Below are 56678 nucleotides of genomic sequence, written 5' to 3'. Positions count from 1 at the left end.
AAAATGGTTAAAAAGCAATAAAATGTAAAAGAAATCCTTTTTTATAAAGGATTTCTTTCGGTTAAGAAGAATTATATGCCATAAGGAAAGAAGCATAACATGGGTCGAATTTGAAATGGTAATCATCTTTCATTAGAGAAATTAACTTTCTTTGTATGTACGATTGTATAAGAAAGTAAGGAATGGTACATGCGGGGGAACAGAGTGTGAAATAGGAATTTAATTCAATTTGCAGAATATAATAAGACGTAAATATTTTTAGTTGCATACGAAGGTTTGTTCTTATATGATAGTAAGTGAAAGCGTTATCAAAAACAGAGCGGCGATGGGAAAGGCGGGTAAATATGTTCCAGCGTGTTCAAACAAAGGAAGAACATTTTTGGTTCGAGCAACTGTGGGGAGATTTTTGTGAAGAAAGAAACTTAATGTTTGTAGAACGTAATTTAAATCCATCACGATTTTTATTAATAGAAGATGAACATCATATCGGTACAGTAGAATGTATTAAGTATACAGTACCTGAACAATCAAATTCGGAGTTTTTCTATCCGTTTTCTAAAAATGATTTAGTGAAAGATTTGAAAAATGTATATGAAATAGGAAAGTTAAGCATTGCGAAAACGTCCCGGGGGAGAGGACATTTCAAAAGGCTGGCAGCGATTTTATTTATGCATGCGTTAGAGACGAAAGCTGAATGGTATATTGCAGCAGTTACAAAAAGAATGTATATGTATTTACTTACACTCGGTTTTCCAATTGAGCCAATAGATAGTCCATTCCAGTTTCATGATACTTTACAAGGTGTACCAGTACGGATTCATGCTCGAAAAGGGGCTACACATTTGTATTCTTTGAAAGAATTCCGTGATATTATTCAAGGGAATGCTCATGCGCAGACACTTATTGCAGAATACAGTAAAAATATTATGTTAACAAAATAAATATATATGAATATGTATAATATGAAGAAGGGTATCATGTTACAGCCTTCTTTCTTCATACAAAAAGTAGACCCTTATTCTTGTAATAAGGGTCTACAAGTTTATAGTCCAAATATACTAAAAATCATTTTGCGGCGCTTAGGTTTCTTTTCTCTTTCATATGTTGGTTTTGAATCAGGAGTAATATATATTGGTTCTTCTTTTTTTAAGGCAGCTTCTAGTTTTTGAATTCGCTCTAACATTTCCTCCATTTCACGGCGATGTTGTAAAAGTTGGTATGTAACGACATCATTTGCTTTATCTAGCATTTGTTCTTCCATTCGATCTAGTCTTCTCGTTATTGAATTTAATTGAGCTGCTAATTGCTCAAAATCATTTGATGGTGTTGTTTGAGTAGGTTGAATGTTGTGAGGTTGGTCTGCCTGAGAACGATGGTATTCTAACATTTGATCTAAATCACCTTGTGTGAAAATAAAATGACCATATTTATTTTTTTCTATCGTAAGATTTAATTGTTGTGCAATCCGGACAACAGCCTTTGGGCTAACACCTAATTTCTTCGCGATAAATGGTGTTTTATATTCCAAAATAATCCCTCCTATATATATCCTGTTGAATGATTTCTAGTTATGTAGTAAGTTCCCTTCAGGTGTGACAAAAGAAGTGTGGAATCGGCAAAGAAAGTGTTTTTTCACGAAATTGAGCTGTTTAGCATATACGATTTATACAAACTATTTTTATTCATCGAAAAATTGAGCTTATTATAGTTTGACGATAATAAGCTAATTAGATTATCATAATTATAAATATCTTTTTTATGTATGCATATAATATATAAAAAGGTGGTTGCTAATGTAGAATTTTATTAGAGTATAAGAATGCTTACTTCACTTGAATAAATTTAAGTAGGAGGTGGCTTCCTTGCTTACACTGTAAGTAAGGAAAAGTATTTGGATATATATAGTATAAGCATAGTGATTGTTTTAATTGCCTTAACGGCATTTTTCGTTGCAGCAGAATTTGCAATTGTTAAAGTGAGGAGTTCACGAATTGACTATTTAATTGCAGAAGGAAATAATCGTGCAATATCTGTCAAAACAGTCATTACAAACTTAGACGAATATTTATCAGCTTGTCAGTTAGGAATAACTGTTACAGCTCTTGGGATTGGGTGGTCTGGTAAACCTGCGCTAAAGCACATGTTTGATGTTTTGTTTGCTAATTGGAATGTCCCCACTCAACTCGCAGATATTCTGGCTATAATTTTAGTGTTTTTGTTTATCACATTTTTTCATGTGGTAGTAGGAGAGTTAGCTCCAAAAACATTGGCGATTCAAAAAGCAGAACAAGTGAGTTTCTTTGTTGTTAAGCCACTCATTTTGTTTTATCGTATTGCATTCCCATTCATTTGGCTTTTAAATGGATCAGCTCGGCTAATTACGAAATTTTTTGGGTTGAAACCACCAAAAAAGCATGACGAAGTGCATTCAGAAGAAGAATTGCGGTTGTTGGTTTCAGAAAGTTATAAAAACGGTGAGATTAATCAATCTGAATATAAATATGTAAATAAAATATTTGAATTTGACGATCGTATTGCGAAAGAAATAATGGTACCACGAACAGAAATGAATATTTTAAATAAAGAAATGCCTGCCGAAGAGGCTTTACAAAAAATGTCTCATGAAAAATATACGAGGTATCCGGTGGTTGATGGTGATAAGGACCATGTAATAGGCTTTGTGAATTTTAAAGATATATTTACAGATTTTGTGAAGCATCGAGTTGTTAGTGAAAAGACAGTGGAGCAATATATTAGGCCAATTATTCTAGTAATTGAATCTATCCCAATTCATGATCTATTTTTAAAAATGCAAAGGGAAAGGACGCATATTGCTATATTAATTGATGAATATGGTGGTACATCAGGTCTTGTAACCGTTGAAGATATTTTAGAAGAGATTGTAGGGGATATTCAAGATGAGTTCGATACTGATGAACAACCGGAAATCCAACAAGTTAGTGAGACGAAAACAATTTTAGAAGGAAAAGTACTTGTTAGTGAAGTGAATGCATTATTAGGTTTGACTATTGACGACGATGATGTCGATACGATCGGCGGCTGGATACTAACGAAAAATATTGAGATTGCCGAAGGAGATACCATTGAAATTGAAAACTATAAGTTTTGTGTGAAGGAATTAGATGGGCACTATATTAAGAGGTTGGAAGTAACGAAACCTTCAGAATCGATTGTTATTGTGGGGGATGAAAAAAAAATTCCGCTCCAAGAACAAATTAGTTCGTAAACTCTGCTTTGTAGCAGAGTTTTTTTGAGCAAAATGTTTTTTGGGCTGTTAGGGCTATGATACAATTACATAAGTCAGACCTTTCACTAGGTGAAATAAATGTAATGTATTATTGTATACATATATTCGGAAGGAGAACCACTATGAAAAAGCATTTATATATAAATGGGGTATGGAAATCAGTAGGGACGTATAAACCATTGTATGCACCATATTCTGAAGAAATGTTAGCGGAGATCGCGCAAGGTACAGAAGATGATGTAAAAGAATCGATAGTTTCGGCTAAAAATGCAATGAAAGAAATGAAAAAATTATCTGCATACGATCGCGCAACTATTTTAGAAAAGGTTGCACAAAAAATGGATGAGAGAAGAGAAGAGTTTGCAGTGATTATCGCAAAAGAAGCAGCAAAACCAATTCGTGCTGCACGGGGAGAAGTAGATCGCACTGTTCAAACATATAAGTTTGCAGCTGAAGAAGCGAAGCGAATATATGGTGAGACGTTACCATTAGATGCGGCGCCAGGAGCAGAGGGTCGTATAGCGTATACAATTCGACAACCTATAGGAGTTATTGGTGCTATTACACCGTTTAATTTTCCACTTAATTTAGTAGCACATAAAGTAGGTCCGGCAATTGCGGCTGGAAATACTATAGTGCTAAAGCCAGCCGACCAAACGCCACTTTCGTCATACGCATTGGTGGAATTATTTGAAGAAGCTGGTTTACCAAAGGGAGCTTTCAATATAATTTCTGGACCTGGACCTGTTGTAGGTGAGGCAATAGTGAAAGATGAGAACGTTGCTTGTATTACTTTTACAGGAAGTCCAAAAGTAGGTATTGGAATTAAGCAAAAAGCTGGATTGAAACGAGTGACGTTAGAATTAGGATCAAATGCTGCTGTTATCATTGATGAAGACGTTGAATTGACAGATGAAATAATTGAACGTATAAAATGGGGCGCGTTTGTGAATAATGGACAAGTTTGTATTTCTGTACAACGTGTTTTTGTACATGAATGCAAAATAGATGAATTTATTACAAAATTAACAAAAGCAATGGAAAACGTTGTAGTAGGAGACCCGCTTCATGAAGAAACAGATGTATCAGCACTTATTTCAAAAAAAGATGTAGAACGTGTAAGTTCATGGGTAGAAGAGGCAGTTAAGGCAGGATCAAATGTTGTATACGGTGGTAACAAACGTGATGCAAGAATCTTTGAACCAACTGTATTAACAAATGTTCCAGAGTATGTATCTGTTCAGTGCCAAGAAGTATTTGGTCCACTCATGACAGTAAATACATTTAAAGAATTTGATGAGGCTATAGAGCAAGTAAATAATTCACGTTACGGTCTACAAGCAGGTGTATTTACAAACAATTTATGTAAAGCAATGCGTGCCATTGATGGATTAGAAGTCGGTGGTGTCATGATTAATGATATTCCAACGTTCAGGGTTGATCAAATGCCTTATGGTGGTGTGAAAGAGAGTGGCACAGGTCGTGAAGGAATTAAATATGCAATAGAAGAAATGACAGAGATGAAATTAGTGTGTATTAAAAAATAAAGTAGATCGAGCTTAAACATCGCAATAAAAAACGAGCAGGAAATGTTTACGATTCCATACTCGTTTTTTATTGTTTGTTTTATGTTTCTCGGAACGATTTCATTTAATCAAGTGTACCTTTTACTTCATTTCTTGTTTGAAAATAGCATCTTCTACATAAATTTGTTCTTTGTCAACAGCAGTGCTATGAGATAGTACTAAACCGATTGGTGTTTCTGTACCTTTATTTTGAACAATTGTAAAAGGAACATTTTTTTCATTTGCTAATTTAATGTATTTTGATAAATGTGGGTAAGCAATGCTACCATTTAGGAATAGTTGTAATGATTGAGAAGAACGCATGCTACCCGTTACTTCTGTATACACATTACTTTGCATTACTTGACCGATTGTTAAAGCGAATTCTACACGCTCACGTAATGTAGTTAAGTACATATTACGTTCTTCTGGTTTGTTTTGCTTTTGGCCATATATGCCTTCTTGGAGATAATCTTCCACATTTTTATTTACCATATTTTTCACACCTTTCAATTCTTATTGTACGCAAGAATTAAAAAGGATGCAAAAAAAAGTAGTTTTGAACAGAAAAATAATTAAAAAATGAGAAAGAAAAAGAGATATATGAATAAAACTTATTTAATTAAGAAAGGAAAAATAAATTTTATCAACAGAAATTAACAAAATGTGACAATAATCTATTAACGAAATGTATTTTTTGTGTTAATATTCAAAATATAAAGGGTATTCGTCGTATGGAAATGGAGGGAATGGAGGTTTTTCCAATCGATAAGGATATTAAAGAAGTATTTTGTTCGCACTTGAAAAACAACAAGCACCAATTCGTAGAGAACTGGAAAAACAAAATGATAATTTCCGAAAAAGATCCATTTAAACAAGAAGTAGTTCAAAATGGAGAAGATTTATTAGAGTTAATTATCGAACTTGTTATGGAAGATAAAGATATTAATTATCTTCAACCATTATGTGAGAAAATTGCCATTGAGCGTGCAGGGGCAGATGCGAATATTGGAGATTTTGTCTATAATGCAAATGTGGGAAGAAATGAACTTTTTGAAGCAATGTGCGAATTGGATGTAAGCGCTCGTGAACTGAAACCGATTATGGCCAAAATACATACTTGTTTTGACAAATTAATTTATTATACCGTTTTAAAATACTCAGAAATTATAACGAGAAATTTAGAAGAAAAACAGCAATATATAAACGAAACACATAAAGAAAGGCTTACGATTCTAGGGCAAATGTCGGCTAGTTTTGTCCATGAATTTCGTAATCCGCTAACTTCAATTATGGGATTTGTAAAGTTATTGAAGACAGACCATCCTAATCTATCGTATTTAGATATTATTTCACATGAATTAGATCAATTGAATTTTAGGATTTCACAATTTTTACTTGTGTCGAAAAAAGAAATGTGGAATGAATCTGAACGTTTTTGGCTAAATGACTTGTTTCAAGATATTATACAATTCTTGTATCCAAGTTTAGTAAATGCAAATGTTTTGATTGAAAAAAATTTGCCGTATCCTATTCCACTCATTGGCTACCGGAGTGAAGTGAGACAAGTATTTTTAAATATTTTAATGAATTCAATTGATGCTCTTGAATCGGTGAAAGAAGAGCGGAAAATTGTCATTGATGTATTTGAAGAGGATACCACTATTCGCATTGTTATAAAAAATAATGGGCCTATGATTCCAGCGGAAAGCGTAGAAACCATTTTTGAGCCATTTGTAACTACTAAAAAGCTAGGAACTGGTATTGGACTATTTGTATGTAAACAAATTGTAGAAAAGCATAAAGGATCCATATTGTGTCGTTCGAATAACGACTGGACAGAATTTCAAATTGAGTTTCAAAAGTAAACAGTCTACACCATACGAATGGTGTAGACTGTTTTAATTTGTAAGTATAACGGCCTCTAACTTTGGGTCCTCAGTTGAATAACCTATTATTGAAATTGTGTAAATTGAATTTGGTTCAACGTTGAACTTAGGAATGGTTAATAGTACTTTTTTTGAATCAGCAAGTGAAACTTCAATATCTGCTGTACCAGGGCTAACTTGTAAAAAATCTGTTACTTGTTTAAAGAGTACATTTTCAAATAAATGATCCCCATCTTTCAAATTAACATTTACAACTGGAGTGTCTGGTGAAAAATGTGCAAACCGTATTTTTGCTTGACCAGATGGTAAATGAGTATTATCAAGAATAGGTTGTAATTGGAGGTGATTATCGCTATCCACCGCTGCAAGGGTATAAGTGTGATTCCCCATTATGGGTACTAATGCTGAGAATATTGGAGTTTCGTTTCCAACAGGGACAATATCAATACGGTATTTACCTTGTACTAATGATAAGTAAGGGCTGAATTGTTTAAAGGAAATATTTTTAATCACTTTTTGTCCATTTACAATAATATCAACTGCTGGTGTGTGGGGAGCTGTGTGGAAAATTCTCATATGTGACGGCAAAGTCGCTTCTTGTGAATCTCTCTTTTCATATGCTTGTACAAGTTTTGTAATTGCATCATGGTATTTCATATAGAGTTCCACATACTTTTTAGGATTGCTATATTGGTAGTAACGAGCGAGTTGTTCGTAACGTGCAGCTTCTTGTCCGTATTTTTCAATTTCGGATTGAGTCATAAAACATTCCTCCTTCATCATTACAACTATATGCGGAGCTGGAAAGAAGATATGCGAAAAAAACTGTTTTTCTGAGAGGAAAAGTTAAAATAGGGATTTTTTTATTTATAGGCAAACACACATACAAATCGGTAATTGTCCTACATAATTTATAAAGGAAAGGTAGTTTGAAGGAAGGAGAACAATGGGGATCTGGATATCCTAGGTATGTAGTGTGAATTTAGTTATGGAGGATTTCGTGCTTTAGGCTGTAGTACAAATGTTGGATTTGCACTATAAGTATTTCTATTCCCAATAAGTGAACTGGCTGAAAAAGGTAATATCAGATAAAAGAGCGTCGTGCCGAACTGATTACTGTGGTTAATCGGTTCTTTTTTTATTGTTTTAAATAGATGGTACTACTTGTTTAGTAATAGTTACGATAATTGTGGTTATCTATGTAGTGAAGTGAAATGTCGAATTTTGTTTGAAAATATGCAATATAAAGTAGGATATTAGGAAGGAGAATAACGGGAGTTCCGTCGAAGTTTACACAATGTCGGCAATTGAGGGAAGCTGATATTATGTTAAAAAAGCATTTAATTTGTTGTTATCTTAAGTCAAGGAGGGGTGTTTAAGCGTACAGATAAGGGTTGGTCTTCAATTTAAGTTCTGAATTTTCTGTTTTTAAACTAATATTTTGCACTCATTTGTATATTTTATAATAGTTTTTTGATAAATTCACTGCTTTCGCAGAGGGTTCTTTTTTATGAAAGAAACGTCAATTTTCTTCATATATATATACAAATTGGAGAAATGGGGGAGCGCTATGCGCGATTACTTAATTAAACCACTTGTTGGTCAGCCGTATCCAATGATTTCACATGGAAAAGGTGTATATTTGTATGATCAAAACGGAAATAAATATTTTGATGGTTCGTCAGGAGCAATTACGGCAGGTATTGGGCATGGCGTAAAGGAGATTGCAGATGTTATTAAAAAGCAAGCAGAGGAGATTGCTTTCGTATATAGGTCACAGTTTACGAGTGAACCAGCTGAAAAATTAGCGAAGAAGTTAAGTGATTTAAGTGTAGGAGATTTGAACTGGAGCTTTTTTGTAAATAGTGGTACGGAAGCAAATGAAACAGCTATGAAAATCGCAATTCAGCATTTTCAGGAGCGCGGTATTCAAGGGAAACATAAAATTTTGTCACGATGGATGAGCTATCATGGTATTACGATGGGAGCTTTATCTATGTCTGGGCATCCGCTACGTAGACAACGTTTCGTATCTATTTTAGAAGATTATCCAACTATTCCAGCTCCTTACTGTTTCAGATGCCCTGTACAGAAGGTATATCCAACTTGTCAGCTTGCTTGTGCGACTGAACTAGAAAGAGCGATTGACCGAATTGGTGCAGAACATATTGCAGCTTTTATCGCTGAACCGATTATTGGAGCTGCTGGAGGCGCGATTGTCCCGCCGAAAGAATATTATAAAGTAATTAAAGATATTTGTAGTCATTACGATATATTATTTATTGCGGATGAAGTAATGACTGGACTTGGCCGTACTGGTGCATGGTTTGCGATGGAGCACTGGGGTGTAGAACCGGATATTATGACGCTTGGTAAGGGGCTAGGAGCGGGTTATACACCAATGGCAGCGACAGTTGTAAGTGACCGTGTTATGGAGCCGATTTTACGTGGATCACGTTCTGTAATGAGCGGGCATACGCTTAGTGCAAATCCATTGTCTGCAGCAACGGCTTTAGCTGTTATTGAATATATGGAGAAACATAATCTACCTGAAAAAACAGCAGAAAAGGGAGAGTATTTATTAAAAGGTTTACAGAAAGTTCAGCAGCAATCGACAATCATTGCCGATGTACGTGGAAAAGGATTGCTAATTGGAATAGAATTGCAACCGTTTACAAAAGCGTCGGAACTTATTTCGGTTGCGGCTAAAAATGGATTGCTCTTATACCAAGCTGTTTCAGGGCAAGCAGGAAAAGAGGATAGTGCACTGCTTGTTGCACCACCAATGACAACTACATATTCCGAGTTAGATGAATTACTTTCAATTTTTGTAAAGAGCGTGGAAGAGATGATGCAAAAAGGAGGGCATAGTATCGCATGACAACTATTACAAATACATTCGGTAAATTAAAAGAAGTAGAGGAAGTAATTTCTTTGTTCCATGATGATATGACATTAATGTTTGGGGGATTTGGAGGGATTGGATCCCCTCCATCTCTAATTCAAGCTGTTTTAGATAAAGGCATTACAAATTTAAATTTAATAGGAAATGATACTGGATTTCCTGATGTAGGAATTGGTCGTCTTGTTACGAATGAAAGGGTTAAATCTTTAGTTACTTCTCATATTGGATCAAACCCAAATGCGGGAAGACAATTAAATGAAGGAAGATTGCAAATTGAATTTTCTCCGCAAGGAACATTAGCAGAGCGTATTCGCGCTGGTGGTGTAGGCCTTGGTGGTATTTTAGTTGATGTAGGTGTTGATACGATTGTAGAAGAAGGAAAACGAACAATTGAAATGAATGGAAAGACATATTTAGTTGAAACAGCTTTAACGGCTGAAGTCGCAATTGTATATGCGAAAAAAGCGGATCCGTTTGGCAATCTGGTATTTGATAAAAGCGCTCGTAATATGAATCCGCACGTAGCTATGGCTGGGGACATAACGATTGTAGAAGCAGAAGAAATTGTTCCACTTGGAAGTTTAGATCCAGAAGAAATTGTCGTCCCGGGTGTATTTGTAAATTATATCGTGCCATCGGAAGGAGTGAATTGGAAATGGGTATGGGCGTAGAAGTGAGAGATAAGATTGCAAGACGTGCAGCGAGAGAAATTCAAAATGGCATGATTGTAAATTTAGGTATAGGAATTCCATCGCTTGTACCGAATCATTTGCCAGAAGATATGAGTGTTATGTTTCACGCAGAAAACGGTATTGTCGGTATGGGACCAACGCCAAGTAAAGGGAATGAAGATGAGAATTTATGTAATGCAGCGGGTTTACCTACATCTCTTATTACAGGAGCAAGTTATTTCGATAGCTGCATGGCGTTTGGAATGATTCGAAAAGGATTACTTGATGTTACAATACTTGGTTCGTTACAAGTAAGTGGAAATGGTGATTTAGCAAACTGGATTGTACCAGGAAAACGCGTTCCAGGTATTGGAGGAGCGATGGATTTAGCGCAAAAAGCGAAGCGAGTCGTTGTTGTGATGAATCATGTTGATAAATACGGAAATGCAAAGATTGTTTCGGAATGTACATTGCCATTAACTTCGAAAAAATGTGTAGATTTAATTATTACAGACATGGCTGTAATGGAAGTGACTCCAAGTGGACTTGTCTTACAAGAATTAATGAGTCCGTACACTGTAGAAGATGTAAAACGACATACGACGGCTGATTTTCAAATAAGCTCAAATTTACTAGTAATTGAATGAGGGGAGCTGTAATATATGGAGCAATTAAAAAAACAAGTTTGTGATTATATTGAGCGTAATGAAGAAGAGAGCGTAAAATTTTTAACACGATTAATTCAAGAAAAGAGCGTATCTGGTGATGAAAGTCGTGCGCAGGCAATTGTTATTGAAAAGTTGCGTGAGTTAGGTCTAGACCTCGACATTTGGGAGCCTGCTTTTAATGAAATAAAAGATCACCCTTATTTCGTATCACCTCGTACAAGCTTTACAGATAGCCCGAACATTGTAGCGACTTTAAAAGGAAGTGGCGAAGGGAAATCTATGATTTTAAATGGCCATATTGATGTCGTGCCAGAAGGGGATGTAAATCAGTGGGACCATCATCCGTATAGTGGAGAGAAAATAGGAAACCGCATATATGGACGTGGAACAACAGATATGAAAGGCGGCAATGTCTCACTTATGCTTGCGATGGAAGCGATTATTGAATGTGGTATTGAACTAAAAGGTGATATACATTTTCAAAGTGTAATAGAAGAAGAGAGCGGTGGGGCAGGAACATTAGCAGCTATTTTACGAGGGTATAAGGCAGATGGCGTTATTATTCCTGAGCCGACGAATATGAAATTTTTTCCGAAACAACAAGGGTCAATGTGGTTTCGTCTACATATAAAAGGCAAAGCAGCACACGGTGGTACACGTTATGAAGGAGTAAGTGCTATAGAAAAAAGTATGTTTGTTGTAGATCATTTGAGAAAATTAGAAGAGAAGAGAAATAGTCGAATTACAGATCCATTATTTAAGGGGATTCCGATTCCGATTCCAATTAACGTTGGGAAAATTGAAGGAGGAAGCTGGCCAAGTTCTGTTCCCGATTCATTAATTTTAGAAGGAAGATGTGGTATTGCGCCGAATGAGACTATAGAGGCAGCAAAAGAAGAGTTTGAAGGCTGGATTGGTGAATTAAAAGAAGTGGATAGTTGGTTTGTAAAAAATCCTGTAGAAGTAGAATGGTTTGGAGCGAGATGGGTTCCTGGTGAACTAGAAGAAAATCATCCGCTTATTACAACGCTTGGGCATAATTTTGTTGAAATTGAAGGGAACGAACCGATTATAGAAGCATCGCCATGGGGAACAGATGGAGGTTTGTTCACACAAATCGCTAACGTACCAACGATAGTATTTGGTCCAGGAGAGACGAAAGTAGCACATTATCCAAACGAATATATAGAAGTTGATAAAATGATTGCTGCCGCGAAAATAATTGCATGTACATTACTAGATTGGTGTGAGGTGAAGAAATGAAATACTATGAATCTTTTAGTGAACAGACAAAGTATTACACAGTAGAAGGGGTATTAGACTATTTTAATAAACGTGTTAGAGTTGATCACTATACAGGAAATGTTGAACGCATTATACAAACAATCGATAAATTAGCAGAGAAACATTCTTTCACTAAATGTATTATTAAAGGAAAGGGAGAGCATGTTTCGACATGGCTCTCTTTCGGTTTCTTATTGGAAGCAACGATACCTCATTATTTTCAAGGACACGATGCGTACTTCTTCGTGAAATATCATTCCAATGAAAGACGAAATAGTATTCATTGGAATGAGGAAGATAGCATTTTAAGTGGTGTAAAAGCAAAAGAAGTGAAAGAAAAAATAGTCCCAGAGGAGTTTGTGTTAAGAAAAGCGACAGAAGAGGATGCGGAAGAATTAGCAATTGTCTTTGGGAAAGTATTTGAAGTTTATCCGACCCCTTTAAATGAAGCGAGTTATGTAAAACACACGATGAAGGAAGACGATACAATTTACTATGTTTATGAATTCAAAGGGAAAATTATTAGTACAGCATCTGCTGAAATGAATGTGAAAGAAGGTAATGCAGAATTAACGAATTGTGCTACATTACCTGAATATCGAAAACATGGTTTTATGAAAAGTTTGCTAATTAAGTTAGAGGAAGAACTTCAAGAAAGATCTATTTTTTGTTCCTATACAATTGCTCGTTCGCTATCTTTCGGTATGAATGCAGCCTTTCATCAATTAGGCTATACATATACGGGAAGGCTCGCGAATAATTGCTACATTTTTGATAAGTTGGAAGATATGAATATATGGGTGAAAGATTTATCTAGCTATTCGAAAGCAGTAAGACTCCCACTTCAAAATTCGGCTGTAAAGCAAAGCAGTTAGGGGGGGCGGGATAATAATCAGTGGGGATGAATAAAGCCCCACTGATTAAAGTTTCACTTAACCATAAATAAACAATAGAAATATATACAAATTTCATCAAAATAATAGAACGGAATCGTCATACTTATAATCGCACATAGGTATGCCGAAAATTCGGCATAGAATTCGCTGAATTTTCGGCAAAAGGGGGGATGACATTGCTAGCAGTTTCGACACAAGAAGTCATTGAGGCGATTTTGGGTAGTATAGATGAGGCCATACACGCAGTGGATGAAAATGGGATTACGATCTTTTATAATACAGTTGCTGCAAAACATGATGGATCCAAAATTGAAAAAGTGTTAGGAAAGCATTTGTTAGAAGCGTTCCCATCTTTAACTAGGGAAACGAGTACATTGATGAAAGTATTAGATACAAAAAAACCAATTGTACATCAAGCGCAGCATTATCAAAATTTAAATGGAGAAGATGTTTGTACGGTAAATACGACGTTACCTATTTTTATAGATGGAAATATTGCTGGTGCTGTTGAAATTGCAAAGGATTACTCTACAATTCAAAAGCTTACGGATACAATTGTCGATTTACAGTCAAAAATAAAGCGATCATCTGGCAAAAAAGTGATTAAAAAGCATGTTGCGTTTGAGACGATTGTGACTAATGATGATCGGTTTAAACAGACGAAAGAATTAGCGCAAAAAGTAGCGCCAACTGATGCAAATGTTTTAATATATGGTGAAACGGGAACAGGGAAAGAGCTATTTGTGCAAGCGATTCATGAAGCTTCTAAACGGAAAAATAAGCCATTTATTGCACAAAACTGCGCAGCTTTGCCAGAGTCGCTATTAGAAAGTTTATTGTTTGGAACGACAAAAGGAAGTTATACAGGGGCAATTGAACGAGCTGGATTGTTTGAACTTGTAGATGGAGGAACATTGTTTTTAGATGAACTGAATTCAATGCCGCTCGATTTACAGGCGAAAATGCTACGTGTATTAGAGGATGGGGTTATTCGTCGCATTGGTGATAATAAGACGAGAAAAGTAGATGTTCGCGTTATTACTGCAATGAATCAACCTCCAGAAGTATGTTTAAGAGAAAATAAAATCCGCACTGATTTATACTATCGATTAAATGTGTTTTCATTATATATCCCGCCACTTCGCGAAAGAACTGAGGATGTACTGTTATTAGCGTCGTACTTTTTGAAAGAATATAATAAAAGTTATAAAAAAGGTGTACTTCAAATTGATAAGGAAGCGAAAGAAAGATTACAAGCTTATCAATGGCCTGGAAATGTTCGTGAGTTAAAACATACGATTGAACATGCTGTCATTATCGCGGAAGGGAGTTCATTAACAGCAAAGTGTTTACCACGTACATTTAGGAAAGAGAAACTTCCGAAGAAGAAAAGTATATTACCGCTTAGGCAAGCTCTTCATCAAACGGAAAAGGAATTAATAGATCAAGCGTTAATTGAAACGGAAGGGAATATTTTGCAAGCAGCAAAAATGTTAGGTATTCCGCGTCAAACGCTTCAATATAAACTGAGCAAGTACGACAAAACCGCCGAATAATCGGCGGTTTTTGTGTGTTTGCACCAATAAAAGAGCGTTTACATATATAAAAGGTAATGAATATGATAGTTAATATTCTGTTATTACTGCACTTGAAAATATTTTTTCTCCTATATAATAGGGTATTTCGCACATTTACTTATCAAGAATATGAAGTTGGCATAACAATTGCTTATATAAAGGATGAGCGTATAAAAAGGGGGAATAGCAATGTTACATGATGTATACAAACCAAATCGTCACTGGAAGGATATTGAATTATGGAAAGAGGTTACAGAAGAACAATGGAATGATTGGGTTTGGCAATTAACGAATACGATCAAAACTTTAGATGATTTAAAGAAAGTAATTAACTTAACACCTGAAGAAGAAGAAGGCGTTAAAATTTCAACGAAAACGATCCCGTTAAACATTACACCGTACTATGCTTGGCTAATGAATCCTGATGACCCACGCTGTCCGATTCGGATGCAATCAGTACCGATTTCGGAAGAGTTATATAAAACAAAATATGATTTAGAAGATCCTCTTCATGAAGATGAAGATTCACCAGTTCCAGGGTTAACGCATCGTTATCCAGACCGTGTACTATTTTTAGTAACGAATCAATGTTCTATGTATTGTCGTTACTGTACACGTCGTCGTTTTAGTGGACAAATTGGGATGGGCGTACCGAAAAAGCAATTAGATGATGCGATTGCTTATATTAGTGAAACACCACAAGTACGTGACGTTTTAATTTCTGGCGGTGACGGACTTCTAATTAATGATAAAATTTTAGAATACGTATTAAAGAATTTACGAGCAATCCCGCATGTCGAGATTATTCGTATCGGAACGAGAGCACCAGTTGTATTCCCGCAACGTATTACAGAAAACCTTTGTAACATTATTAAAAAATACCATCCAGTATGGTTAAATACGCATTTTAACACTTCTATTGAGATTACAGAAGAATCGAAACTAGCATGTGAAATGCTTGCAAATGCAGGTGTTCCAATTGGAAACCAAGCTGTAATCTTAGCTGGAATTAATGATAGCGTTCCAATTATGAAAAAATTGATGCACGATTTAGTAAAAATTCGTGTTCGTCCATATTACATTTATCAATGTGATCTATCAGAAGGTATCGGTCATTTCCGTGCACCAGTTTCTAAAGGTCTTGAAATTATTGAAGGCTTACGTGGACATACATCGGGTTATGCAGTACCGACATTCGTTGTTGATGCGCCGGGCGGAGGCGGAAAAATTGCGCTTCAGCCAAACTATTTAATTTCACAAAGTGCGGATAAAGTTGTACTTCGTAACTTTGAAGGGGTTATTACAACGTATCCAGAACCAGAAAATTATATCCCAGGAAGAGCAGAAGGCTACTTTAAAGAGATTTATCCGACTTATGAAGAGAAACGTTCTGATATCGGCGTTGCAGGGTTGATGAGTGATAAGAAATTTAATCTTGTTCCAGATGATTTACAACGTATGAATCGCCGTAAAGATTATGAAGTCAATGAAACGCATGCTTCTTTAAAGGATAAACGTGATAAGCGTGATCAATTAAAAGATAAAAAATATCAAGCACAGATGGCAAAGTTAGAAGATGACAAAAAAAATGAGGGTGACGCAGTATGAATTGTATGTGGTGTGACAGTACAGAAGCGAAAGAAAGCTTGAATACTGTATATTGGGAATTACCAGATGGTACGAAAGCCATTGAAATCCAAGAGACACCATGTATAACTTGTTCCTCATGTGGAATGGATTATCAATCAGACCATACTGTAAAAGAAATTGAAGACCAGTTGTTTTTAATCTATACGAAAGATTTGCCAAAACAACTAACATACGAAGAGTTGATGGGAAGACCACGTCTATTAAAAAGGAATTATTTCGACTTTTAACCAGCTTTTATGCTGGTTTTTTTCTATTTCGCCTTGTATAATGTACCCAAGTTAGAAAGGTAGGGAATATTTTTGAAAAAGACATTTTACCATTATATGATGAAGCACCGTGCAGCTTTATTTAAAAATGAAATATCAGATTTAGCAGAGGCGATGTACGATGATTTAAGTTTTCCGAAGCAATCTGAAGACTATGATGAAATTAGTTCATATTTAGAGTTAAGTGGAATGCTAGATAGTATGTCTATATTTGATGAAGCATGGGATTTATATATACAAGAGAGATAACGATATTGAAGTGCTACGTAAATGAAAACATAAGGAATACATTACTTTTAAAAAGTGAAGTATTTCTTATGTTTTTTTATTAAAGTTCGTCTTGCTGTTAGAACATAAATGTTAAGTAAAAGCTAGTATATATACTAGCTTTTTTGAGTTATATACACATTCTACTTTTTTATTGAAAAAATTTATGAATATAAGCTTCTGTGATAAGCGTTTTTATGTAGGTTGCATATACTGTTATCAAAATCACGACGTTAAAAAAAGGAGAGATATAGATGGCAAGGAAAAAACAACCTAAATACAATGTAGGGGACATTGTCGTGATTACGCTATATGGAACCGTTGGAAAAGTTACAAATATGAAGGTTTTAGATGGAGTTTACGTATACGAAGTAAATAATCACGATGGATTTTATGTAGAGCAAACTCTGCAGCATGTAACAGAGCAAGAAATGAAAAAGGGCGACACAGAGTGGATTGAATTAAATTATAACTTTACGTTTGGTGATCTCGTGCAAGTAACTGGGTATGATAAAGATGTTTTTCGTATTGTTGGTTTTCGTACAGAAGTATGGAGATATAAAAATGATGCATGGGAAGATACTATATATGAATTGTCACGAATTACGGATGGTGAATGGTTAGAAGCTGATGAATCGGATTTAACATTACTTGCTAATGCACAAACGGCAAATGCAATTTTGAAGAAAATGAAACAAGATAAAGCTGGTATGAATAAATTGGATTTAGGAAAATTGAAGTCAATTAACAATTCGAAAAAAGTAAGTGTAAAGACGAATCGCCAAGAAATTATTGATGGATTATTAGATATTTATAATGATTATCATTTGTTATTCGATACATTTAAAGATGAAGAATACAAAATTGTTATGGATGTTGTTCATAATTATTTAGTTAAATTGACAGAGAAAAAATAGTTAACTAGAAAGAGAGAATAAATTGAACAACAACATATGCAGTATAAGGTATGCCTACAATTATTAAAAAAATAAAAAGCCATTTAATAAGAGAGTCTGCCCATTGATCTTCATGCATGAACTCTTCTTTTGTTTGCCCTACTTCTTGATCTACTTCATATTGGTATTCCATAATTATTTCCCCCTTTTTGATAGCTTGTACTACCATCGTATGCACCTCGTCCAAAAGATATGACCTATAAAAAAAGAAAAACTATTTTTCTAATCTCATATACATAATTTTGAGATTTTTTCATAAAACAGAAATAAAGGAGTGATGCTCATGAAGGAAATTGAAGTCGTAATTGATACGGAAGAGATTGCGGAGTTTTTTTATGAGCAACTAATTGAAAGAGGATACGTCCCAAAAAGAGAAGAAGTTGAGGACCTAGCAGATATTACATTTGAGTATTTATTAGAGAAATGCATGATTGATGAAGTTTTTGATGAAGAGGAAGATTGAAAGTAACGGCGGGCTTAACTCGTCGTTTTTTACTCTTTACAAACTTGTCACAAACAGAGTCTACAATTATTGGTATAATTAAAAGAAAATTTTATACAAGAGGTGAAGGGATGTTCAAAAAAATTATTGATTCTTTATTAGGAAAGAAAAAATATCGTTCTTATTCAAGTAGTGATTATCGCCATAGAGGGCGATCTTATTCAAGTAGCGATTATAAACGACGTTCTTCTGATTATGGGCATCATCATTATAAAAGAAAACGTAAAAGTCGTAGCTTCTTTTCAAGTAGCTGATGAAATGGCGTCGTATACTAGCTTTATTTGATAGACCACTGCGAAAAAATACAATTGTTGCAGAGCGGTATAAGATTGAATCAGTAATTGGAATGGGCAGTTATGGGGTTACATATGTCGTTAATGATTTACAAATAAATAAATATAAAGTTTTAAAACAATTAAGAAAAAGTAAACAAAGATATGAGTCTGGTAGAAAATCATTTGAACAAGAGAAAATGATGTTAAAAACATTAAATCATCATGCAATTCCTACTCTATATGATCATTTCGTATGGGAAAAAAAGAGCTTTTTTGTGATGGAGTATATGCTAGGAGAAAATTTTGAAGATTATATTTTCCTAGATGGGCATGTATATGAAGAACGAGAAGTTTTTGAAATTTTATATGAAATATTAGGAATTGTTTCGGTTTTTCATAGTAAAGGTATCATTCACAGAGATTTACGTATTCCGAATATATTAATGAAAGAAAATCAAATTAGTATTATTGATTTTGGATTGGCTAAATTGAAAGGTGAGGGTGATGAGAGAGCTACAACTTATGAAGGGGAACAAGCTTTGATGCGAGAAGTTCACTTTCGTAGCGATTTTTATGCGCTCGGTCATTTCGTATTATTTTTACTGTATGCTGGTTATGAATCAACTGAAAAAAAAGAAAAACCTTGGTATGAAGAGTTAGTATTGGAAGAATATAATCGCGAAATGCTAATGCGAATGTTACAAATGAAAGCGCCATACTATGAGAATGTACAAGATCTGAAAAAAGATGTAGCTTACGCTTTAGAAAGGATGGAGGCCCCATGTTTCAAAAGTTTTTAGCAAGCGTTGGTATTGGTAGTGCAAAAGTAGATACGGTTCTTGAAAAAGATGAGTATATAGTTGGAGAAGAGATAATAGGTAAGGTTCATATAATTGGAGGCTCAGTTAGCCAACAAATTGAAAGCATTTACTTAACGTTATCGACGTCTTATGTAAGAGAAGTGGATGATAAAAAAGTAACGGCAACGTATGATTTAGAGCGAGTTCGTTTAACTGATCCATTTTCTGTAGAGCCAAATGAAAAAGTTGAAATTCCATTTTCGTTTTCAATGCCAATTGAAGCGCCACTAACACTTGGAATGAAAACGGTTTGGGTTCATACAGGTCTTGATATTAAACGTAGTATTGATCCAAGTGACCGCGATTATATTCAAGTGTTGCCGAATGCACTATTGAACAGCGTATTAGACAGTGTAAATCAATTAGGTTTTAAAGCGCGTCATATAGAATGCGAAGAATTACCATATCGATTACGTAAGCAAGTACCATTTGCACAAGAATTTGAATTTATTCCAGTTTCCGGAGAGTATTATGGGGAATTAGATGAATTAGAATTATTAATCTTGCCAATTGCTTACGATCGATTAGAAATTATTATGGAAGTAGATAGAAAATCGCGTGGATTGGCTGGTTTATTCGCAGAAGCGCTTGATCTTGATGAGAAGGTTATTCGCTTTACGGTAACAAGCGAAGATATTCCAACGATGCAGCAAAAAATTAACAATTATATTTTTTAATAAACTATGCATAAAAAAGAAATGGAGAGGAAAACTAAAACAACCGCTCCATTTTTTTGCATAGTGAGGTTATGTATGTGAAACGATATCGACATTTATACTTGTTAAGTTGTACATTACTCATTTGTTTTGTCGCACTATCACTTTCGTATCATACCGCTTGTATTGAAAAAATTGATAATGTAGTCGCACACTTTATTCAAAGTTTCCGAAACGATTATTTGACAACCTATTTTACTTGGATGTCCTTTATCGGTTCAAAAAGAATATATTTCCCGTTACTCATTATACTTGTAATGTATTTTCTCGTTAGAAAAAAACTGCTAAGTGCATTACTTCTAACAATAAATTATTACGGATCTCGTTATTTGAACAGTATGCTAAAACTATGGTATGAACGGGCAAGACCTGATGTAACGCAGCTTGTTACAGCAACTGGATATAGCTTTCCGAGCGGGCATACGATGAATGCTACTGCTTTTTTAGGATTTATTGCATACGTCACAATTACAGAAGATCGTATTTCATTGCATAAAAAATTGCTGATTATTTTTATAGCGAGCTTTGTTGTATTATCTATTTCAGTTAGCCGAATTTATCTTGGCGTACACTATCCATCTGATATATTAGCCGGATGGGCAGCGGGCGGTAGCTGGCTCGTTTTATGTGTTATATTTCATAAGGCGTTCATCAAAAAAGAACCTATGTCATAATAGGTTCTTTTTGCATGGGCTCCACATGAATATGAGCATGATAAATTCCGAATTTCTTTCGAAGCATAGCCTCGATGTTGTCAGTAATACAGTGACTTTCTCCAACATCCATACGCGCATCTACCTCGATTGTAATATCAACGTATGTTTGATTCCCGTACATACGAGCGCGAATATCTACGATGTTTTCCACACCACCAATATGTTCAATGGCATCAGCGTACTCTTCCATCTTATCTGGATCGATTCCATCCGTTAGCATATGAGAAGCTTCTACGAAAATTTCCCATGCGGTTTTACAAATAATAAGACCGACAATTAAAGCGGCAATAGGGTCTAAAATAGGCATTTGGAACTGTGATCCGACTATACCTATGACTGTACCAATACTTACGAGTGCATCTGATAAATTATCTTTTGCAGCGGCTTCTAACGACTTACTCTTTGTTTGAATCGCAATCTTTTTCGTATATTTATATACGAAATACATTACGACGGCAGAAAATAAAGCAACCCACGCAGCGAGTACATTAGGCGCTGCTTGTTTCGGATTTAAAAACGATTGAATTGCACTAATCACAACTTCTAATCCGACCGTTGCCATAATAAAAGAAGCAACAAGTGATGCGATTTGTTCTGCACGCGAATGCCCATATGGATGATCTGGGTCGCGAGGCTTACGAGAAATTTTCAGACCAATTAATATTGCTAAAGAAGCGCCAATATCCGTTAAGTTATTCAATCCATCAGCACGTAATGCGCTAGAGAGGGTAATATAACTGATGATAATTTTCATAGAGGATAAAAATATGTAGGCCATAATGCTGACAATAGCACCTTTATCAGCTTCTTTATGAGAAAGAGAATCCATTTTAATCACTCACCTTCCTGTTAGGAATTTCTTTCTATACATAGAGTATCAAACGAAACTCGTGTGGGTCTATACAAACATTGTTGACGTTTTATAGCTTTTTAAGAAGGGGATAACAAAGTTTCGTTAAGGAAAAAAATGTTGAAAAGTACAAAGCGGAAAGTTGTTTAAACAATTAACGATGATTACGGCATAGGAGAAGGTGGCGAGAATAATGATTCGCATAATTCCATTCAGGTATATATTTCACAAAATGACTCTTCGTAATTCCTCGTGGGAGTAATATATAAGAAATGATAAAAAAATTTAGTGAATAAGAAGAGGAGAATAATATAAAAATGTTCATTTTCTAAAAAGAGAAAAATACAAAGAGTATTTTGAAAACGAAAAAACCTCTGAAAATATTTTCAGAGGTTTTTCGTTTCTTAGTATGATTCTAAAAACTCAGTAACTTGCTCTTCAGTTTTTGCGTTAGCACTATGTAAGTGGCCTAGCTTCTCGCCATTTTGATAAACAAGCAGGCTTGGAATACCCATTACTTGATACTCTTCAGCAATACTTGGGAACTCATCTTTATTAATAGAATACCATTCAAACTTATTGAACTCTTCCATTACATCTCCGATAAAGTTGTCCATTCTTACGCAATCTGGACACCACGTTGTAAAGAACTTAACAACTACTGGCTCCTCGCTTGCGATGATGTCTTTGAATTCCTTGTCAGACTTGATTTCTCTCATGTTTTTGACTCCTCTCAATGTCACACGGATAAGCTAGTATTTTTATGCAAAATCCGTAATTGCAAACATTTTGCAAACATTAGTGTTTTTGAAATAGATTGTTTGCAAAATCTTCGACTGCTTTTTCTTGTAGGCCTGGTACAACATGTGAGTAGGTGTCCAATGTGATGCCTACTCTTTTATGTCCTAATCGTTCACTTACAATCTTCGGATGTATACCTTGTTTCAACATTAATGTTGCATGGGTATGCCTTAGATCGTGGAACCGAATATCAGGAACCCCACTTTTCTTTATAAGCTTTTTCCAGAGCTGTGTCAAACTTCTGAAATTGCAGGGGTTACCATTATAGGTTGGGCAAACTAAATCATAATTATTATATCCATCGCCATAACGTTCTTTTTCTTCTATTATTTTTTGAAAATGTTCTTGAAGAGCCAGCAGAGTAATTTCAGGCAAAACAATTAATCTCTTTCCTGAAGATGTTTTAGGTTCATGAAACTCTTTGGTAATATGCGAGAGGGAACGATTAACAGATAAGGTCCGTCTGTCAAAATCAATATCCTTCCATTGGAGCCCTAAAATTTCACCTTTGCGCATTCCACAAGTGATAGCTAGTAGATATGCAACATAGTATCTACTTTCTTTTGCGTTGTCTAAAAAGCAAAGTACATGTTCTTCCGACCAAGTATTTACAGTTTTTTCTTCACCTTTAGGAGGGCTTACTACATCGGCAACATTCTTTTTCACAATTTCGTGTCTCATAGCATAAGTAAGTGCGGTACGAATAATTTGATGAATACTACGAACTGTAACAGGCTTCATAGATTCAGATAAATCACCATAGAACTTTTCAAGATCTATACCTTTTAACTTTTGCATTGGAATGTTTCCGAGTTTTGGTATAATATGATTGTTAATATGTTTTCGATAGTTGTAGTATGTGGTTTCTCGAAGATTTATCTTCCTTGCTTCAAGATATTGAAGAAAAAACTCACGTACTCTCATTTTTGTGGGCTCAATATATGAGCCTTCTTCTATTTCTACGATTCTTTTAGCCGTGTCGGCTTGTGCTTCTTTTTTTGTTTTATACCCAGAAAACCATTTCTGTCTTCGTTTCCCTGTCTCTGGATCAGGACCGATATCAATGATTATTGACCACTTTGTTCCTCTTTTTCGAATATGCCCTTTCATGTTAAACACTCCTTGATTTGTATTTTCCTTTGAATTTGTGTAAGACGCTGCTTACATAATTCAGGAGTAACTTGAAACACTTCAGACATATCAGCGACCATAGTATCCTTTGCAGGATTAATATATTTTAGCATATGGAAGGGGATAGCTGCATATTTGGTAAAACGTACTGCATCCCATTCTTGCAATTCGCGAAAAGCAGTAGGCATAATCCCTTGTATGCCAGTGTGGCGTAAAATATGGCATAATTCATGGAAAAATACTTCCTTTTGTTTTTCTTTAGATAAGCGTGAATCAATAACAATCATTTTTAAATAACTATTTGCAATGTAGTACGAGTTAATGTTTTCTTTTAAAAGTATGATATTACAGAGTTGAGCAATTTTTTCAATACATAAGTCACTTGGTTGTAAAATTTCAAGCTGTTGATAAAATGTAGTTATCCAATCTTCTAGTAGGGTAGTTTGATACGACCAGTCCATGAATTTCACCTCAATGTTAAAAATAGGAACGTTTGTTCTTATCTTACTGTAAAAATAAAAGCCCGTGAAGTGGGCTTTTATTGATTAGTATAAAATTCATTAAAACTTCCATATATATTTATTATTTTCTACGTTTTTCCGCTAATTCTACAACCATATCAAAATGACGTTTAATCATTTCCACATCCTCTGGAGAGAGGTTTTTCCATTTCTCTATATTGAAGAATCCCATGTCGTTTATGCCAAGTTGTTTAACATGTCTAGAAATTTCGTTAAGGGAATCATAGTGCTTTTCATTTGTTGAAGAAGTGGGTATCGCTTCTTCCTCACCAGTAATTATAAAATGTGTTGAACAACCTAAAATGTTTGATAAAACAACTATGTCATCAGGGTCAGGATATGTGTACTCTCTTTCCCAGTTGGAAATTACTTGAGGTGATACTTTCATGTGAATAGCTAATTCTTTTTGAGTCTTATTTATTCGTTTTCTTCCCTCGCGAATTCTTTCTCCAATTCCATTTTTCAAGATAGTTCACCTCTCTATGCTTTGTATATGAATAACTGTATAAGTTAGTTAGTTACACACCAATACATTAATTTTAACTAAAATTAACGGATTTCGATACATAACTAACGGAATTTGAGAAAATAATAAAAAAAGAAATTGACTATAACGGAAATCGTTAGTATATTGAATATAACGGATAACGTTATTTAAGGTGGTGTTTAAGATATTAGTTATAGAGAATGTAGAAAAGATTCGAAAGGCAAGAAGGGTTACTAAGACTTTTATAGCAAATAAAACTGGTTTATCTCTTCAAGGATATAGACATATTGTAAACAAAGATGTTCGTTTAGATGTAGAAAGATTAAAGAAAATATCGGGCGCTTTAAATGTACCGATATCTATTTTTTTTGACGATAAACTAACGGAATCCGTTATAAAAGAGATGGAAAGTGAGTTTGTAAAGTAACACTGATTTACGAAAGGAGAGCTAATATGATGAATCAACTCCAAGAATGGTATCGCATTATACATCTTCAAATGAAATTAATGGATATTACCTACGCGTTAGATAATGATCCGAATTATGCAAAAGAAGATGCAGTCCAAGATTTGTTGGAATTAATACAAAACTTAGATTGTGAAAAACCACATATTCAAGAAATGAGGTGAATGAATGACCATCGAAGAACAAATCCAACAAGCAGTAACAAAAGCGATTCAACCATTAATAGAACTTCTTCAAAACCAACAATCGCAAGTCATAAATCAAAAGCCTTTGCTTACTTTAGAGGAAGCGATGGAGATTTTAGGAGTTGGTAAGAACAGAATGTATGAAATTGTTAAAACTGATGGCTTTCCGGCATTTAGGGAAGGGAAGCGGTGGATGATCATTACTCATAAATTTTATGAGTGGATAGAAAAGCAAGCAGAAAAAATCGTATAGGAGGTATTTAATGAATCCAGCATTAATTGAAAGTCCATTAAGTCTTGCGATGGTTGCAGTATTTTTCGTGGTATTTGGGGGAGGTTTGGCTTTGATAGATTTCATCGTTCAAATAATCGACAAGATTGAACAGCTGGAGAAAGAAAATGAACAATTACGAAAGGGGAAAAGGGTATGAGTAATACAGCACCAGTTCTGCCAAAGGACATGAAAAAGAAAGAGGTACTTATTAAGTTTTTACAATATTGCGAAACAATACAAATCGAAGCAGTAAAGCAACGTGATCCAATTGCACTTTGTACATGGATTAAGGAAGCACGGCTAGCTAGAAGGGAACTTGCAACACTGTATCGAGCGAAAGAAAAGCACGATACGGAACACGAAAGGGACCGTAAGAACATTCTTAAAATCATTCAGCGGTTAAGGAGTCAGGGAATGGATGCATCAGTTATTGAACGTACCCATTATATAACCCTTTGTGAGGAGGTGAGTTGAATGTTAGAAAATCCAATTGTAATAGGAAATCACCACGATTCATGCAAAAAACAATTCGATCATTATTGTAGCGATTGTGAAGGTGAATTGTACTTTGGAATGACGTATTACGAATTCGAAGGAAGTTTAATTTGTGAAGATTGTGCCGAAAAGTTTTTAGAGCGGCACGCAACGAGGTTTGTTACAGGGGAATAAAAAAGAACCCACGGCAATGGGTTCCTTTTAAAAATTTAAGTTGAAGTTAGTATACCACAGAAAGTGAGTGAATAGAACATGCAAGCAAAAGTACTGGTTAACACACTCAAAATGGACCATAAGCAGTGGTTACAAGCACGTATGCAAGGTATTGGAGGTTCAGATGTATCAGCTATTGCAGGATTAAATAAGTGGAAATCACCTGTTCAAGTGTTCCTTGAAAAAACACATTTCATTGAAAAAGAAGATATACAAAGTGAAGCTACTTATTTTGGAAATGTCTTGGAAGAAGTAGTTGCTAAAGAATTTACGAAGCGTACCGAGCTAAAGGTTCAACGCAGAAATGCAATCTTACAGCACCCGGAATATCCTTGGATGCTCGCTAACATAGATAGGATTATTGTCGGTGAAAAAACAGGACTTGAATGCAAAACGGCGTCGGAATATTTAAAAAAAGAGTGGGAAGGTGAGGAAGTTCCAGCTGCTTACCTCTTACAGTGTCAACATTACATGGCCGTAACTGGATATGAAGCATGGTGGATTGCGGTACTCATCGGTGGAAATAAGTTTGTTCATAAAAAAATCGAACGTGATGAGGAATTGATTCAGTACCTTATCGATATTGAAAAAGACTTTTGGCTCAACAATGTTGAGAAGAATGAGCCACCGATGTTTGATGGCTCGGATGCATCAACAGAATTACTTAAACATTTATATCCAGAATCCATTGCGGATAGCTTTGTAAGTTTAGGCAAGCAGGAAGAACTCCTCATTGAAGCTCGCGATCAAGTAGACCGAGAGATTAAAGTGCTCCAAGAACAAAAGGCAGAGTACGAAAACAAAATCAAAGCAAAGCTCGGTACAAGTGAATCTGGTGGAACTGAGAACTACAAAGTGTATTGGAAGTCATACACAACAAATCGTTTTGACAGCAAGCGATTTAAAGCAGATTACCCTGATTTGTATGAGCAGTATGTTAAAGAATCTAAATCAAGAAAATTCACGGTTAAATAAGGGAGGAATTAAACAATGGCAACTAATCAAGATGTGAAAAACCAATTAGCAAATCGTAAGGCAAACGCACCTGCAACACCTGATCAACTGGTAGAAGGGTACATGAAGAAAATGGCTCCACGTTTTGCGGAAGTTTTACCAAAGCACATGAGTATGGAGCGCATGAGCCGTATTGCACTCACAACAATCCGTACAAATCCAAAGTTATTAGAATGTGATGTTCCTTCTCTAATGGGAGCTGTAATGCAAGCGGTGCAATTAGGGTTAGAACCAGGATTGCTCGGTCACTGCTACTTATTACCGTTTAAAAATAAAAAACAAAAGAAAATGGAAGTTCAGTTTATTATCGGCTACAAAGGGATGATTGATTTAGCTAGACGTTCTGGCCACATTCAAAGCATTTATGCACATGCCGTATATGAAAATGATGAGTTCGAATATGAGCTTGGCTTGCATCCGCGGTTAAAGCATAAGCCATCGTTTGGTGAACGCGGTGCATTTATTGGAGCCTACGCAGTAGCGCATTTCAAAGATGGTGGACATCAAATGGAGTTTATGCCGAAGAGTGAAATCGAAAAGCGCCGTCAACGTTCAGCAGCTGCTAATTCAAGTTATAGTCCATGGACAAGTGATTATGACGAAATGGCGAAGAAAACAGTGGTACGTTACATGTTTAAATACTTACCAATCAGTATCGAAGTGCAATCACAAGCGCAGCATGACGAAGTGGTTCGCAAAGATATTACGGAAGAACCAGAATTCATTGAAGCTGATCCAATTGAAGTGGAGCTGTCAACTGAAGGGAACGGACAGGAAGAATTCGTGATTGAAGGTGAGTAACACATCAAAGGTGCTTCTCTCTCGTAAGTTGTGGGAGAGGGCACAATCAAAAGATAAATTGAAACAGTCGATTGCACGTTATATACAAACTGGTTATCCAGGTTATCGGATAGAGAAAGTCATTAAGGAAAATGAGTCTTACATCGCGATTTGCGCTAGGGGGTAACATTTTGGGGATTTTTCGAGTCAAGAAAGATAACAACTATTCGGTTATTAATAACACTGGTTTGAAGGATAAAAGCTTATCTTGGAAAGCTAAAGGGATTTTAGCGTATGCACTTACACTACCAGACGATTGGACATTTCATATAAGCGAATTAGCTCAACATGCTAAAGATGGTGAAGATTCGCTAAGAACAGGAATTAATGAGTTAAAGAAAGCTGGATATGTAAAGCGATACCCTGTTCGAGATAAACAAACCAAAAAAATAACTAGTTGGGAAACCGAAATTTACGAAACCCCACATAGGGAAAAGCCACATAGGGAAAACCCAGAAGTGGAAAAGCCACATAGGGAAAATCCGACACTACTAAGTACTAATGAACTAAGTACTGAAATACCAAGTACTAATCTAACTAATGATGATGATGTAGATAAGCATCATCTGATAGATGAAGAATTTCAAAAAAGTTACAACTACCTTTTACAGAACAATATTCCATTAAGTGAAACGGCAATGCAGGACCTTGGAGAGTTTAGTGATGTGTTAGGCAGTCAAATCATTAAGGAAGCTGTCGATAGAGCAGTGGATCAGAACGCAAAACGATGGAAATACATTAGCGGTATTTTATTCAACTGGCAAAAAAGTAACGTGAAAACAATAGCAGATGTAATCAAGCTTGATGAGGATTATAAAAACCAAAGAGGTGGTGTAGACAATGCAACACGTCGGAGACGCACTGGCAGAGGTTATGGTACGAGCAGAAGCTATGAGGAAGAAAATGCAAGCCGAGAGCGGAACATGCCAGGCTTCATTAAACGAGTATAGATGTTTAAAGTGTCATGATTCAGAAGTGGTTTTTTACGAGGAAGTTAATCAATTCGGTATGCGAGTGGCTATGCAAAAGGATTGTGAATGTAAAGCGCAGCGAGTACTAGAACGCAGATTGAAAAACGCGATGATTCCAGAAGAATTTACAGATGCCCGATTTGATTCTTACAAACGAGAAACAAAAGAACAAAAACTTCTGTATAGCACGATGGGAAAATATCTGCAGAACTTTAAAGAGATTAGGGAGACGAAACAAAATAGCTTAGGTTTTATCGCAACGTTTGGCGAGCTTCGGATTAAACAACTAGAGCCAGCAAAGCGCGCGCAAGCGAAGAGAGAACACAATAGCTTCGGGCTTGGTAAAACGCATCTTCAAGTAGCTGCAACAAAGTATCTCATGAAGCGTGGGCATAGCGTGCTGCTTATATCAGACGGAACATTCATGGATGATCTCATTGCAGCGAAGATGATGAATGATGATAAGAAAAAATTCAATCGTTTATTAAGCCACGCAAAACAAGTAGAGGTTCTCATCTGGGACGACTTAGGAAAATCGAAATGGTCAGAAGCGAAAGAGAACCTCTACTATCAAATTATTGATTATCGGTATCGTCATAATTTGCCGATTTTATACAGCTCTAATGAAGATGATGAAACATTGCCTGAAAAGATTGGTTATGCAGCAAAGAGCCGATTATTCGGAATGAGTAAACATTACTTAATCGCTGTAGAAGGCGATGATTATCGTGAAAAGGAGTGAAAAAAATGTGCATGACATGCAGTAACACTGGCGTAGTTCATAAAGAAATTTATCCTGGGATGGTAACAATTGAGGGTTGTACTTGTGAGGTAGCGAAGCAGCAAGAAGCTACACAAAAAGAATGTTGGGAAGCTTGGTTACAAAGGTTTGCAGAATGGGAAAAGGGGTGCAGCGTGAGCAATGATGTTCGAGGCTATCCAAAAGGAAAGTACGCAGTATAAGTAAAAAAGGACGAGCAGTCGTACCTGCTGTCCTTTAATAGGAGAAAAATTAATCTGGAATAGAACTACGAATAACTAGAAAACACGCTCATAAATAGTTTTGACGTGGATGTAGCTATTTATACAAAAAATAGGGATAAGCAAAAGCACTTATCCCGTTAAAGAAATTCAGAAGGAAATCAAGACACCAAAATGGCTCGTATTGGTAAAGCGGCTCAAAAATAGTATATGTAAAATGAAAAACCTCATACAAAAAGCAGACAACAATTTTGGTTGTCTGCCAGTGAGTCGAATGAGAAAGCAACTGTGACAAATTGCTTTCTCATTACGAGAAGAGTGAAGCTGCTAGTTCAAACAGCTTGTTGCTAGTATTTTCGATATTTTAAAAAATATAGAGAGAAAGCAGATAAGTGATGAACCTACCTGCTTACTACTGTAACAAAAGAAAGAAGTATTAGCCGTGGATACGGCGGCTTGAAAATAGTATGTATTGATTTGGAAAAATTATTCAAGGGGTGAAAAGAGGAATGGAATCGATAGTGAATAGTGTATGTGAAATAATGCGGTTAATGAGTGAAACGAAAGTAGAACGCATCCGAATCACGTACGAAATCGGTGACATCATCGAGCAGAAATGCAGACGTTGTTATTACAATCGTTCAGAAAAAGAATGTTTTAGTATCAGTGTTTGTCAAAATTGTCCGACTGGCCAAGAACTACGCCAGTTGGGAAGATATCTCGATACACATCCGAAAGAGCGTGGTGGAAAACGAAAAGATATACCCAACGGTCTTACTCCGGAGCGTGTACATGAAATGAATAAAAACAGGGAGCCTGTTTTTATTTTAAGTGAGTATATATAGTTTCTTAGTTATCCCACATTTTCGCTGTTATTATATGGTTGAAATGTTTATAAAAGGGATCTTTATAAATGCTGCTAACTGGATATGAATGCTGTATATGAGGTGGTAGGAAGTGATCAGGGATGGAGTACTTCGGAAAGTTTTGAATGTGTATAGGGTTTATATGGTAGATATATGAAATTGGAAAATGACCATAGACAGGGCGATAACTTAGATAAGGTAAATAGGTTCTGTTCAGTAACATATTTATCTTGGTCTCCTTTGATATTAAATTGGTAAGGAAAACATTTATTGACTAGTAAGTGCTTTTTGATATGAATTAAAAGCAACAATTACCGCAACTAATGATCCAATCAGAAAAAATACGGCCCCAGTTAAAGTAATCAAACGACCAATTAAAGTGTTTCTTTCTTCGATTTATTTGAAAGAAAAAGTTTATAATTTATCAACAAATAACTAATTTAATTACACATGGATTTTGTTTTTATAGTATGAGAAACATATTAAAAGGTGTATTAAATTAATGTGAATAAAATAAATATTCATGGTGGTACTCCGCCTTGCAGGATAAAGGTGTCGCAGGTTCTGTAGATGCAGGATTAGTGTTTACAATTGATGCTAAAGTAAGCGTTAATGGATCGCCACAATATAAAGTACACAACAGCAAATGAAGCCGAAGTGATTTTTCACAAAAGAATAGTTTGGTGAACAAAAACACTATTTTAATCTCAAACAAAAAAAGCAGCTAGCAAAAGCTAGCTGCTCATCCTCCAAGGGAGAACAAGGAGAAAATCTAATGTCATATACAGTGTTGACAGAATATTAATTAAATAATCATTAATTTATGGTTGGTTCCAAAAAAGTGACATACCAACAAAATATAAAATTATTAAAAGGACAATTGCTATGAGGATAACCAGAGAAACAGTTTTCCATGATTTTTTATCAATAGATCTCCTTTATGAAGAATATTAACATCTATCTAGAATTCGAACAAAATAGTTATTTAGTAATAAATAAAAAGAGCGCTTTTTAAGGCGCTCTATGACCAAGGTTTATTGTGATCTTTGTAGGTTTGTGGAGTATTTGAACAATCATTTAGTTTAAGACAAAGATAATTTCTTATTAGTAATACCGACTTGCTTCAGTAGACATGGCAATTGCTTTTGTTTCATGAACTGTACCATATGGATGCTCTGGAGGTGCATATATAGAGTAAATTTTAAGTGGTTTATGCCCCGTATTGATTACATTATGCCATTTTCCAGCAGGTATCATAATTGCATAGTCATCATAGGCCATTTCTTGAAAATATAATTTATCTTTGTTATCACCCATTTGAACAAGTCCCTGTCCTTCTTCAATACGTATGAATTGATCAGTTGTAGGGTGTACTTCTAAACCTATGTCATCTCCAACATTAATACTCATCAAAGTTACTTGTAAGTTTTTTCCTGTCCATAAAGCGGTGCGGTAAGTATGGTTTTGTTTAGTGGCCTGGTTAATATTCAATACAAATGGTCTAGCTCCATAATCTGTTAATCTAATGTTTTCACAATAAGGATTCCGGTTGTGATTCCAGGCGTTATTGTTGTTACTGTAATAATAAGGATTCCAATCGTAAATCCAATTATTGTTATTCCAGATGCTATCCATTGAGCTTTGACACTGATAGTAAAAACGTGGATTATGTTGCATATCCAAGCTCCTCTCATGATCTTATCATTTACCTTTTATCCTATGCTGTTGTCTATTTATAGGAATGCAGAATAAGAGGAAATGGGTAGTAATAAAAAATCATAAGCAAACTTTATTATTTTTTTCTATGGAATATGAAAATAAAAGGTTAATAAAGGATGTACTATTGGTGTAAAAAAGAAAACTTAATAAAATCATTATTTTATTGCAAATAATCTAAGAGCACACATATAAACGTGCTCTTAGATTAGAAAGGTAGTTTCCTATGAGGTGGGGACCCCATACAATAACATATGCTTGTCCAGTTTATATGTGTGAAATTTTTTCATAAAAACGCTATTTGGTATCTAATTTATTTATTTAAAAAGAGCACTGTGAAAAGTGCTCTTAGAGAGGTAGGGTCAATCTCCTATAGGCCATTGTTCAGAGTTAATATATGAACATTTAACTAAAAAGTGACGACTAACAAAAGAACAGTTAGAAAAAATCTAACTGTTCCATTGCAACTTATTAAAAAGGAATGTGGGAGTTTCAAAAAAGAAACTATCTGTAGTTTATACCAGTACAAAAGAATTATACAGTATGAAAATGAGCACTACATAAATGAGTGCTCATCGATAAGGAGGTAACCTTTTTTGTAAACACCCTTCGATAAAAAGGTATGTTGAAGGCGGGAGAAATAAAACAAAAAGTTTATTGAAGTAAAAATAAACAAAAAGAGTACCAAACTATAGTAACTAAGTATGTTATGAATAACAATTTATAGGGTTTTTGTTTAATGGGGATTTATTATTTAAACAACAGAGTGGCCAGCTTAATTAGCTAACCGCTTGTTGTACAAAAGAACATTAGGCCTTACAAGCTAGGAATTGTAACTTTAAAGTTACAGTTATAGAATAAACTGAATTGGAAATGTTATACGGAAGTGAATGTAATAAAAACTGCATTATGTAGAAAAAAGGAAACTAAAAAACAGCACCATGCACAAGTGCTCTTTAAGATAGGAGGTAACCCAGTGAGCGAAACGTCTAGGTTAAAATTATATGGTGTAAAAAAGAAATAAGAACAACATTTTATTATCATCCAAATACAAAAAAGCAGCTAGCAAAAGCTAACTGCTTATAGCCCAAAGGAAGAGAGAGGAGCGCTTTATTAGGTCTAATACTAAAGGCTGAAATGAGGATTTAGAAATTTAGACCTATATATATAATGAATTTCATTTTGGAAATTATGCATTTTAAATATTTTTTGGCAGACAATTATAAAAAACTGTCTGCCAAGTGAATGAACTTTTACATTTTTTATTTTGGGCTATATCTGTAATAACCCATGAATAGTATGGATGGGAATTTTAAAATTTATTCGTGAGTTTAAGTAATCTAAATTAAAAAGTATTTTGTGCAAAAAGCTAACTGCTTACCCAAGGGAAGAACTGTATATTAGTGCTCTTCGGGCAAGTCTCTTATAGTGACAGTTACTGGCGTTATGTGTAAGAACTACACGTATATCTTGAAAATAATGATTATTTATTCAAATGTAAATTCACAATTAGAGTAGAATCGCATCAATGCGCTCGCAGTTAACTACAGTGATATCTCCGTTTTCATCTATAAATGTAGCAAGGCCTGATCTATTATGGAATCCTACAAATATAGAAACTTTTAATATTGTGCCGTTAACTAAAAGTTGTTTTATTTTTTTTCCTAAGTAAAATGTTTCTAAAAGATAGCAAATATCTTTAGAACTCTCTTTTGGGGTTTGGATAAAAGAAGATTGGTTATTTGTAAGATATGTTAGATTAGGATTGAATACTTTGGGAGTAATAGCATAGTTTATGAAAACTGACATTTTTTCGGCTCCTCTTTTTTATAGTTTATATTGAAATATGTTTATGGAATTGTGAGATAGGGCTTTTTTCAAAGCCCCATCTTTACTCTACTCAGCTTCAATTCTAAGCGCTTGAATATCACGACAGTCCAAAACAATTATAGAGCCAGGTTCTGTTGTGTTATCTACAAATGTTACACAAAAATTATCTGGATTAAAGTTAGTAAAAATAAGATCCTCTAGTGTTGCTCCTGTAAGGAAAACATCTACTTCTGTACCTAACTGTAATCTTTCTAATTGTTCGCAAACACATTTTGTATGCTCACCCATAAAAAAAAACCTCCTTTCCTCGGTTTACTATTAATATATGTATAAAATAAATAGAACGATTGGATTAATAAACTAGTACTAGTAACTATTTTGCAAGTTTATATTTTTATAAAATAATCCTTTTATAAGCAAGTAGAATGGACGGAGGGGAAACGTATCGAATGAATCAACCTTCTAGACATGTAAATGAAAAGGAAATACGGCCTTTTGTGATAGAAGAGTTACAAGAATACCGCGTGTTGAAAGTGAAGTTTAAAAATATCGAAGAGCAAGCGGAATTCGGAGTGGCATTATTATTTCCGGAGCTTAGAAAATGTACTGAGGATGAAATAAGGTATAGGCAAATGAGAAGAGCGTTTGAAGAAGCGCTTGATGAGGATGAACAGAAGATACTTGAAATGAAATATATGAGTGGTAAAGAATTAAATGATGATTACATTTATACGATCCTCGGAATAAAACGAGGGAAGTTTTATAGAAAGAGAAAAGCAGGTGTTATTAAGTTTGCTAAAGCACTTAGTATGATTTGAAAATGGAACTTTCAGGGTACTATTTTGGGCACCTTTTCGGGTACTAAATCGGGTACCTTTTTACTTTGGAATCGACGGTACGATATTCCTACAGTTAATTGTTCTTTAAAAAGAGCATAACGTGGGGATAACGTATCTATGCGCTCATAATCAATAATCATAGCCCCTTTATCAAAACGTTACCGGAGAACGGGCAAGGGCGGTAAGAATCCGCAAACAGGACGAAAAGACCAATTACATTTATATATTCAGCCGCGATGCGTGAGTGTCGTGGCTTTTGTGTTTCTTATTGAGCTTAGTATTTTTATATTAGGTTCAAAAGGGACATAAATGCTCTTAGTTTTGTAGGATTTTCTTCTTTTCTGTCGAATAGATTGAAGGAAGGGAGAGATTATGGTGAACAATCGCGGTAATGCAATAAAGCAAATAAATGAATTTATCAACTCAGAAACCGAAAAAGTTATGTTGATTAGAGGGACGCACCAATATGCAAAGCATTCTTTAGTGTTAGAATTGCTTGACCAAAGTAAGAGTATGAAAACAGGTGTATTCAGAGTTACTACATTTCAAAATGTTCCTTTGTTTTTGAATCAAGCAGGGTATAAAGTTCCGATGAATAAAACAATAGCTTCCGGAAAACCCTATCAGCTGAAAAATAATTTTATTTATTTTGATTCATTACCGACTAAATCTACTTGGAAAAGAACACCTTCTGAATTGGATTTTGCCTTAGTGTATCCATTTGATTCGTTTTGTGAGAAGAAAAAGGAAACTAAAGACGAACTTATGCGTGATATTCTAGAAGGGAAAAATATAAAGAAAGTGTTCATTGTTTCATGGACAGATGTTAGGTATGATTATGAATGGTTAAAACCTTATGTCGATAGATCTATAATATTTGACGCTGAAGAGGAAAATCCAGAATATCATAAACAAGTACTTAAGTAAAAAGCATCCCAAATGGGTGCTTTTTTCTATATATTGAAATTACATAATATAAACAGAGGAGGCAGTTATATTATGTTTTGGTTAGGATGTTTTTTAGGATACATTGTAGGATCGGTTTTTACTTGTGGGCTATTCTATTTTGGTTTTAGAGTTGAGGAAAACAAAAAAGCTGATATGCAAAGAAGAATGATAGATGAATCGGTAAAGAAGGAAATTGTGCAACTGAAGGAGATAAAGAATGATGGGAAGGAAGCACAATAAAATCCTTATTTTATAGCAATGTGAAAAGAGTACACAGCAGATGTGTACTCTTGCAAGGAGTGAGCTTATGAGTGATATCTCATAAAAACTAAACACTTTTAATAAGTAAGGAAGTCTGATTAATTTTATTACTCATCAAATCTAAATTATCTTATGGAACATGATATATCATCAAGGGCTTTATAAATATAACTATACATACGGTAAAAGGGATACTTTGGATTGTATTTTTGTTTCAATTTCATAAAAATCACCTCCCATACAAATAGTTTAATTATATTGTACAGTTATTAATTCGAATTTTAAGAAAACTAGATGTGGATTAAGGTGAATTTAAACAAAATAGTTATTTAATAAAAAAAGCAGGTAGCTTTCACTAGGCTGCTTTGCTCCATATGGGAGTTCCCGTTATATAATTTAGATAAAGATACTAGCTATTAAAAATATAGCCCCTATCAAAATTAGAGAATCAAATAAAATCAAGAACTGGTTCTTCTGTGGCTTTCGAAATTCTTTTATTAGGCTAAAAACTGCACTCATTCCGAAACAGATGTATAACAAAATCATTATTGTTTCCGGCATACTTAACACTCCTAATATATTGATAATTTAATTATATAACAAAAAATATATGTATGTAAGTTTTTAACAAAATTCTTATTTCATAACAAGCGAAAGAGAGCACACATATAAGCATGCTCTTTGACAAGAAAGGTAGATTTCTATGAGTGGAGAGTCTCCATACAATAATATATGCTTGTCCAGTTAAAAGGTGAAAAGTTTTAAATAAAAACGCTATTTGGTATGAACCTTTAAAAGTCCAAAAGAGCTCCGTCTACTGGTCGGAAGCCCTTTTCGGGAGATCTAGTGAGTTTCGTTCATCCATTCATTATATGTGTAAATTATTTTATTATGACATATTACAAATAAGTAACAAGCTAATAAAAATTTCATTTTGTAGAAAAAAGTAAAAAGAGCACTATCAATTAGTGCCCTTTGTAAAAATAGAGTAAGTGGCCAAATCACGTTATAGAGAAAGGTAGAATTTAATATATTCAAAACCTGCTTAAATGGTGAAAACAAAAGAACAGCTAGCAAAAGCTAACTGTTCTTTTGTATAGAAAGGTATCCTTCTGAAATGTCCTATGCAGGAGGGTAAATAGTTGCTGTTAAACCTAAGTTAAAAGCGGATGCAATAGATACACCTGTGCGAGTAATAAGGGTCTCAGAAACTAAAACCTGATAAGTGTAGATACCTGCAGGACCAGGTATATCAACAAATGTAAAATTAGGATGTCCAGTATACTCTGTAGTCACATCTCCTGCCTTTAAGTAGAATACTTCATGTGAAGCGGCAGTTAGAGAAGTAGCTGGTTGTCTTAATAAGGTATAGACCAAATAACAAGTAACGCTAGTTGCTGAGCTAATAGCAGTAACACTAGATTGTAATGAAGCATCTAGTTTAACTCTTTGGTTATCTTCAGTCGTGACTACTTGGACCTCCATTATAAATAAGTTGCTAGCGTTAGGCGGGATTATAACTCCAAGCTTTTGTTGATCAGTAAAAAAAAGAAGTGGACTTGGTCCAGTGATCCCAGTGGGTCCAGTAATGCCGGTCGGTCCAGTGATCCCAGTAGGCCCAGTGTTGCCAGTAGACCCCGTTGGACCAGTGGGACCTGTAGGGAATTGAAAGGATTGCATAGGTGGGAGTGTCAGCCCAATTGAACCCGGATTTAATGCAGCAGAAGATAAATAATCGTCCAATATAATTCATCTCTGAAAAATTCGTATTACTAATAGTAAATGCGGGAATAGGGCCAAAGGAAATGGACAAGCGTTTGTATATATGAAATTTAATAAAATAGTTATTTAAAAATTAAAGAGCACCCAGGGGAGTGCTCTTCGATCAAGACAATATTAAAAAATACTCGATAATATATGTAATCTTTTTAGCTTTGTGATTTATTAAAAGTTTTTCGAATTGCTTTTGGATGGTAGTACATGCTGTTCTATTTTTTCGTAAAGATTAAGTAATTGTTTGATGAATGTAATTTTCGGTGTTAACCAATACGAAAATAATGCTGAAATAATTCCTATTAGAGCTCCTGTCAAGACATCGAAAGGATAATGAACTCCTACCCAAATACGAGAAATAGCTACGCAGAATGCAAGTACAAGCCATAACCATCTAGCCTTTTTACGAACAAGCCAGAATGAAAAACAAATTGAAAAAAATAGAATCGTATGATCGCTAGGAAATGAATTATCAACTGCATGATCGACAAGTTTATTAACATTAGGTAAAACTGTAAATGGTTGATAATTCAAGTGTAATTTCCCTGCTAATTTCCCAATAATTTCAGCAGTTATGAAAGCAACCATTGCTTGAATAATCATCATTTTGTTTTTTCTAGATTGAGTAAACCAATAAGCGATAATAATTAAACCTAAAAAATACACCATATATTCTGCTAAAAATACCATAGTTGAGTTTAAGGATGAATATTGCTTCCCTAAATCATTGATAGCTCGAAAAGCATCAATATTTAATTGAGAAAAAGACATTTTTAAATCGCTCCTTATTGTGTGTCTATAACTTTATTATGTGAAAAATTTTTTAACTGAGGCTTCACGGTCTCTTAATTAATGCTTAGTTATTTCTTAACAATTCTTGTTTGTGTATAAGGAAAATTATAGTAAAGAGTTTATAGTGAAAAATTGATTTTAGTGACATTAGTATTACAAAACTGTAAGGATTAGCTCATTAAAGATTTTTAATAAAATAGTTATTTGAATAGAAGGTGAGGATAAAAGAATGGAAGATAACGTAAAGCTTTTAGGTGATGATGGAATGCTAGGAATGGAGTACAAGGAAAAGCAAATTCGTGTATATAACACAGAGGGTAATGTGATGGAATTACTTTCGACAAAAGAGCAGGTTCAAGAGGCTATCGATTATTTGAAAAAATGTCAAAAAGAAATGGAGTAATGTCCTAAATAGTAATCAGATCGAACGGAGGGGAACCGTATCGTATGAATCAACCTTCTAGGCATGTAAATGAAAAGGAAATACGGCCTTTCGTGATAGAAGAGTTACAAGAATACCGCGTATTGAAAGTGAAATTTAAAAATATAGAAGAACAAGCGGCGTTCGGTGTTGAACTGTTATTTCCAGAACTCAGGAAGTGTACGGAAGATGAAATCAGATATAGACAGTTAAAACGAGCGTTTGAAGAAGCTTTGGATGAGGACGAGCAACAAATACTCAAAATGAAATATATGAATCGCAAAGAGTTGAATGATGAATACATTTATACAGTGCTTGGGATGAAGAGAGGAAAGTATTATAGAAAGAGAAAATCCGGTGTTTTACGATTTGCAAAAGCGCTTGGTATGACATAAGAATGGAACTTTTAGGGTACCATTTAGGGCACTGTTTTGGGCACTAAATCAGGTACCTTTTTACATTGGAATCAGCGGTACGATATTCCTACAGTTACTTGTTCTTTGAAAAGAGCATAACGTGGGGATAACGTATCTATGCGCTCATAATTGATGACCATAGCCCCTTTATCAAAACGTTACTCGGTCGGAATGGACGGGGAATGAAAAGACCAATTGAATTTATATATTCAGCCACGGTGCGTGAGTGTCGTGGCTTTTGTGTTTCTTATTGAGCCTGGTAATGTTGCGGGGTTGATTGGTGACATAAAATTTTTGTGTTTTGTAGGAAATTCTTCTTTTCTGTCGAATGCATAGAAGAAAAGGAGGCTGTAACAATGAAAAAATATGAACTGTGTTTTAGCATGAAAAATGGTGGAACCTATTATGATGTAGTAACTGGAGAAAAAGAAGAAATCTTTGCATCGATATCTAATAATCATTCGAAATTTAATGGGTTTGGAAATTATGTAATTAATATGGAAGAGGTTTTAGCTATAGGATTTAAAGAGTTGATTGATGAAGAAAATCCATTTGGTCTAGATGATCTTCATGCTATTGATGTGAACAAAATTTAAAGAAAAGCACCTATTTGGGTGCTTTTCTTTTGAGCAAAACAAACGAACTCAATGAATGAAAATAGGAGTTTACCTTAAGCATTTAATTATAATCAAGAATATGAGTATAGAAACAGGTCTGATTTTTGTAATGGAGGGGATTGGTGTGGATATAACTCAAAGTGTGGTAAGAATAGTGGTTAATGGGAAAGACCTCCCGTTCACTTCAGTTCAAACCTCTGCATGGAATCATGGTCCTGTAAATGATTTAATCGTTTCGACGAATCAGAGAGTGAATGAGCTTTACCAATTCATGTGGTCGCAGGTACCAGTTACACTTACGGTGTATTTTTTGCAAGGGGCGGACTTAATGAGATTCGTTAGGGTTGCCGGAATTAATGAACGTGTAACGGGAGAATATATATACCATTTCATTTGGGGATAAGAAGAATCCAAAGTAGCGAATCCGCTGCTTTTTTATTTTATAAAGAAGTAACCCTGATATTATATATTCTTTTATGATAATATTGTGTTAAAAAGGATGTATAAATTTTGGGCATATACTTGATTGGTTTAGGGATTTTTATTATCTGTTTGACCCTGATTTATGAAATAAGGGAAGTTGAAGGTGGGAGTTGGAAAGAAAAGGCCGGTTTAGCTTTAGAACATATTGTAGATTTAATTTCCTTAGATTTTAATTTTCCGCAACTCTTCATATTGTTAGGGTTAGGTTGTATTGTATTTGGTGTTGTTATTATGTAGAAAAATTAAGCGCAGAGAGCATCTAAATAGGATGCTTTTTTATTTTGCATAGAAAAAGGAACCATAATAGGCTCCTTAATTTGATTCAGAAGTTGTGTAGTTTTTCTTGATAATATCTTTTAGGTTGATAATTAAGGATATAAGGAATCCAGCAGCTAGGATACCGTTTACCCAGTAATATGTATTACCTGATGTAAATTTATTATAAAAGGAATCGACATTATAATATGCTAAGCCTGCTGAAATGACGGTAGAGATTACTAACGTACCAAAACTTTTCATGATTATCACTCCAATTCTAAAGATTAAGACTTTTAATAAAATTATACATTGAAAATTATAAATTAAAAATATTATATAAAGGAATTATCGTGAGGTGGGTGAATGGCAAAGGAGTATGCAAAGAAGTTTTATAAATCTGCAGCATGGAAGAAGTGCAGAGACTCTTATTATAAATTCAGACATGGATTGTGTGAGAGATGTACAGTGAGAACAGGTAAGATTGTTCACCATAAGCATTACATAACGCCTGAGAATATTAATGATCCAGAGATTACGTTAAGCTTCAGTAACTTAGAGCTACTGTGTCAGGATTGTCACAACCGTGAGCATCATGAGAAGAATAGCCCTGTAGCAGAAGGTGTGATGTTTGATGAGAATGGGGATTTAATTAGGAGTGATAGAGATGGAACTAACTAAACTAGAGAAGGCGATTGCCATCGGTACAATCCTTTCTGCTATTAAAGGAAAAGAGTTTAAAGAGTATGTTGACTTAGAAAAGTTACCACCAGTAATTAAAGAAATAGAAGCAGTATCTGATAAAACAACTCGAAAAGTAAAGAAAGAAGCAGATATAAGTTTAATTAATAAGCTTATCAATTCATTCTTAGCAGAAAACAATCAGGAACAAAAAAACCAATCCCCCCCTATAAAAAATAAACAAAAGGCCCATTGGGGGACCGAGAGGGGAGCTTCGTGTAACACACAGGTCATTTCGCGTGATCCCCCTACCCAAAAACGGAAGAAACGAGGTGTTATTGATGGCGATTAAGAAAGAGTTAACAAAAGAAGACCGAGTTAAAAAGGAAATTAACAGACTTAAACGGATATATAAAGATATGCCAAAAGATACCCTTATGGTAGTTGAGGGGTTGATTGTTGAAGCGGCAGATTTACGTGTACGACTAGAAGATATTCGAAAAGATCTTGATGAGAATGGCTATGATGAAATGTTCTCGCAATCTGAAAATCAGGACCCTTATGAAAGAGAAAGACCAGCAGCAAGAAGATATATAGCGATGAATAAAAGTTATCAAACTATCATGAAACAGTTGGGCGATTATATTCCAAAAAAAACTGTAGAAACGAAACCTCAAAGTGATGGATTTGAGGAGTTTGTGGCGACCCGTGATTAGGTATCCTTTATCGTATAATCCGATTTTAGAATACTGGTACAAAATTAAAACAGGAAAAGAAGTTGTATCAGATAAGGTAAGACGGGTTTATAAAAAGCTTGTTACAGATTTAAGTAGTACAAGAACTGAATGGGAATATAGTTCGAATCGAGCCAATCATGCGATAGAATTCATCGAAAACTTCTGTAAACATTCAAAAGGAAAATGGGGCGGAAAGCCAATTGAGTTGGAATTATGGCAAAAGGCATTTATTGCAGCATCTTTTGGCTTTATCCATAAAATAGACGGGACTAGAAAATATAGAGAAGTATTATTAGTGGTAGCACGGAAAAATGGGAAGTCAACTGTAGGGTCGGGGATCGGATTATATTTACAAATAGCTGATGGTGAACCTGGTTCTGAAGTTTATGCCGTCGCTACAAAGAAAGACCAAGCTAAATTGGTTTGGTTAGAGTCGAAGCGTATGGTGAAGAAATCGCCAGCATTATTGAAGCGTATAAAACCTTTAGTTTCTGAGATGGTATCTGAATGGAATGATAGTACATTTAAACCCCTTGGTTCTGATAGTGAAACGTTAGATGGTCTTAACGTTCATGGCGCAATGATGGATGAAATCCATGCTTGGAAAGATAAAAATCTTTACGATGTTATTGTAGATGGTACTTCCTCACGGGAACAACCAATGATATTTATGATTACAACAGCAGGAACTATTCGTGAGTCAGTGTATGATATGAAATATGAAGAAGCTGAGATGCTTTTGAATGGTTTTGATGACCCAGACGGTTATAAAGATGATCGTTTCTTACCAATTATTTATGAGTTAGATAAACGAGAAGAATGGACAGATCCATCAAAGTGGGCAAAAGCGAACCCCGGACTTGGAACTATAAAAAAAATAGATCAACTTGAGACGAAAGTAAATAAAGCTAAAGCTAATTCTTTATTAGTTAAAAATTTACTAACAAAAGATTTTAATATTAGAGAAACATCAACAGAAGCATGGTTAACTTTCGAACAATTAAATAATCCGGCTATTTTTGATATAGCTCAATTAAAACCTTCGTATGGAATTGGTGGTTGCGACTTATCTTCAACTACTGATTTAACAGCAGCGAAGGTTATTTTTATGTTCGATAATGATCCGCACATATATGTTAAGCAAATGTACTGGCTTCCTGAAGATTTACTTGAACAAAGAAGTAAAGAAGATAAAATACCTTATGATTTATGGTTTGAAAAAGGATTACTAAGGACAACACCAGGTAATTCTGTTCATTATAAGTATGTTACTGAATGGTTTTTAGAAATTAGAGATGAATACGGCATTTATCTTCCTTGGATTGGTTACGACAGGTGGTCAGCGAAGTATTGGGTTGAAGAAATGGAAGGTTATTTTGGTAAAGAAGCTATGGTTCCTGTCGCGCAAGGTAAGCAAACACTTTCAAGTCCGATGAAATTATTAGGAGCTGATTTGGAATCTAAATTAGTGAACTATAATAACAATCCAATCGATAAATGGTGTCTTTCTAATACAGCAATTGACGTTGATAAGAATTTAAACATCCAACCGAATAAAACAAAGAATCAAAGACGCCGTATCGATGGCACAGCAGCACTTTTAAATGCTTATGTCATTCTTCAAGAAAAGAGAAATGATTACCTCAACATGATTTAAGAAGGAGGTGGGAAATTGGGATTATTCGATAAGATATTTGGAAAGAAACAAACTCCATCTACAAAAAGTTATAACCGTTATGAAATGATTAGTGATACTGGCGGTGGTTTCTTCTCTTGGAATGGAGATATTTTTCAGAGTGACATAATTCGAGCATGCATACGGCCTAAGGCAAAAGCTGTTGGTAAGTTAGTTGCCAAACACATCAGGGATAATAAAACCGAGTTCAAAGTTAATCCAGAACCATACATCAGGTTTTTATTAGAAGAGCCCAATCCATTGATGACAGGTCAAATGTTTCAAGAGAAAATGACAAATCAATTAGAACTGAATCATAATGCCTTTGCTTATATAAAACGAGATGACTTGGGCTATGCCTCTGAAATATATCCTATACCTTGCACAACAGTTGAGGTTGTTGAAGGAACATATGGAGATATCTTTTTGAAGTTTTACTTTAGAAATGGAAAACAAATGACTGTTCCATATACTGATGTAATTCATTTACGTAAAGATTTTAATGAAAATGACTTCTTTGGTGAACATCCTGGCAAAGCGCTGTCGCAATTGATGGAAATTGTAACGACTACGGACCAAGGGATTGTTAAAGCGATTAAAAACAGTGCTGTAGTAAAGTGGATTCTTAAGTTTAAATCGGTATTAAAACAAGAAGATATCGATATGCAGGTTAAGAATTTCGTTAATAACTATTTAAATATCGCAAATGATGGTGGTGCAGCTTCTTCTGATCCGCGTTATGATTTAGAACAAGTTAAACCAGAAGCATTTGTTCCGGATTCGAAACAAATGCAAGAAACAGTTCAACGTATCTATAACTTCTTTAATACAAATGAAAGAATTATTCAAAGTAAATACAACGAAGATGAATGGAATGCGTATTACGAATCAGAGATAGAACCATTAGCTATGCAGCTTGCTGGAGAATTCACCAGGAAGCTTTTTTCACGTAAAGAAAGAGGATTTGGAAACAAAATTATATTCGAATCTTCGTCGCTTCAATACGCTTCTATGAGTACCAAGATGAACCTTGTTCAAATGGTAGATAGAGGTTCATTAACACCTAATGAATGGAGAGCAATTCTTTCGCTTGGTCCAATTGAAGGTGGATCTAAGCCGATTAGAAGATTAGATACAGCTTTAGTTAAAGAAGGAAATGCTACTGATGAAGGAGGTGATGATAATGAACAAAACGGAAAAGAGGGAACTACTGAGTAGTGCTCTTGAAATTAGAGAATCTGAGAATGGTCTTCGAACAATTGCTGGATATGCAGTTAAATGGGAGATGAAATCAGTAACGATGGGTTATTGGCAACGATTCAAAGAGCAGTTCAAAAAAGGAGCTTTTACAGAATCCTTAACTCAAGATGATCAATTAGCTCTTTGGAGCCACGATACATCACAAGTCTTAGGGCGAACTAAGAATGGTACCCTTCGATTATTTGAAGATGAGGTTGGATTACGATTCGAATTGGATTTAGCTGATACTACACTTGGTGATGATACGTATAAAACGATTAAACGCGGTGATGTTGACGGCGTTTCGTTTGGTTTCCAAATGTCGAAAGAAGAATGGGACGAGTCTGACCCGGATAATGTTGTTCGTAGTGTTACGAAAGCTAAATTGCTTGAAATTAGCCCTGTTGCATTCCCAGCTTATCCAGATTCTCAAGTATCAGCTAGAAGTCATGATCCATATAAACAATTCGTAGATGAACGTAGTCAAACAGAACTACGTAAAAAACTAATTATAAAAACTTACTTATAAGGGAGAGATTTATTTGAAAACATTACAAGAAATCTTAGCTCGAAAGTCAGAAATTCGCTCTATGTTACAAAGTGATAAAGAAGTAGATTTAGCAGCATTAGAAACGGAATTACGTGAACTTGAAGAAACTCAAAAACAAATCGAAACACGCCAACGTTTATTAAAAGAGGCTGAAGAAATTAATGATGGTCAAACAACAGAAGTTCGTACAGTCGAAACGTTCAATAATGAACTTCCCAAACAAGATGTAGAATTAGAAGCATCAGAAAAGCGTGGGCAAGCATTGATGGAAAATCGTGCTGTAACGGTTGGTAGTGGCACAGTAGTCCTTCCAAAACATACAGCTTCAGATATTCGTCCTACTTTCAATGAAGTTTCTACACTGATTGATCGTGTCTCTACGAAAACATTAAAAGGCGGCGAAAGTTACCAACAACCATACCTCGAGAGCTATGGTGAAGGCGATTATACAACTGAAAGTAATGATTACGCTAATGCCGAGACAAAGTTTGGATATGCAGACATCACAAAAGCGAAGGTTACAGCTTATTCAGAAGACACGGAAGAGCTTCAAAAGTTACCTGCAGCTGATTACGATGGTGAAGTAATGAAAGGTATCACTGTAGCTACTCGCAAAAAGTTAACTCGTGAAATCTTAATTGGTACAGGTGCAACGAATCGACTTGTTGGTATTTTTTCAGCAGCAGCTAAAGCAATCGATGCAGCAACAGATTTAGAAATCTCAAAAATTGATGCTTCAACTTTAGATGACATTATCTACAGCTATGGTGGAGATGAAGATGTTGAAGATGCAGCTGTTTTAATTCTGAATAAAAAGGATTTAAAATCATTTGCTAAGCTTCGTACTTCTGATGGTAAAAAGGTATACAACGTAGCATCTCAAGGTAATTCAGGGACAATCGATGGAGTACCATTCATTATTAATAGTGCTTGTAAGGCTGTTTCTGATGCAGCAACAACAGCTGGTCAATACAATATGGCTTATGGTCCATTATCAAACTACCAACTTACTATCTTCTCTGATATGGATGTACAACGCTCAACTGACTTCAAATTCAAGCAAGGTATGATCGCTCATAGAGGTTCAGTGTTTGCTGGTGGTAACGTAATTTCTAAAAATGGATTCTTACGTATTAAGAAAGCAGCTACTGTTTAATAGCTGCTTTTCTTTATTAAAAAAGGAGGACTAGTAAATGAGTGACCAAACAATAAAAGAATATGCTGTAGTAACAGCATTCCGTGATAAATTTTCTGATATTCATTATAGTGTTGGAGATTTATATAAAACGGACGATTTAGAAAGAATTGAATTCTTACAAGAAGAAGGTTTTCTAGATAAAGAACCAATTGTAGGATATGGACCAGATGTAACTGATATGGTTCATGTTGGTGGCGGATATTACGAACTTCCTAACGGTGAGAAAATTAAAGGTAAGGAAGCAGCACTTGAAGCCTTAAGAGGAATCAAACAAACAGGTGAATAACCATGATCCTTATAGATGTTAAGAAGGCGTTGCGTGTATCTCATGATGCTCTTAATGATGAAATTGAAGATTTAATCGAAGCAGCTCGTTCTGATTTGATATTATCAGGCGTTGCTACTACTAAGGCAAATGATGATAAGGATCCGTTAATTAAACGAGCAATTATTATGTATGTAAAAGCTAACTTTATTCCAGATGCAAAGGAAGCAGAACGATTCCAATCATCTTACAACATGTTAAGAAACCACCTAACATTAGCAGGTGATTACAAATGAATGATATCCTATTTTTTCCGGAATTTAAAACGGTGGAAGATGACTTAGGACAAGTAGAACAAGTCGAATTATTTAGTAGACAAGTCTTCTGTAGAAAGAAGTCTGTTCCACAATCAGAATTTTTCCAAGCGGGGCAGAATGGAATCAAATCTAGCTGTGTATTAATCATCCATTTTTTTGATTATCAAGAAGAAGTGAAAGTTAAATATGGTGAAAAAACATATAACATCTACCGCACATACGAAAGAGATGATGAAAAAATCGAGTTGTATTGTGAGGTGGACATAGGTGGCTAGTATTAATGATTTTGCTAGTGAAATTACTAGAGAACTACAAAGGTACTCTAACTTAGCAGAAGAAGACCTGGAAGGGGCAAAAGAGGAAGTTGCCAATAATCTTGTGGACGAGTTAAAACAAAAAAGTCCTAAGAAGACAGGTAATTATCGTAAGGGATGGCGTAAGAAGAAAGATGGCAATGCAATCATTGTCCATAATGCTTTAAAACCACAACTCACACACTTATTAGAAAAAGGTCACGCAAAAGCAAACGGTGGTCGTGTACCAGCTCAAGTCCATATCGCTCCAGCTGAAGAAAAAGCGATAAATGAATTTGTAGAGCGAGTTGAAAGGGCGATTCAACAATGAATTTAATTGAATTAAAGAAGATTCTTGATGCTACAGGTTATCCTGTGGCCTATTCGCATTTCACAAAAACGCAGGGTAGCAAGTTACCTTCGCCTCCTTATATTTGCTATCTTGTGGATGGATCTCCTAATATGCCAGCTGATAATAAGGTCCATCACAAGATAAACGATGTAACTATTGAGCTTTACACAATTAAAAAGGATTTAGTTGCTGAATCCAAATTAGAACAAGCCTTAGATGATCATGAGATACCTTATGAATCATTTGAGGCTTTTATTGAATCTGAAAAAATGTATCAAAAAACATATGAAGTGAGGTTGATATAAATGAATGAAAACAAAGTAACATTCGGTTTGAAAAATGTACATTATGTACCATTAGATATTAAGGATTTTTTAGTTAAATTCGGGACACCAATTCCATTACGTGGTGGGGTTGAATTAACCTTTGAGCCACGTGGTGATTTAATTGAGTTTTACGCTGATGACATGCTTTACTATGCAGCAAGTAATAACCAAGGTTACGATGGAACGTTGAACATCGCTACCATCCCAGAACAATTTGCTATCGATGCATTAGGTGAGCAACTAGATGAAACAGACGGCGTATTAAATGAAATGGCTGATGCTAAAGGGAAACCATTTGCATTATTATTTGAATTTGATGGCGATGTGAACGCAACTCGACACATTATGTATAACTGCGCAGCAAGTCGTCCAACGCTTGCGTCAAAAACAAAAACAAACTCTGCTGAGCCTAATACAAATGAATTGAAGTTTGTTTCAAGTCCGATTGTTTTAGCGCCTGGCGGAAGACCAATGGTTAAAACAAAGACAACCTCTAAAACTACACAGGCAATTTATGACGGCTGGTACAACGCTGCATATATAAAAAAATAATAGGATAAGGAGATTAATTAGATGGAAAAGACAATTATTGTAGATGATAAGGAAGTTAGATTAAAAAGCACAGGAGCTACTCCAATTCGATTTAAAGCACAGTTTAGAAAAGATTATTTTGCTGAGCTTTTAAAATTAGCACCACTTGGGAAAATTGATATGGAAAATTTGGATCCAAGTAAGTTAGATAGTGTAGATTTCGAAGTATTTTATAATCTAGTTTGGACTATGGCGAAAACGGCTGATCCAAAAATACCAGAGCCGATGGTGTGGTTAGATTCATTTGATGAATTTCCAATCATTGAAATCTTAGAAGATATTCAAGATATGATAGCTTCCACAATTCAATCTAAAAAAAAGTTGTAGATAGTAATAATAATAGTCAACAAGGAGCGGATCAGGGTGATGTATTCACAACTGAGACGTTCCTTATTTTGTGTTATAAATGCAAGCTTACTAGAGCTGATTTAGAGGATATGACTATTGGTATGTGCTTAGATTACATTGATGAATATTTAGAAATGCAAAAACCTCAAAAAGAAAAAGTAAGAAAAGCAACTCAAGAAGACTTTAATTTCTTCTAAGGAAGAGAGGTGAGATTATGACAGGAAGAATTAAAGGAATTACGGTTGAGATTTCGGGGAATACCGTTGGTTTACAAAACGCCTTAAAGGATGTTAATAAACGTAGCAATGATTTAGCAAAAGAATTAAAAGATGTTGAACGATTACTGAAATTTAACCCAGGTAATGTGGAAGCATTAGCTCAAAAACAACAATTACTTACACAAGAAATTGAAAATACAACACAAAAGCTAGATAAGTTGAAGGCAGCAGAGCAGCAAGTACAAGCTCAATTTCAAAACGGTAAAATTTCTGAAGAACAGTATCGTGCGTTTAGGCGTGAAATTGAATTTACAGAAGGGTCGCTTAATGGTCTAAAGGGCAAACTTGCTGGATTAAAAGCCGAACAGGACAATGTAGCAAGTTCAACAAGACAATTAGAAACTTTATTTAGTGCTACAGGAAAAAGCGTTGATGATTTTGCAGGAGCGTTAGGAAATCGTTTAGTAAATGCAATTAGAAGTGGCACGGCTACCAGTAGACAGTTAGACCAAGCAATTGGTCTTATTGGTCGTGAAGCATTAGGGGCAGAAGCGGATATTGAGAAGTTACAACGTGCGCTTCGTTCTGTTGATGATGGTAATTCAATACAACAAGTTCGAAATGATTTGAGAGACCTTTCACGAGAAGCTGAAAGAGCCGGGAAAAGCTTCAAAGAGTTAGACATCGGTTTAGAGAATATGCTCGGGGGAGTGATGGCAGCTGGTGGAATATCAGGAGTGATCGAAAAAGCTCTTGATACTTCTAAATTAAAAACGAAAATTGATGTAACTTTTGAAGTCCCAGCATCATCTAAGAAATCAGTTGAACAAGCTGTTAGAGGTATAGAAGCCTATGGTGTTGATGTGGAAGAAGCACTTGAAGGAACGAGAAGACAATGGGCCTTAAATAAGAATGTAAGTGATCAATCAAACACGGCTATTGTTAAAGGTGCAGCAGCAATTTCTACAGCGTATGCTGGTATTGACTTTACTGAATTAATTCAAGAAGCGAATGAAGTTGGTAGCGAATTAGGAATAACTAACGATAGCGCTTTAGCTTTAACAAATTCCTTATTGAAAATGGGATTCCCACCTGAGCAATTAGATATTATTGCCGAATATGGGGGGCAACTAACGCGAGCAGGTTATACAGCTGAAGAAGTCCAAGCCATAATGGCGGCTGGGGTTGAAACTGGAACATGGAATTAGATTATAGTTCCCTTGTATGGCGACATACAATGAAAAACTCCTTTAATTCAGTGAAACTCTCAAATGAGACAATACTGAGCGAAGCCTTTTTATTAAGGAACGTGCAACGACTAGTCGAAAGACGTAGGGTGTAAGCAAATGACACTCGAAATGGGGAGCAACTCAAGTAGTTGAAGATATAGTCTAATCTATGCGGTGACGTATAGCAGTTCATAAGAGAACGGGCGTGACGTTGCGAATCACGTTGAATATAAATGATTGATAATCTCTTAGATGGTCTAAAAGAAGGACGTATCAAAGCGGCTGAATTTGGGCAAGGTGTCGATAAGTCTATGAAAGAAGCGCTTGAAGGTACGAAAATTTCAGCTAATCAGTTAGAAAAATGGGGACAATCTGTAGCAAAAGGCGGTAAAGAAGGCTCAGCCGCTATGACTGATATTGCTAAAGCGTTGAATGAAGTTGAAAATGAAACAAAACGAAATGAGATTGGCGTGAAGCTTTTCGGGACCATGTTCGAAGATCAAGGACAAAACATTATAGATACACTGTTGAACGCTCAAGGTAAAGTTATTGATTTAAATGTAAGCCAAGAAGAGTTAAATGAAATGATAAAGAAAATGGATGCAAGTCCAGCTATAAAGTTTCAAAAGGCAATGGGTGATTTGAAAATGGCCCTTGAACCACTTTTGGGCGTAGTAGCTAACATTATTGGAGCCTTTGCAAGTTGGATTTCTGCTCATCCAGCACTAGCAGCAGCATTAACAACAATTGTTGTCACACTGGGAATACTAATTGGAGCATGCATGGCTTTAGCTCCGGTATTTGTCACCTTATCCAGTATAGCTGGAATAGTAGGTGTAAGTATCGGGGCTATTGCTGGTCCAGTTGCATTAGTTGTAGGTGGATTTATTGCCGCCACCGCCGCAATTACCGGGTTAATCATTTGGATGCGACATTTATGGCAGACCAATGAAGGGTTTAAAAATAGTATTACTAGTGTGATAAGTGGTATACAGAGTTTTATAGATATACTCGTTTCATTAGGTAAATATCTATTCTGGACGGCAGCAGATGGCGATCACTTAAATGATTGGATTACCCATTTACCAAAAGGATTTCAAAATGCAGCTGAAATAATAGGATTAGCAGTTAGTAAAATACGTGAAGCGTGTATTCATCTTTTTGATGCTGTGAAAGCCGTTTTTTCGGGAGACTTTAGCCAGTTAGGTGAAATCTTTAAGATGATTGGTCCTTCTATAGCGGGTGCAATTATCGGCGGGCTTCCTGGCATTCTCGTATTTGTATCTCGTTATTTACCAGCAATAACAGAGTATCTGAACGCAAACTCAGGAATTATTATTGAAACGATCACTAATATTTTTAATAACATAGCTAATTTCGTGACAACAGCTTTACCACAATTCCTTGAAGCTGGATCACAAATGATTTCAAGCCTTGTGAATGGATTAGTGGTAGCAGCTCCAATCATACTTGAAGCGATAGTGGGGATTATCAATACAATTTCGCAGATGATTGCTACTTATCTTCCTATGATTGTACAAACTGGAATCCAAATTATTCAAACCTTAATTTCTGAGATTGTACAAGTCTTACCTACGCTTATAGAGACAGGGCTTCAATTGATTATGACTTTAATTAATGGAATTATGCAGATGGTTCCACAGTTGATCCCAATAGCCGTAACGATTATTCAAACAATTATTAATGGGATTATGTCATTTTTACCTCAGTTAATTGAAATTGGTATCAATTTACTAGTTTCGTTGATTACTGGAATCACACAAGCTCTGCCTATGATTGCATTGGCAATTATCACTGTTATAACTACTTTGATAAATGCTATTACTCAAAATCTTCCTATGATTATTGAAGCTGGTGTTAAAGTTTTAACTAGCTTAATAGATGGAATAATAAAAATGCTACCGCAGTTAATTGATTTAGCGATAAATCTTATAACAAAAGTAGCAGATACATTACTAGCGAATTTGCCAAAGATCATTGAAGCTGGTGTTCAATTAATTTGGGCATTAATAAAAGGTATCGTAAGTATGGTAGGACAATTAGGTTCTACAATTGTGACTGATATTGTACCAAAGATTGTTGATACATTAAGAAAAATTGATCTCTTCAAAATCGGTAAAAATATAATAAGTGGTTTAATTGATGGTCTTGGAAGTATGGCCGGAAAAGTGGTAGATAAAGTTAAATCTATTGGTAATAGTATTCTTGATGGTTTTACTGGATTCTTTGACATCCACAGTCCTTCACGATTGATGAGAGATAAAGTAGGGAAGTACATCGGAGCTGGTCTTGCTATCGGTATGGAAAACTCAATTGGGTTAATAAATCAAGCGTCTAATGCAGTGAGTGAAGCAGCAATACCAACAGTAAATGTGGGTAATATAGGTGTACAAGCTAATGGACTATATCAAGCTCAAGGAGTAGACGGTACATTCCCGATGCAGGGAAGTGGGTTAGCGATTGAAGTACCTGTCATTTTAGAAGGTAGAGAAGTGGCACGCGGTACTTATAGATATACAACCGAGTATCAAGATAGAGAAACAGCAAGAAACTCAGCCTTTTAGGTTTGGGTTTCTTTTAATTTATAAAGGAAAGAGGTGTTAACATGAGTTCTTTTACATTTAACAATCAACGTAAAGATTTTATTCAAATTGAAAAAGGATGGAAAAGACCTACATGGGCACCATTGAAAAGGAATTTTCTAAGTGTTCCAGGATATCCGGGGGCAAGGTTATTAAACACACAAACTGACATACGTGTTCTTTCGATTCCTGTTGGAATTATAGTTCCTGATGGTGGCGACTTAGAACTATTAAAAGAAGAAATAGCAGATTGGTTAATTACAGAACAACCTGTTGAGTTGGTCTTTGATGTAACTCCTGATAGGACATATATGGCTGTTATTGATGAAGAGTTTGATCCAGAGGAGTTTGTCACTTTAGGTAAAGGTACTTTGAAATTCGTTTGTCCAATGCCTTATAAGTTAGGGGAAGTACAGACTCACACATTCACTCAAAATTGGTCCACCGAGATTACTTCGTATTTCACGAATAAAGGAAGTGTAGAAGCTCCACCAATTATTGAAATTGAAGCCAAGAAACCAAGTACATTTTTAGATGTATGGTTTGGTAAATACCCTCTAGAGCGAAACTATTTCCGTATTGGTTACCCGTTAACTGTGGAGGAGACAACGGTGCAAGAACGTGAGCGTGTATTATGGGATGAAATGTCATCTGTGGTCGGTTGGACTCCTGTTACTGGACAAGTTGAGGAAATGAAAGGAACCGGTAGTTTTAAATCAAGAGGTGGTTATGCATTATATTGTGAAGATTATGGACAAGAGAAAGGATTCCATGGTGCTCTAGCTAAGAGGAGTATTCCAGGTGGACCATTACAAGATTTTGAAATGGAGACATGGGTTCGTTTGAGATCAAAAAGTATTGGAGAAATGGGTCGTGTGGAGGTATTGCTTTTAGATGAAGCAAGTAATATTGTCACACGATTTAACATGAATGATTTATATTGGGATGCCGAAATCACAAAATCATACATGCGTATTGGAAATGCAGGAACGCCTAACAGTATACGAAAATTAGTAGATACAAATGGGGCACATCCTAATACATTTAATCAATTTTACGGTAGGTTACGTGTTGCAAGACGAGGGAATGAATGGTCTGTTTATGTAGCTCGTTTTAGAGATGGAACAGAAATTGACGATGCAGCACTTGTTGAACGTTGGATTGATGAAACAGGAAACCCGATGACAGAACGGAAAGTTGCACAAGTTATGATTGCAATTTGTAAGTGGGATAATAACCAACCTGTCGATGTAATACAAATTGATGATTTAAAGATTTGGAAAATAAACAAAGTCCCTTCAAATACAAAGCCTTATATTTTTGAAACGGGAGATAAGGTGATTATCGATACAGAAAGAAGTCTTGTTACGATTAATGGGAAAGATGCTATTAATATTAAAGATATATTTAGTGAGTTTCCTAAAATCATACGTGGGGATAATCGTATTGATATTATGTCGCCAGATGTAAATGCAACAATCAGTTATAGGGAGCGATTTAGATGAGAACGCCAAGTGGTGAATTGCATGTTGTTTATTTTAAAACAGAACAAATTGTAGCATCCATTCAGCCTAAAGATTATTGGGATGATAAAAGACATTGGGAAATCAAAAATAACATTGATACATTAGAGTTTCGCGTATTTGATAATACAAGGTATTCATCCACACTTATGCAGCAAAACTTAGTATTAAAAGAAGTGCGTGATGGTCGTATCGTTCCTTATGTAATCACTGAAATTGAAAAAGAATCTGATGATAGATCAGTAATAGCTTATGCATCTGGTGAATGGGTTCAACTTGCTAAAGCTGGAATTATCCCTCCACAAAAACTAGAAGGTAAGACAGTCATTGAAATGGTGGATATCGCTCTGGCAGGTACGAAGTGGAAAAAAGGAAATTTGGAATATACTAGTTTCCGCTCTATGACTATTGATGAATTTATTGATCCGTTGTCTTTTCTTAAAAAGATAGCATCCTTATTTGAATTAGAAATACAATACCGTGCGGAAGTTGTAGGATCTCAAGTCGTTGGGCGTTATGTAGATATGGTAAAGAAGCGCGGTCGAGAAACAGGGAAAGAAGTAACTCTCGGCAAAGATTTGATGGGAATTAAACGTATTGAAAACTCTCAAAACATTTGTACAGCCTTAGTTGGTTTCGTCAAAAAAGAAGGTGACACCATCATCACAGTTGAGAGCATTAATAATGGTTTCCCCTATATTGTAGACAATGATGCATTTCAACGATGGAACGAGCGCGGTCAACATAAATTTGGCTTCTACACGCCAGAAACAGAAGAAGATATAACACCACAACGTTTAATGACTCTCATGAATACAGAGTTAAAGAAGCGTGTAAATACATCCGTTTCGTATGAAGTTGAAGCACAATCAATTGGTCGTGTGTTCGGCTTGGCTCACGAATTAATTAATGAGGGCGATACGATACGAATTAAAGATACTGGATTTACACTTAAGCTTTATTTAGAAGCAAGGGCAATTGCTGGTGATGAATCATATAAGAATCCATTACAAGATAAATATGTGTTTGGAGATTATCGTGAAATTGTTGATCCTAATGAAGAATTACGCAAGCTTTACAATAAAATTCTTGCATCTTTAGGAAATAAGGCAAACAAAGAACTGTTAGAACAACTAGAAAAATTAGCTGAAGAAGC

The 56678-nt window shown here is 35.2% G+C and carries 71 protein-coding genes and 4 pseudogenes (2 of these 75 only partly in view); 59 read left to right on the top strand and 16 right to left on the bottom strand.

Going from position 1 to position 56678, the window contains the following annotated elements; translation table 11 throughout:
• Nucleotides 1–28 carry the 3' end of a hypothetical protein gene (locus JDS80_RS19940; RefSeq protein WP_098890141.1) on the top strand. The gene continues 1823 nt to the left of window position 1, outside the view, so 28 of the gene's 1851 nt are visible here — the last part of the coding sequence; its start codon lies beyond the left edge, outside the window; it ends in the stop codon at nt 26–28.
• 316 nt (nt 29–344) lie between these two features.
• The gene (locus tag JDS80_RS19935) at nt 345–941 is read left to right on the top strand and encodes a hypothetical protein (protein ID WP_098890140.1); all 597 of its coding nucleotides are present in this window, start codon (nt 345–347) and stop codon (nt 939–941) included.
• A gap of 101 nt (nt 942–1042) precedes the next feature.
• On the opposite strand, the gene JDS80_RS19930 is transcribed toward JDS80_RS19935, so the two are convergent.
• On the bottom strand, nt 1043–1528 hold the full coding sequence (locus JDS80_RS19930) for a chromosome segregation protein (protein ID WP_098890139.1): 486 nt from the start codon (nt 1526–1528) through the stop codon (nt 1043–1045).
• 363 nt (nt 1529–1891) lie between these two features.
• Between JDS80_RS19930 and JDS80_RS19925 the strand changes: the two genes are divergently transcribed.
• Both JDS80_RS19925 and JDS80_RS19920 read left to right on the top strand, forming a co-directional pair.
• A complete protein-coding gene (locus tag JDS80_RS19925) occupies nt 1892–3247 on the top strand; it encodes a hemolysin family protein (RefSeq protein WP_098890138.1) in 1356 nt (451 codons plus the stop codon).
• Nucleotides 3248–3390: 143 nt separating this feature from the next.
• Nucleotides 3391–4815: an aldehyde dehydrogenase family protein gene (locus JDS80_RS19920; RefSeq protein WP_199639821.1), complete on the top strand. Its 1425-nt coding sequence runs from the start codon at nt 3391–3393 to the stop codon at nt 4813–4815.
• Between the two features lie 120 nt (nt 4816–4935).
• Here JDS80_RS19920 and JDS80_RS19915 read toward each other — a convergent pair whose 3' ends face one another.
• A complete protein-coding gene (locus tag JDS80_RS19915; protein WP_098890136.1) occupies nt 4936–5328 on the bottom strand; it encodes a YueI family protein in 393 nt (130 codons plus the stop codon).
• A gap of 239 nt (nt 5329–5567) precedes the next feature.
• On the opposite strand from JDS80_RS19915, the gene JDS80_RS19910 reads away from it, so the two are divergent.
• Nucleotides 5568–6701, top strand: coding sequence for a BA2291 family sporulation histidine kinase (locus JDS80_RS19910; RefSeq protein ID WP_083596024.1), 1134 nt, complete (start codon nt 5568–5570; stop codon nt 6699–6701).
• A gap of 33 nt (nt 6702–6734) precedes the next feature.
• Here JDS80_RS19910 and JDS80_RS19905 read toward each other — a convergent pair whose 3' ends face one another.
• Nucleotides 6735–7484 (bottom strand): DUF4397 domain-containing protein, encoded by a 750-nt coding sequence (locus JDS80_RS19905; RefSeq protein ID WP_071771378.1) that lies wholly within the window; start codon nt 7482–7484, stop codon nt 6735–6737.
• An 808-nt stretch (nt 7485–8292) separates the two neighbouring features.
• Here JDS80_RS19905 and JDS80_RS19900 point away from each other — a divergent pair.
• The 10 genes from JDS80_RS19900 to JDS80_RS19855 all read left to right on the top strand — a co-directional run bounded on the left by JDS80_RS19900 (nt 8293) and on the right by JDS80_RS19855 (nt 17823).
• Nucleotides 8293–9603, top strand: coding sequence for an aspartate aminotransferase family protein (locus tag JDS80_RS19900; RefSeq protein WP_001205875.1), 1311 nt, complete (start codon nt 8293–8295; stop codon nt 9601–9603).
• Nucleotides 9600–10298 carry an acetate CoA-transferase subunit alpha gene (gene atoD / locus JDS80_RS19895; RefSeq protein WP_071745826.1) on the top strand — a complete coding sequence of 233 codons (699 nt, stop codon included), beginning with the start codon at nt 9600–9602 and terminating at the stop codon, nt 10296–10298. The genes JDS80_RS19900 and atoD overlap by 4 nt, the downstream gene beginning before the upstream one ends.
• Entirely contained in the window at nt 10283–10945 is a 663-nt protein-coding gene (locus JDS80_RS19890; protein ID WP_071745825.1) for a CoA transferase subunit B, read from the top strand. Before atoD ends, JDS80_RS19890 begins: the two co-directional genes overlap by 16 nt.
• A 15-nt stretch (nt 10946–10960) precedes the next feature.
• Nucleotides 10961–12229, top strand: coding sequence for a peptidase (locus JDS80_RS19885; RefSeq protein WP_071771380.1), 1269 nt, complete (start codon nt 10961–10963; stop codon nt 12227–12229).
• A complete protein-coding gene (ablB, locus tag JDS80_RS19880; protein WP_098890135.1) occupies nt 12226–13125 on the top strand; it encodes a putative beta-lysine N-acetyltransferase in 900 nt (299 codons plus the stop codon). The genes JDS80_RS19885 and ablB overlap by 4 nt, the downstream gene beginning before the upstream one ends.
• A 191-nt stretch (nt 13126–13316) precedes the next feature.
• The gene (gene rocR / locus JDS80_RS19875) at nt 13317–14702 is read left to right on the top strand and encodes an arginine utilization transcriptional regulator RocR (RefSeq protein ID WP_098890134.1); all 1386 of its coding nucleotides are present in this window, start codon (nt 13317–13319) and stop codon (nt 14700–14702) included.
• Nucleotides 14703–14912: 210 nt separating this feature from the next.
• Nucleotides 14913–16331, top strand: coding sequence for a lysine 2,3-aminomutase (gene kamA / locus JDS80_RS19870; protein ID WP_071745821.1), 1419 nt, complete (start codon nt 14913–14915; stop codon nt 16329–16331).
• Complete coding sequence (locus JDS80_RS19865) at nt 16328–16600, top strand: YokU family protein (RefSeq protein WP_002119088.1); 273 nt, start codon at nt 16328–16330, stop codon at nt 16598–16600. Before kamA ends, JDS80_RS19865 begins: the two co-directional genes overlap by 4 nt.
• A gap of 72 nt (nt 16601–16672) precedes the next feature.
• Nucleotides 16673–16888, top strand: coding sequence for a YozE family protein (locus JDS80_RS19860; protein ID WP_098890133.1), 216 nt, complete (start codon nt 16673–16675; stop codon nt 16886–16888).
• Nucleotides 16889–17160: 272 nt separating this feature from the next.
• Nucleotides 17161–17823 (top strand): hypothetical protein, encoded by a 663-nt coding sequence (locus JDS80_RS19855; RefSeq protein WP_000101504.1) that lies wholly within the window; start codon nt 17161–17163, stop codon nt 17821–17823.
• A gap of 4 nt (nt 17824–17827) precedes the next feature.
• On the opposite strand, the gene JDS80_RS19850 is transcribed toward JDS80_RS19855, so the two are convergent.
• Nucleotides 17828–17995: a DUF3930 family protein gene (locus JDS80_RS19850; protein ID WP_000456534.1), complete on the bottom strand. Its 168-nt coding sequence runs from the start codon at nt 17993–17995 to the stop codon at nt 17828–17830.
• 150 nt (nt 17996–18145) lie between these two features.
• Here JDS80_RS19850 and JDS80_RS19845 point away from each other — a divergent pair, with 150 nt between their 5' ends.
• The 5 genes from JDS80_RS19845 to JDS80_RS19825 all read left to right on the top strand — a co-directional run bounded on the left by JDS80_RS19845 (nt 18146) and on the right by JDS80_RS19825 (nt 20889).
• Nucleotides 18146–18325 (top strand): YozD family protein, encoded by a 180-nt coding sequence (locus tag JDS80_RS19845; RefSeq protein ID WP_000658453.1) that lies wholly within the window; start codon nt 18146–18148, stop codon nt 18323–18325.
• A 110-nt stretch (nt 18326–18435) separates the two neighbouring features.
• Complete coding sequence (locus JDS80_RS19840) at nt 18436–18618, top strand: hypothetical protein (protein ID WP_071745888.1); 183 nt, start codon at nt 18436–18438, stop codon at nt 18616–18618.
• Nucleotides 18618–19439: a serine/threonine protein kinase gene (locus JDS80_RS19835; RefSeq protein WP_199639819.1), complete on the top strand. Its 822-nt coding sequence runs from the start codon at nt 18618–18620 to the stop codon at nt 19437–19439. The genes JDS80_RS19840 and JDS80_RS19835 overlap by 1 nt, the downstream gene beginning before the upstream one ends.
• Nucleotides 19421–20176 carry a sporulation protein gene (locus JDS80_RS19830; protein ID WP_098890131.1) on the top strand — a complete coding sequence of 252 codons (756 nt, stop codon included), beginning with the start codon at nt 19421–19423 and terminating at the stop codon, nt 20174–20176. Before JDS80_RS19835 ends, JDS80_RS19830 begins: the two co-directional genes overlap by 19 nt.
• 77 nt (nt 20177–20253) lie before the next feature.
• Nucleotides 20254–20889, top strand: coding sequence for a phosphatase PAP2 family protein (locus JDS80_RS19825; RefSeq protein ID WP_016129318.1), 636 nt, complete (start codon nt 20254–20256; stop codon nt 20887–20889).
• On the opposite strand, the gene JDS80_RS19820 is transcribed toward JDS80_RS19825, so the two are convergent.
• The 5 genes from JDS80_RS19820 to JDS80_RS19800 form a co-directional block, all read right to left on the bottom strand.
• On the bottom strand, nt 20879–21760 hold the full coding sequence (locus tag JDS80_RS19820) for a cation diffusion facilitator family transporter (RefSeq protein ID WP_141533526.1): 882 nt from the start codon (nt 21758–21760) through the stop codon (nt 20879–20881). The two genes, JDS80_RS19825 and JDS80_RS19820, sit on opposite strands and share 11 nt — an antisense overlap.
• A gap of 425 nt (nt 21761–22185) precedes the next feature.
• On the bottom strand, nt 22186–22500 hold the full coding sequence (locus JDS80_RS19815) for a thioredoxin family protein (protein ID WP_070170114.1): 315 nt from the start codon (nt 22498–22500) through the stop codon (nt 22186–22188).
• A 79-nt stretch (nt 22501–22579) separates the two neighbouring features.
• Complete coding sequence (locus JDS80_RS19810) at nt 22580–23692, bottom strand: site-specific integrase (protein WP_199639817.1); 1113 nt, start codon at nt 23690–23692, stop codon at nt 22580–22582.
• Entirely contained in the window at nt 23689–24174 is a 486-nt protein-coding gene (locus JDS80_RS19805; protein ID WP_088058615.1) for an ImmA/IrrE family metallo-endopeptidase, read from the bottom strand. The genes JDS80_RS19810 and JDS80_RS19805 overlap by 4 nt, the downstream gene beginning before the upstream one ends.
• A 121-nt stretch (nt 24175–24295) precedes the next feature.
• Nucleotides 24296–24700 (bottom strand): helix-turn-helix domain-containing protein, encoded by a 405-nt coding sequence (locus tag JDS80_RS19800; RefSeq protein WP_199639815.1) that lies wholly within the window; start codon nt 24698–24700, stop codon nt 24296–24298.
• Between the two features lie 193 nt (nt 24701–24893).
• On the opposite strand from JDS80_RS19800, the gene JDS80_RS31590 reads away from it, so the two are divergent.
• The 13 genes and pseudogenes from JDS80_RS31590 to JDS80_RS19735 all read left to right on the top strand — a co-directional run.
• Nucleotides 24894–25148 carry a helix-turn-helix domain-containing protein gene (locus JDS80_RS31590; protein ID WP_199639813.1) on the top strand — a complete coding sequence of 85 codons (255 nt, stop codon included), beginning with the start codon at nt 24894–24896 and terminating at the stop codon, nt 25146–25148.
• Nucleotides 25149–25174: 26 nt separating this feature from the next.
• Nucleotides 25175–25351 (top strand): hypothetical protein, encoded by a 177-nt coding sequence (locus JDS80_RS19790; protein WP_199639838.1) that lies wholly within the window; start codon nt 25175–25177, stop codon nt 25349–25351.
• A gap of 4 nt (nt 25352–25355) precedes the next feature.
• Nucleotides 25356–25625, top strand: coding sequence for a helix-turn-helix domain-containing protein (locus JDS80_RS19785; RefSeq protein ID WP_088058621.1), 270 nt, complete (start codon nt 25356–25358; stop codon nt 25623–25625).
• Nucleotides 25626–25635: 10 nt separating this feature from the next.
• Complete coding sequence (locus JDS80_RS19780; protein WP_199639837.1) at nt 25636–25803, top strand: hypothetical protein; 168 nt, start codon at nt 25636–25638, stop codon at nt 25801–25803.
• The gene (locus JDS80_RS19775; RefSeq protein ID WP_199639811.1) at nt 25800–26120 is read left to right on the top strand and encodes a hypothetical protein; all 321 of its coding nucleotides are present in this window, start codon (nt 25800–25802) and stop codon (nt 26118–26120) included. The genes JDS80_RS19780 and JDS80_RS19775 overlap by 4 nt, the downstream gene beginning before the upstream one ends.
• On the top strand, nt 26121–26315 hold the full coding sequence (locus JDS80_RS19770) for a hypothetical protein (protein ID WP_199639809.1): 195 nt from the start codon (nt 26121–26123) through the stop codon (nt 26313–26315). It abuts the gene before it with no gap.
• Between the two features lie 78 nt (nt 26316–26393).
• Nucleotides 26394–27329: a YqaJ viral recombinase family nuclease gene (locus tag JDS80_RS19765; RefSeq protein ID WP_199639807.1), complete on the top strand. Its 936-nt coding sequence runs from the start codon at nt 26394–26396 to the stop codon at nt 27327–27329.
• A 15-nt stretch (nt 27330–27344) separates the two neighbouring features.
• On the top strand, nt 27345–28169 hold the full coding sequence (gene recT, locus JDS80_RS19760) for a recombination protein RecT (protein ID WP_199639805.1): 825 nt from the start codon (nt 27345–27347) through the stop codon (nt 28167–28169).
• Nucleotides 28170–28339: 170 nt separating this feature from the next.
• Nucleotides 28340–29158, top strand: coding sequence for a DnaD domain protein (locus JDS80_RS19755; protein WP_199639831.1), 819 nt, complete (start codon nt 28340–28342; stop codon nt 29156–29158).
• Between the two features lie 70 nt (nt 29159–29228).
• Nucleotides 29229–29921 carry an ATP-binding protein gene (locus JDS80_RS19750; protein WP_199639833.1) on the top strand — a complete coding sequence of 231 codons (693 nt, stop codon included), beginning with the start codon at nt 29229–29231 and terminating at the stop codon, nt 29919–29921.
• Nucleotides 29922–29926: 5 nt separating this feature from the next.
• A complete protein-coding gene (locus JDS80_RS19745) occupies nt 29927–30142 on the top strand; it encodes a hypothetical protein (protein ID WP_199639803.1) in 216 nt (71 codons plus the stop codon).
• A gap of 569 nt (nt 30143–30711) precedes the next feature.
• Nucleotides 30712–30978: pseudogene (locus JDS80_RS19740) on the top strand (hypothetical protein); the annotation flags it as partial.
• Nucleotides 30979–31568: 590 nt separating this feature from the next.
• Nucleotides 31569–31676, top strand: a pseudogene (locus JDS80_RS19735) (N-acetylmuramoyl-L-alanine amidase); the annotation flags it as partial.
• 454 nt (nt 31677–32130) lie between these two features.
• On the opposite strand, the gene JDS80_RS19730 reads toward JDS80_RS19735, so the two are convergent.
• From JDS80_RS19730 to JDS80_RS19720, 3 genes are all read right to left on the bottom strand, one after another.
• Nucleotides 32131–32703, bottom strand: coding sequence for a cupin domain-containing protein (locus JDS80_RS19730; protein WP_199639801.1), 573 nt, complete (start codon nt 32701–32703; stop codon nt 32131–32133).
• 1548 nt (nt 32704–34251) lie between these two features.
• Entirely contained in the window at nt 34252–34551 is a 300-nt protein-coding gene (locus tag JDS80_RS19725) for a hypothetical protein (protein WP_199639799.1), read from the bottom strand.
• Between the two features lie 87 nt (nt 34552–34638).
• A complete protein-coding gene (locus JDS80_RS19720; RefSeq protein WP_098890307.1) occupies nt 34639–34860 on the bottom strand; it encodes a penicillin-binding protein in 222 nt (73 codons plus the stop codon).
• A 161-nt stretch (nt 34861–35021) separates the two neighbouring features.
• Between JDS80_RS19720 and JDS80_RS19715 the strand changes: the two genes are divergently transcribed.
• The 3 genes from JDS80_RS19715 (at nt 35022) to JDS80_RS19705 (ending at nt 36599) form a co-directional block, all read left to right on the top strand.
• Complete coding sequence (locus JDS80_RS19715; RefSeq protein ID WP_098890308.1) at nt 35022–35390, top strand: ArpU family phage packaging/lysis transcriptional regulator; 369 nt, start codon at nt 35022–35024, stop codon at nt 35388–35390.
• A 396-nt stretch (nt 35391–35786) separates the two neighbouring features.
• On the top strand, nt 35787–36338 hold the full coding sequence (locus tag JDS80_RS19710) for a hypothetical protein (RefSeq protein WP_199639797.1): 552 nt from the start codon (nt 35787–35789) through the stop codon (nt 36336–36338).
• 12 nt (nt 36339–36350) lie between these two features.
• Entirely contained in the window at nt 36351–36599 is a 249-nt protein-coding gene (locus tag JDS80_RS19705; protein WP_414645766.1) for a hypothetical protein, read from the top strand.
• Between the two features lie 1143 nt (nt 36600–37742).
• On the opposite strand, the gene JDS80_RS19700 is transcribed toward JDS80_RS19705, so the two are convergent.
• The 3 genes and pseudogenes from JDS80_RS19700 to JDS80_RS19690 all read right to left on the bottom strand — a co-directional run bounded on the left by JDS80_RS19700 (nt 37743) and on the right by JDS80_RS19690 (nt 39164).
• Nucleotides 37743–37997, bottom strand: coding sequence for a hypothetical protein (locus JDS80_RS19700; protein ID WP_199639835.1), 255 nt, complete (start codon nt 37995–37997; stop codon nt 37743–37745).
• A gap of 180 nt (nt 37998–38177) precedes the next feature.
• Nucleotides 38178–38363, bottom strand: a pseudogene (locus JDS80_RS19695) (exosporium leader peptide-containing protein); the annotation flags it as partial.
• Between the two features lie 201 nt (nt 38364–38564).
• Nucleotides 38565–39164 carry an undecaprenyl-diphosphatase gene (locus tag JDS80_RS19690; protein ID WP_199639795.1) on the bottom strand — a complete coding sequence of 200 codons (600 nt, stop codon included), beginning with the start codon at nt 39162–39164 and terminating at the stop codon, nt 38565–38567.
• A gap of 250 nt (nt 39165–39414) precedes the next feature.
• On the opposite strand from JDS80_RS19690, the gene JDS80_RS19685 reads away from it, so the two are divergent.
• The 5 genes from JDS80_RS19685 (at nt 39415) to JDS80_RS19665 (ending at nt 41359) form a co-directional block, all read left to right on the top strand.
• Nucleotides 39415–39588: a hypothetical protein gene (locus tag JDS80_RS19685; RefSeq protein ID WP_199639793.1), complete on the top strand. Its 174-nt coding sequence runs from the start codon at nt 39415–39417 to the stop codon at nt 39586–39588.
• Between the two features lie 44 nt (nt 39589–39632).
• Nucleotides 39633–40001, top strand: a complete 369-nt coding sequence (locus JDS80_RS19680; protein WP_199639792.1) for an ArpU family phage packaging/lysis transcriptional regulator — start codon at nt 39633–39635, stop codon at nt 39999–40001.
• Nucleotides 40002–40378: 377 nt separating this feature from the next.
• A complete protein-coding gene (locus JDS80_RS19675; RefSeq protein WP_199639790.1) occupies nt 40379–40618 on the top strand; it encodes a hypothetical protein in 240 nt (79 codons plus the stop codon).
• A gap of 55 nt (nt 40619–40673) precedes the next feature.
• Nucleotides 40674–41042 carry a hypothetical protein gene (locus JDS80_RS19670; RefSeq protein ID WP_242477395.1) on the top strand — a complete coding sequence of 123 codons (369 nt, stop codon included), beginning with the start codon at nt 40674–40676 and terminating at the stop codon, nt 41040–41042.
• A gap of 107 nt (nt 41043–41149) precedes the next feature.
• Nucleotides 41150–41359, top strand: coding sequence for a hypothetical protein (locus tag JDS80_RS19665; RefSeq protein WP_199639788.1), 210 nt, complete (start codon nt 41150–41152; stop codon nt 41357–41359).
• A 75-nt stretch (nt 41360–41434) separates the two neighbouring features.
• Here JDS80_RS19665 and JDS80_RS19660 read toward each other — a convergent pair whose 3' ends face one another.
• A complete protein-coding gene (locus JDS80_RS19660) occupies nt 41435–41641 on the bottom strand; it encodes a hypothetical protein (protein ID WP_199639786.1) in 207 nt (68 codons plus the stop codon).
• Between the two features lie 102 nt (nt 41642–41743).
• On the opposite strand from JDS80_RS19660, the gene JDS80_RS19655 reads away from it, so the two are divergent.
• The 18 genes and pseudogenes from JDS80_RS19655 to JDS80_RS19570 all read left to right on the top strand — a co-directional run.
• Nucleotides 41744–42058: an HNH endonuclease gene (locus JDS80_RS19655; RefSeq protein ID WP_098890343.1), complete on the top strand. Its 315-nt coding sequence runs from the start codon at nt 41744–41746 to the stop codon at nt 42056–42058.
• Nucleotides 42045–42410 (top strand): hypothetical protein, encoded by a 366-nt coding sequence (locus JDS80_RS31585; protein WP_242477394.1) that lies wholly within the window; start codon nt 42045–42047, stop codon nt 42408–42410. The genes JDS80_RS19655 and JDS80_RS31585 overlap by 14 nt, the downstream gene beginning before the upstream one ends.
• Nucleotides 42400–42774 (top strand): hypothetical protein, encoded by a 375-nt coding sequence (locus tag JDS80_RS19645; protein ID WP_199639784.1) that lies wholly within the window; start codon nt 42400–42402, stop codon nt 42772–42774. The genes JDS80_RS31585 and JDS80_RS19645 overlap by 11 nt, the downstream gene beginning before the upstream one ends.
• Entirely contained in the window at nt 42767–44452 is a 1686-nt protein-coding gene (locus JDS80_RS19640; RefSeq protein WP_472926352.1) for a terminase large subunit, read from the top strand. Before JDS80_RS19645 ends, JDS80_RS19640 begins: the two co-directional genes overlap by 8 nt.
• 15 nt (nt 44453–44467) lie before the next feature.
• Nucleotides 44468–45688: a phage portal protein gene (locus JDS80_RS19635; RefSeq protein WP_098889101.1), complete on the top strand. Its 1221-nt coding sequence runs from the start codon at nt 44468–44470 to the stop codon at nt 45686–45688.
• On the top strand, nt 45654–46238 hold the full coding sequence (locus tag JDS80_RS19630; protein ID WP_199639782.1) for an HK97 family phage prohead protease: 585 nt from the start codon (nt 45654–45656) through the stop codon (nt 46236–46238). Before JDS80_RS19635 ends, JDS80_RS19630 begins: the two co-directional genes overlap by 35 nt.
• A gap of 13 nt (nt 46239–46251) precedes the next feature.
• Nucleotides 46252–47415 carry a phage major capsid protein gene (locus tag JDS80_RS19625; protein ID WP_199639780.1) on the top strand — a complete coding sequence of 388 codons (1164 nt, stop codon included), beginning with the start codon at nt 46252–46254 and terminating at the stop codon, nt 47413–47415.
• A 37-nt stretch (nt 47416–47452) separates the two neighbouring features.
• The gene (locus JDS80_RS19620; protein ID WP_199639778.1) at nt 47453–47743 is read left to right on the top strand and encodes a hypothetical protein; all 291 of its coding nucleotides are present in this window, start codon (nt 47453–47455) and stop codon (nt 47741–47743) included.
• Between the two features lie 2 nt (nt 47744–47745).
• Nucleotides 47746–48018, top strand: coding sequence for a head-tail connector protein (locus JDS80_RS19615; RefSeq protein ID WP_199639776.1), 273 nt, complete (start codon nt 47746–47748; stop codon nt 48016–48018).
• Nucleotides 48015–48314, top strand: coding sequence for a phage head closure protein (locus JDS80_RS19610; RefSeq protein WP_199639774.1), 300 nt, complete (start codon nt 48015–48017; stop codon nt 48312–48314). Before JDS80_RS19615 ends, JDS80_RS19610 begins: the two co-directional genes overlap by 4 nt.
• The gene (locus tag JDS80_RS19605; RefSeq protein WP_199639772.1) at nt 48307–48663 is read left to right on the top strand and encodes an HK97 gp10 family phage protein; all 357 of its coding nucleotides are present in this window, start codon (nt 48307–48309) and stop codon (nt 48661–48663) included. The genes JDS80_RS19610 and JDS80_RS19605 overlap by 8 nt, the downstream gene beginning before the upstream one ends.
• Nucleotides 48660–48989, top strand: coding sequence for a hypothetical protein (locus tag JDS80_RS19600; protein WP_199639770.1), 330 nt, complete (start codon nt 48660–48662; stop codon nt 48987–48989). The genes JDS80_RS19605 and JDS80_RS19600 overlap by 4 nt, the downstream gene beginning before the upstream one ends.
• On the top strand, nt 48990–49562 hold the full coding sequence (locus tag JDS80_RS19595) for a major tail protein (protein ID WP_199639768.1): 573 nt from the start codon (nt 48990–48992) through the stop codon (nt 49560–49562).
• Between the two features lie 21 nt (nt 49563–49583).
• A complete protein-coding gene (locus JDS80_RS19590) occupies nt 49584–49928 on the top strand; it encodes a hypothetical protein (protein WP_025148469.1) in 345 nt (114 codons plus the stop codon).
• Nucleotides 49929–50163: 235 nt separating this feature from the next.
• Nucleotides 50164–51372 (top strand): annotated as a pseudogene (locus JDS80_RS19585) (hypothetical protein); the annotation flags it as partial.
• Between the two features lie 512 nt (nt 51373–51884).
• Nucleotides 51885–53981, top strand: coding sequence for a phage tail tape measure protein (locus tag JDS80_RS19580; RefSeq protein WP_242477397.1), 2097 nt, complete (start codon nt 51885–51887; stop codon nt 53979–53981).
• Nucleotides 53982–54022: 41 nt separating this feature from the next.
• Nucleotides 54023–55504: a distal tail protein Dit gene (locus JDS80_RS19575; protein ID WP_199639764.1), complete on the top strand. Its 1482-nt coding sequence runs from the start codon at nt 54023–54025 to the stop codon at nt 55502–55504.
• Nucleotides 55501–56678 carry the 5' end (the start) of a phage tail spike protein gene (locus JDS80_RS19570; RefSeq protein WP_199639763.1) on the top strand. The gene runs 2674 nt beyond the window's last position, so the window shows 1178 of its 3852 coding nt (coding positions 1–1178); it begins with the start codon at nt 55501–55503; its stop codon lies off the right edge, out of view. The genes JDS80_RS19575 and JDS80_RS19570 overlap by 4 nt, the downstream gene beginning before the upstream one ends.

Source organism: Bacillus cereus group sp. N8, assembly GCF_016483685.1.
Taxonomy (GTDB): domain Bacteria; phylum Bacillota; class Bacilli; order Bacillales; family Bacillaceae_G; genus Bacillus_A; species Bacillus_A proteolyticus.
The sequence above is the reverse complement of the archived record's forward strand: the minus strand, read 5'-3'. Positions and strand labels throughout refer to the sequence as shown.

Bases quoted from the DNA above. Each gene is read 5' to 3' on its own strand.
- JDS80_RS19935 (WP_098890140.1), top strand. From the start codon at position 345: ATGTTCCAGCGTGTTCAAACAAAGGAAGAACATTTTTGGTTCGAGCAA.
- JDS80_RS19920 (WP_199639821.1), top strand. From the start codon at position 3,391: ATGAAAAAGCATTTATATATAAATGGGGTATGGAAATCAGTAGGGACG.
- JDS80_RS19915 (WP_098890136.1), bottom strand. From the start codon at position 5,328: ATGGTAAATAAAAATGTGGAAGATTATCTCCAAGAAGGCATATATGGC.
- JDS80_RS19910 (WP_083596024.1), top strand. From the start codon at position 5,568: ATGGAAATGGAGGGAATGGAGGTTTTTCCAATCGATAAGGATATTAAA.
- JDS80_RS19905 (WP_071771378.1), bottom strand. From the start codon at position 7,484: ATGACTCAATCCGAAATTGAAAAATACGGACAAGAAGCTGCACGTTAC.
- JDS80_RS19900 (WP_001205875.1), top strand. From the start codon at position 8,293: ATGCGCGATTACTTAATTAAACCACTTGTTGGTCAGCCGTATCCAATG.
- atoD (WP_071745826.1), top strand. From the start codon at position 9,600: ATGACAACTATTACAAATACATTCGGTAAATTAAAAGAAGTAGAGGAA.
- JDS80_RS19890 (WP_071745825.1), top strand. From the start codon at position 10,283: ATGGGTATGGGCGTAGAAGTGAGAGATAAGATTGCAAGACGTGCAGCG.
- JDS80_RS19885 (WP_071771380.1), top strand. From the start codon at position 10,961: ATGGAGCAATTAAAAAAACAAGTTTGTGATTATATTGAGCGTAATGAA.
- ablB (WP_098890135.1), top strand. From the start codon at position 12,226: ATGAAATACTATGAATCTTTTAGTGAACAGACAAAGTATTACACAGTA.
- rocR (WP_098890134.1), top strand. From the start codon at position 13,317: ATGACATTGCTAGCAGTTTCGACACAAGAAGTCATTGAGGCGATTTTG.
- kamA (WP_071745821.1), top strand. From the start codon at position 14,913: ATGTTACATGATGTATACAAACCAAATCGTCACTGGAAGGATATTGAA.
- JDS80_RS19865 (WP_002119088.1), top strand. From the start codon at position 16,328: ATGAATTGTATGTGGTGTGACAGTACAGAAGCGAAAGAAAGCTTGAAT.
- JDS80_RS19855 (WP_000101504.1), top strand. From the start codon at position 17,161: ATGGCAAGGAAAAAACAACCTAAATACAATGTAGGGGACATTGTCGTG.
- JDS80_RS19850 (WP_000456534.1), bottom strand. From the start codon at position 17,995: ATGGAATACCAATATGAAGTAGATCAAGAAGTAGGGCAAACAAAAGAA.
- JDS80_RS19845 (WP_000658453.1), top strand. From the start codon at position 18,146: ATGAAGGAAATTGAAGTCGTAATTGATACGGAAGAGATTGCGGAGTTT.
- JDS80_RS19840 (WP_071745888.1), top strand. From the start codon at position 18,436: ATGTTCAAAAAAATTATTGATTCTTTATTAGGAAAGAAAAAATATCGT.
- JDS80_RS19835 (WP_199639819.1), top strand. From the start codon at position 18,618: ATGAAATGGCGTCGTATACTAGCTTTATTTGATAGACCACTGCGAAAA.
- JDS80_RS19830 (WP_098890131.1), top strand. From the start codon at position 19,421: ATGTTTCAAAAGTTTTTAGCAAGCGTTGGTATTGGTAGTGCAAAAGTA.
- JDS80_RS19820 (WP_141533526.1), bottom strand. From the start codon at position 21,760: ATGGATTCTCTTTCTCATAAAGAAGCTGATAAAGGTGCTATTGTCAGC.
- JDS80_RS19815 (WP_070170114.1), bottom strand. From the start codon at position 22,500: ATGAGAGAAATCAAGTCTGACAAGGAATTCAAAGACATCATCGCAAGC.
- JDS80_RS19810 (WP_199639817.1), bottom strand. From the start codon at position 23,692: ATGAAAGGGCATATTCGAAAAAGAGGAACAAAGTGGTCAATAATCATT.
- JDS80_RS19805 (WP_088058615.1), bottom strand. From the start codon at position 24,174: ATGGACTGGTCGTATCAAACTACCCTACTAGAAGATTGGATAACTACA.
- JDS80_RS19790 (WP_199639838.1), top strand. From the start codon at position 25,175: ATGATGAATCAACTCCAAGAATGGTATCGCATTATACATCTTCAAATG.
- JDS80_RS19785 (WP_088058621.1), top strand. From the start codon at position 25,356: ATGACCATCGAAGAACAAATCCAACAAGCAGTAACAAAAGCGATTCAA.
- JDS80_RS19780 (WP_199639837.1), top strand. From the start codon at position 25,636: ATGAATCCAGCATTAATTGAAAGTCCATTAAGTCTTGCGATGGTTGCA.
- JDS80_RS19775 (WP_199639811.1), top strand. From the start codon at position 25,800: ATGAGTAATACAGCACCAGTTCTGCCAAAGGACATGAAAAAGAAAGAG.
- JDS80_RS19770 (WP_199639809.1), top strand. From the start codon at position 26,121: ATGTTAGAAAATCCAATTGTAATAGGAAATCACCACGATTCATGCAAA.
- JDS80_RS19765 (WP_199639807.1), top strand. From the start codon at position 26,394: ATGCAAGCAAAAGTACTGGTTAACACACTCAAAATGGACCATAAGCAG.
- recT (WP_199639805.1), top strand. From the start codon at position 27,345: ATGGCAACTAATCAAGATGTGAAAAACCAATTAGCAAATCGTAAGGCA.
- JDS80_RS19750 (WP_199639833.1), top strand. From the start codon at position 29,229: ATGCAAAAGGATTGTGAATGTAAAGCGCAGCGAGTACTAGAACGCAGA.
- JDS80_RS19745 (WP_199639803.1), top strand. From the start codon at position 29,927: ATGTGCATGACATGCAGTAACACTGGCGTAGTTCATAAAGAAATTTAT.
- JDS80_RS19730 (WP_199639801.1), bottom strand. From the start codon at position 32,703: ATGCAACATAATCCACGTTTTTACTATCAGTGTCAAAGCTCAATGGAT.
- JDS80_RS19725 (WP_199639799.1), bottom strand. From the start codon at position 34,551: ATGTCAGTTTTCATAAACTATGCTATTACTCCCAAAGTATTCAATCCT.
- JDS80_RS19720 (WP_098890307.1), bottom strand. From the start codon at position 34,860: ATGGGTGAGCATACAAAATGTGTTTGCGAACAATTAGAAAGATTACAG.
- JDS80_RS19715 (WP_098890308.1), top strand. From the start codon at position 35,022: ATGAATCAACCTTCTAGACATGTAAATGAAAAGGAAATACGGCCTTTT.
- JDS80_RS19705 (WP_414645766.1), top strand. From the start codon at position 36,351: ATGGGTGCTTTTTTCTATATATTGAAATTACATAATATAAACAGAGGA.
- JDS80_RS19690 (WP_199639795.1), bottom strand. From the start codon at position 39,164: ATGTCTTTTTCTCAATTAAATATTGATGCTTTTCGAGCTATCAATGAT.
- JDS80_RS19685 (WP_199639793.1), top strand. From the start codon at position 39,415: ATGGAAGATAACGTAAAGCTTTTAGGTGATGATGGAATGCTAGGAATG.
- JDS80_RS19680 (WP_199639792.1), top strand. From the start codon at position 39,633: ATGAATCAACCTTCTAGGCATGTAAATGAAAAGGAAATACGGCCTTTC.
- JDS80_RS19675 (WP_199639790.1), top strand. From the start codon at position 40,379: ATGAAAAAATATGAACTGTGTTTTAGCATGAAAAATGGTGGAACCTAT.
- JDS80_RS19670 (WP_242477395.1), top strand. From the start codon at position 40,674: ATGAAAATAGGAGTTTACCTTAAGCATTTAATTATAATCAAGAATATG.
- JDS80_RS19660 (WP_199639786.1), bottom strand. From the start codon at position 41,641: ATGAAAAGTTTTGGTACGTTAGTAATCTCTACCGTCATTTCAGCAGGC.
- JDS80_RS19655 (WP_098890343.1), top strand. From the start codon at position 41,744: ATGGCAAAGGAGTATGCAAAGAAGTTTTATAAATCTGCAGCATGGAAG.
- JDS80_RS31585 (WP_242477394.1), top strand. From the start codon at position 42,045: ATGGAACTAACTAAACTAGAGAAGGCGATTGCCATCGGTACAATCCTT.
- JDS80_RS19645 (WP_199639784.1), top strand. From the start codon at position 42,400: ATGGCGATTAAGAAAGAGTTAACAAAAGAAGACCGAGTTAAAAAGGAA.
- JDS80_RS19630 (WP_199639782.1), top strand. From the start codon at position 45,654: ATGAACAAAACGGAAAAGAGGGAACTACTGAGTAGTGCTCTTGAAATT.
- JDS80_RS19620 (WP_199639778.1), top strand. From the start codon at position 47,453: ATGAGTGACCAAACAATAAAAGAATATGCTGTAGTAACAGCATTCCGT.
- JDS80_RS19615 (WP_199639776.1), top strand. From the start codon at position 47,746: ATGATCCTTATAGATGTTAAGAAGGCGTTGCGTGTATCTCATGATGCT.
- JDS80_RS19610 (WP_199639774.1), top strand. From the start codon at position 48,015: ATGAATGATATCCTATTTTTTCCGGAATTTAAAACGGTGGAAGATGAC.
- JDS80_RS19600 (WP_199639770.1), top strand. From the start codon at position 48,660: ATGAATTTAATTGAATTAAAGAAGATTCTTGATGCTACAGGTTATCCT.
- JDS80_RS19595 (WP_199639768.1), top strand. From the start codon at position 48,990: ATGAATGAAAACAAAGTAACATTCGGTTTGAAAAATGTACATTATGTA.
- JDS80_RS19590 (WP_025148469.1), top strand. From the start codon at position 49,584: ATGGAAAAGACAATTATTGTAGATGATAAGGAAGTTAGATTAAAAAGC.
- JDS80_RS19580 (WP_242477397.1), top strand. From the start codon at position 51,885: ATGTTCGAAGATCAAGGACAAAACATTATAGATACACTGTTGAACGCT.
- JDS80_RS19575 (WP_199639764.1), top strand. From the start codon at position 54,023: ATGAGTTCTTTTACATTTAACAATCAACGTAAAGATTTTATTCAAATT.